At 71.0% G+C, this 55,868-nt stretch carries 60 protein-coding genes and 1 riboswitch (2 of these 61 cut by a window edge); of the genes, 33 read left to right on the forward strand and 27 right to left on the reverse strand.

Going from position 1 to position 55,868, the window contains the following annotated elements:
* Both H9L21_RS05695 and lipA read right to left on the reverse strand, forming a co-directional pair.
* Positions 1–611 carry the 5' portion of a DUF4191 domain-containing protein gene (locus H9L21_RS05695; RefSeq protein WP_154595317.1) on the reverse strand. Its footprint begins 97 nt before the window's first position, so the window shows 611 of its 708 coding nt (coding positions 1–611); its start codon is at positions 609–611; its stop codon lies beyond the left edge, outside the window.
* 15 nt (positions 612–626) lie between these two features.
* Positions 627–1,523 (reverse strand): lipoyl synthase, encoded by an 897-nt coding sequence (gene lipA, locus H9L21_RS05700; RefSeq protein ID WP_078701445.1) that lies wholly within the window; start codon positions 1,521–1,523, stop codon positions 627–629.
* 94 nt (positions 1,524–1,617) lie between these two features.
* On the opposite strand from lipA, the gene H9L21_RS05705 reads away from it, so the two are divergent.
* The gene (locus H9L21_RS05705; protein ID WP_255467358.1) at positions 1,618–2,820 is read left to right on the forward strand and encodes an MFS transporter; all 1,203 of its coding nucleotides are present in this window, start codon (positions 1,618–1,620) and stop codon (positions 2,818–2,820) included.
* Positions 2,821–2,828: 8 nt separating this feature from the next.
* On the opposite strand, the gene lipB is transcribed toward H9L21_RS05705, so the two are convergent.
* Both lipB and H9L21_RS05715 read right to left on the reverse strand, forming a co-directional pair.
* Positions 2,829–3,521: a lipoyl(octanoyl) transferase LipB gene (gene lipB, locus H9L21_RS05710; RefSeq protein WP_187411835.1), complete on the reverse strand. Its 693-nt coding sequence runs from the start codon at positions 3,519–3,521 to the stop codon at positions 2,829–2,831.
* 4 nt (positions 3,522–3,525) lie between these two features.
* Positions 3,526–4,023 carry a GNAT family N-acetyltransferase gene (locus tag H9L21_RS05715; protein ID WP_187411836.1) on the reverse strand — a complete coding sequence of 166 codons (498 nt, stop codon included), beginning with the start codon at positions 4,021–4,023 and terminating at the stop codon, positions 3,526–3,528.
* Positions 4,024–4,090: 67 nt separating this feature from the next.
* Here H9L21_RS05715 and H9L21_RS05720 point away from each other — a divergent pair, with 67 nt between their 5' ends.
* The gene (locus tag H9L21_RS05720) at positions 4,091–4,486 is read left to right on the forward strand and encodes a hypothetical protein (protein WP_154595315.1); all 396 of its coding nucleotides are present in this window, start codon (positions 4,091–4,093) and stop codon (positions 4,484–4,486) included.
* Between the two features lie 3 nt (positions 4,487–4,489).
* On the opposite strand, the gene H9L21_RS05725 is transcribed toward H9L21_RS05720, so the two are convergent.
* From H9L21_RS05725 to lpdA, 3 genes are read right to left on the reverse strand one after another with little or no spacing between them, the layout of a single operon-like run.
* Positions 4,490–5,383, reverse strand: a complete 894-nt coding sequence (locus H9L21_RS05725) for a TIGR01777 family oxidoreductase (protein WP_154595314.1) — start codon at positions 5,381–5,383, stop codon at positions 4,490–4,492.
* Positions 5,384–5,385: 2 nt separating this feature from the next.
* Positions 5,386–7,152, reverse strand: a complete 1,767-nt coding sequence (gene sucB / locus H9L21_RS05730) for a 2-oxoglutarate dehydrogenase, E2 component, dihydrolipoamide succinyltransferase (RefSeq protein ID WP_154595313.1) — start codon at positions 7,150–7,152, stop codon at positions 5,386–5,388.
* Positions 7,153–7,170: 18 nt separating this feature from the next.
* Complete coding sequence (gene lpdA, locus H9L21_RS05735; protein WP_187411837.1) at positions 7,171–8,547, reverse strand: dihydrolipoyl dehydrogenase; 1,377 nt, start codon at positions 8,545–8,547, stop codon at positions 7,171–7,173.
* 132 nt (positions 8,548–8,679) lie between these two features.
* Here lpdA and H9L21_RS15340 point away from each other — a divergent pair, with 132 nt between their 5' ends.
* Positions 8,680–9,228, forward strand: coding sequence for a hypothetical protein (locus tag H9L21_RS15340; RefSeq protein WP_222865861.1), 549 nt, complete (start codon positions 8,680–8,682; stop codon positions 9,226–9,228).
* Positions 9,229–9,246: 18 nt separating this feature from the next.
* Here the strand turns inward: H9L21_RS15340 and H9L21_RS05745 are convergent, their stop codons facing one another.
* Positions 9,247–10,557: a serine hydrolase domain-containing protein gene (locus tag H9L21_RS05745; protein WP_187411838.1), complete on the reverse strand. Its 1,311-nt coding sequence runs from the start codon at positions 10,555–10,557 to the stop codon at positions 9,247–9,249.
* A 5-nt stretch (positions 10,558–10,562) separates the two neighbouring features.
* Positions 10,563–11,978, reverse strand: coding sequence for a leucyl aminopeptidase (locus tag H9L21_RS05750; protein WP_154595312.1), 1,416 nt, complete (start codon positions 11,976–11,978; stop codon positions 10,563–10,565).
* 33 nt (positions 11,979–12,011) lie between these two features.
* On the opposite strand from H9L21_RS05750, the gene gcvT reads away from it, so the two are divergent.
* The gene (gene gcvT / locus H9L21_RS05755; RefSeq protein WP_154595311.1) at positions 12,012–13,112 is read left to right on the forward strand and encodes a glycine cleavage system aminomethyltransferase GcvT; all 1,101 of its coding nucleotides are present in this window, start codon (positions 12,012–12,014) and stop codon (positions 13,110–13,112) included.
* A gap of 1 nt (position 13,113) precedes the next feature.
* Complete coding sequence (locus H9L21_RS05760; RefSeq protein ID WP_154595310.1) at positions 13,114–13,308, forward strand: hypothetical protein; 195 nt, start codon at positions 13,114–13,116, stop codon at positions 13,306–13,308.
* A 9-nt stretch (positions 13,309–13,317) separates the two neighbouring features.
* Here the strand turns inward: H9L21_RS05760 and H9L21_RS05765 are convergent, their stop codons facing one another.
* Entirely contained in the window at positions 13,318–13,866 is a 549-nt protein-coding gene (locus tag H9L21_RS05765) for a DUF3043 domain-containing protein (RefSeq protein WP_154595309.1), read from the reverse strand.
* Positions 13,867–13,922: 56 nt separating this feature from the next.
* Here H9L21_RS05765 and H9L21_RS05770 point away from each other — a divergent pair, with 56 nt between their 5' ends.
* The 4 genes from H9L21_RS05770 to H9L21_RS05785 are packed head-to-tail and all read left to right on the forward strand — an operon-like array spanning position 13,923 to position 17,411.
* Entirely contained in the window at positions 13,923–14,648 is a 726-nt protein-coding gene (locus H9L21_RS05770) for a PspA/IM30 family protein (protein WP_154595308.1), read from the forward strand.
* Positions 14,623–15,510 (forward strand): zinc metalloprotease HtpX, encoded by an 888-nt coding sequence (gene htpX, locus H9L21_RS05775; RefSeq protein ID WP_154595307.1) that lies wholly within the window; start codon positions 14,623–14,625, stop codon positions 15,508–15,510. Before H9L21_RS05770 ends, htpX begins: the two co-directional genes overlap by 26 nt.
* 1 nt (position 15,511) lies before the next feature.
* Positions 15,512–16,081, forward strand: a complete 570-nt coding sequence (pspAB, locus tag H9L21_RS05780) for a PspA-associated protein PspAB (RefSeq protein ID WP_187411839.1) — start codon at positions 15,512–15,514, stop codon at positions 16,079–16,081.
* Positions 16,082–16,127: 46 nt separating this feature from the next.
* Entirely contained in the window at positions 16,128–17,411 is a 1,284-nt protein-coding gene (locus H9L21_RS05785) for a hypothetical protein (protein WP_154595306.1), read from the forward strand.
* Here the strand turns inward: H9L21_RS05785 and H9L21_RS05790 are convergent.
* The 3 genes from H9L21_RS05790 to H9L21_RS05800 are packed head-to-tail and all read right to left on the reverse strand — an operon-like array spanning position 17,400 to position 19,293.
* Complete coding sequence (locus H9L21_RS05790; RefSeq protein ID WP_154595305.1) at positions 17,400–18,047, reverse strand: hypothetical protein; 648 nt, start codon at positions 18,045–18,047, stop codon at positions 17,400–17,402. The two genes, H9L21_RS05785 and H9L21_RS05790, sit on opposite strands and share 12 nt — an antisense overlap.
* On the reverse strand, positions 18,044–18,652 hold the full coding sequence (locus tag H9L21_RS05795) for a hypothetical protein (RefSeq protein ID WP_154595304.1): 609 nt from the start codon (positions 18,650–18,652) through the stop codon (positions 18,044–18,046). The genes H9L21_RS05790 and H9L21_RS05795 overlap by 4 nt, the downstream gene beginning before the upstream one ends.
* Positions 18,649–19,293, reverse strand: a complete 645-nt coding sequence (locus H9L21_RS05800; protein WP_154595303.1) for a hypothetical protein — start codon at positions 19,291–19,293, stop codon at positions 18,649–18,651. The genes H9L21_RS05795 and H9L21_RS05800 overlap by 4 nt, the downstream gene beginning before the upstream one ends.
* Before the next feature lie 77 nt (positions 19,294–19,370).
* Between H9L21_RS05800 and H9L21_RS05805 the strand changes: the two genes are divergently transcribed.
* From H9L21_RS05805 to H9L21_RS05840, 8 genes are all read left to right on the forward strand, one after another.
* Positions 19,371–20,636 carry an aspartate aminotransferase type Ic gene (locus H9L21_RS05805; protein WP_187411840.1) on the forward strand — a complete coding sequence of 422 codons (1,266 nt, stop codon included), beginning with the start codon at positions 19,371–19,373 and terminating at the stop codon, positions 20,634–20,636.
* 1 nt (position 20,637) lies between these two features.
* On the forward strand, positions 20,638–21,747 hold the full coding sequence (locus H9L21_RS05810; protein ID WP_187411841.1) for a glycerate kinase family protein: 1,110 nt from the start codon (positions 20,638–20,640) through the stop codon (positions 21,745–21,747).
* A gap of 120 nt (positions 21,748–21,867) precedes the next feature.
* Entirely contained in the window at positions 21,868–22,233 is a 366-nt protein-coding gene (locus H9L21_RS05815; protein WP_154595301.1) for a HesB/IscA family protein, read from the forward strand.
* Positions 22,234–22,312: 79 nt separating this feature from the next.
* Entirely contained in the window at positions 22,313–23,317 is a 1,005-nt protein-coding gene (locus H9L21_RS05820) for a carbohydrate kinase family protein (RefSeq protein WP_187411842.1), read from the forward strand.
* A 91-nt stretch (positions 23,318–23,408) separates the two neighbouring features.
* Positions 23,409–24,257, forward strand: coding sequence for an aa3-type cytochrome oxidase subunit II (gene ctaC / locus H9L21_RS05825; RefSeq protein WP_154595299.1), 849 nt, complete (start codon positions 23,409–23,411; stop codon positions 24,255–24,257).
* Positions 24,257–26,011, forward strand: a complete 1,755-nt coding sequence (gene ctaD, locus H9L21_RS05830; RefSeq protein ID WP_154595298.1) for an aa3-type cytochrome oxidase subunit I — start codon at positions 24,257–24,259, stop codon at positions 26,009–26,011. Before ctaC ends, ctaD begins: the two co-directional genes overlap by 1 nt.
* A 3-nt stretch (positions 26,012–26,014) precedes the next feature.
* Positions 26,015–26,410, forward strand: a complete 396-nt coding sequence (locus H9L21_RS05835) for a cytochrome c oxidase subunit 4 (RefSeq protein ID WP_154595297.1) — start codon at positions 26,015–26,017, stop codon at positions 26,408–26,410.
* 90 nt (positions 26,411–26,500) lie between these two features.
* On the forward strand, positions 26,501–27,694 hold the full coding sequence (locus H9L21_RS05840; protein ID WP_255467360.1) for a L,D-transpeptidase: 1,194 nt from the start codon (positions 26,501–26,503) through the stop codon (positions 27,692–27,694).
* A 9-nt stretch (positions 27,695–27,703) separates the two neighbouring features.
* On the opposite strand, the gene H9L21_RS05845 is transcribed toward H9L21_RS05840, so the two are convergent.
* Both H9L21_RS05845 and H9L21_RS05850 read right to left on the reverse strand, forming a co-directional pair.
* Positions 27,704–28,279: an HhH-GPD-type base excision DNA repair protein gene (locus H9L21_RS05845; RefSeq protein WP_154595296.1), complete on the reverse strand. Its 576-nt coding sequence runs from the start codon at positions 28,277–28,279 to the stop codon at positions 27,704–27,706.
* Entirely contained in the window at positions 28,276–29,619 is a 1,344-nt protein-coding gene (locus tag H9L21_RS05850) for a condensation domain-containing protein (RefSeq protein WP_154595295.1), read from the reverse strand. The genes H9L21_RS05845 and H9L21_RS05850 overlap by 4 nt, the downstream gene beginning before the upstream one ends.
* Positions 29,620–29,664: 45 nt before the next feature.
* Between H9L21_RS05850 and H9L21_RS05855 the strand changes: the two genes are divergently transcribed.
* Entirely contained in the window at positions 29,665–30,447 is a 783-nt protein-coding gene (locus H9L21_RS05855) for an alpha/beta fold hydrolase (RefSeq protein WP_187411843.1), read from the forward strand.
* A 103-nt stretch (positions 30,448–30,550) separates the two neighbouring features.
* Here H9L21_RS05855 and qcrB read toward each other — a convergent pair whose 3' ends face one another.
* The 4 genes from qcrB to ctaE form a co-directional block, all read right to left on the reverse strand.
* On the reverse strand, positions 30,551–32,263 hold the full coding sequence (gene qcrB, locus H9L21_RS05860; RefSeq protein WP_187411844.1) for a cytochrome bc1 complex cytochrome b subunit: 1,713 nt from the start codon (positions 32,261–32,263) through the stop codon (positions 30,551–30,553).
* Entirely contained in the window at positions 32,260–33,351 is a 1,092-nt protein-coding gene (gene qcrA, locus H9L21_RS05865; protein WP_154595294.1) for a cytochrome bc1 complex Rieske iron-sulfur subunit, read from the reverse strand. Before qcrA ends, qcrB begins: the two co-directional genes overlap by 4 nt.
* On the reverse strand, positions 33,348–34,154 hold the full coding sequence (qcrC, locus tag H9L21_RS05870; RefSeq protein ID WP_154595293.1) for a cytochrome bc1 complex diheme cytochrome c subunit: 807 nt from the start codon (positions 34,152–34,154) through the stop codon (positions 33,348–33,350). Before qcrC ends, qcrA begins: the two co-directional genes overlap by 4 nt.
* Positions 34,155–34,337: 183 nt before the next feature.
* Positions 34,338–34,943 (reverse strand): aa3-type cytochrome oxidase subunit III, encoded by a 606-nt coding sequence (gene ctaE / locus H9L21_RS05875; protein WP_187411846.1) that lies wholly within the window; start codon positions 34,941–34,943, stop codon positions 34,338–34,340.
* A 24-nt stretch (positions 34,944–34,967) separates the two neighbouring features.
* Here ctaE and H9L21_RS15460 point away from each other — a divergent pair, with 24 nt between their 5' ends.
* Complete coding sequence (locus tag H9L21_RS15460) at positions 34,968–35,381, forward strand: response regulator (protein ID WP_255467361.1); 414 nt, start codon at positions 34,968–34,970, stop codon at positions 35,379–35,381.
* Positions 35,378–36,433, forward strand: a complete 1,056-nt coding sequence (gene trpD / locus H9L21_RS05880; protein WP_230081289.1) for an anthranilate phosphoribosyltransferase — start codon at positions 35,378–35,380, stop codon at positions 36,431–36,433. The genes H9L21_RS15460 and trpD overlap by 4 nt, the downstream gene beginning before the upstream one ends.
* Before the next feature lie 15 nt (positions 36,434–36,448).
* On the opposite strand, the gene H9L21_RS05885 is transcribed toward trpD, so the two are convergent.
* Positions 36,449–36,727 (reverse strand): Lrp/AsnC family transcriptional regulator, encoded by a 279-nt coding sequence (locus H9L21_RS05885; RefSeq protein ID WP_187411847.1) that lies wholly within the window; start codon positions 36,725–36,727, stop codon positions 36,449–36,451.
* Between the two features lie 21 nt (positions 36,728–36,748).
* Complete coding sequence (locus tag H9L21_RS05890; RefSeq protein ID WP_154595292.1) at positions 36,749–38,467, reverse strand: DEDD exonuclease domain-containing protein; 1,719 nt, start codon at positions 38,465–38,467, stop codon at positions 36,749–36,751.
* 89 nt (positions 38,468–38,556) lie between these two features.
* Here H9L21_RS05890 and H9L21_RS05895 point away from each other — a divergent pair, with 89 nt between their 5' ends.
* Entirely contained in the window at positions 38,557–38,793 is a 237-nt protein-coding gene (locus tag H9L21_RS05895; protein WP_154595291.1) for a hypothetical protein, read from the forward strand.
* A 42-nt stretch (positions 38,794–38,835) separates the two neighbouring features.
* A riboswitch (cyclic di-AMP (ydaO/yuaA leader) is annotated at positions 38,836–38,989 on the forward strand.
* 36 nt (positions 38,990–39,025) lie between these two features.
* The gene (locus H9L21_RS05900; protein WP_154595290.1) at positions 39,026–39,958 is read left to right on the forward strand and encodes a C40 family peptidase; all 933 of its coding nucleotides are present in this window, start codon (positions 39,026–39,028) and stop codon (positions 39,956–39,958) included.
* An 81-nt stretch (positions 39,959–40,039) separates the two neighbouring features.
* On the opposite strand, the gene H9L21_RS05905 is transcribed toward H9L21_RS05900, so the two are convergent.
* A complete protein-coding gene (locus H9L21_RS05905; RefSeq protein ID WP_187411848.1) occupies positions 40,040–41,785 on the reverse strand; it encodes an AMP-dependent synthetase/ligase in 1,746 nt (581 codons plus the stop codon).
* A gap of 72 nt (positions 41,786–41,857) precedes the next feature.
* On the opposite strand from H9L21_RS05905, the gene H9L21_RS05910 reads away from it, so the two are divergent.
* A complete protein-coding gene (locus tag H9L21_RS05910; protein ID WP_154595289.1) occupies positions 41,858–42,307 on the forward strand; it encodes an SRPBCC family protein in 450 nt (149 codons plus the stop codon).
* Complete coding sequence (locus H9L21_RS05915; protein WP_187411849.1) at positions 42,300–43,337, forward strand: ROK family glucokinase; 1,038 nt, start codon at positions 42,300–42,302, stop codon at positions 43,335–43,337. Before H9L21_RS05910 ends, H9L21_RS05915 begins: the two co-directional genes overlap by 8 nt.
* Here the strand turns inward: H9L21_RS05915 and H9L21_RS05920 are convergent.
* Together H9L21_RS05920 and H9L21_RS05925 are read right to left on the reverse strand one after the other, a co-directional pair.
* Entirely contained in the window at positions 43,240–43,671 is a 432-nt protein-coding gene (locus H9L21_RS05920) for a hypothetical protein (protein WP_154595288.1), read from the reverse strand. The genes H9L21_RS05915 and H9L21_RS05920 overlap by 98 nt on opposite strands.
* 28 nt (positions 43,672–43,699) lie before the next feature.
* The gene (locus tag H9L21_RS05925) at positions 43,700–44,479 is read right to left on the reverse strand and encodes an alpha/beta hydrolase (RefSeq protein ID WP_154595287.1); all 780 of its coding nucleotides are present in this window, start codon (positions 44,477–44,479) and stop codon (positions 43,700–43,702) included.
* 58 nt (positions 44,480–44,537) lie between these two features.
* Between H9L21_RS05925 and H9L21_RS05930 the strand changes: the two genes are divergently transcribed.
* Entirely contained in the window at positions 44,538–45,287 is a 750-nt protein-coding gene (locus H9L21_RS05930) for a lysophospholipid acyltransferase family protein (RefSeq protein WP_187411850.1), read from the forward strand.
* Positions 45,288–45,374: 87 nt separating this feature from the next.
* Complete coding sequence (locus H9L21_RS05935) at positions 45,375–46,712, forward strand: class II 3-deoxy-7-phosphoheptulonate synthase (RefSeq protein WP_255467365.1); 1,338 nt, start codon at positions 45,375–45,377, stop codon at positions 46,710–46,712.
* A 48-nt stretch (positions 46,713–46,760) separates the two neighbouring features.
* On the opposite strand, the gene pknB is transcribed toward H9L21_RS05935, so the two are convergent.
* Positions 46,761–48,728, reverse strand: coding sequence for a Stk1 family PASTA domain-containing Ser/Thr kinase (gene pknB / locus H9L21_RS05940; protein ID WP_154595285.1), 1,968 nt, complete (start codon positions 48,726–48,728; stop codon positions 46,761–46,763).
* 62 nt (positions 48,729–48,790) lie between these two features.
* Positions 48,791–49,819 carry a polyprenyl synthetase family protein gene (locus tag H9L21_RS05945; protein WP_255467366.1) on the reverse strand — a complete coding sequence of 343 codons (1,029 nt, stop codon included), beginning with the start codon at positions 49,817–49,819 and terminating at the stop codon, positions 48,791–48,793.
* Between the two features lie 24 nt (positions 49,820–49,843).
* On the opposite strand from H9L21_RS05945, the gene metF reads away from it, so the two are divergent.
* Positions 49,844–50,752: a methylenetetrahydrofolate reductase [NAD(P)H] gene (gene metF / locus H9L21_RS05950; RefSeq protein WP_154595284.1), complete on the forward strand. Its 909-nt coding sequence runs from the start codon at positions 49,844–49,846 to the stop codon at positions 50,750–50,752.
* A gap of 15 nt (positions 50,753–50,767) precedes the next feature.
* On the opposite strand, the gene H9L21_RS05955 is transcribed toward metF, so the two are convergent.
* A complete protein-coding gene (locus tag H9L21_RS05955) occupies positions 50,768–51,946 on the reverse strand; it encodes a phytoene desaturase family protein (protein WP_154595283.1) in 1,179 nt (392 codons plus the stop codon).
* A gap of 143 nt (positions 51,947–52,089) precedes the next feature.
* On the opposite strand from H9L21_RS05955, the gene H9L21_RS05960 reads away from it, so the two are divergent.
* The 6 genes from H9L21_RS05960 to H9L21_RS05985 all read left to right on the forward strand — a co-directional run.
* Complete coding sequence (locus H9L21_RS05960; protein ID WP_154595282.1) at positions 52,090–52,839, forward strand: class I SAM-dependent methyltransferase; 750 nt, start codon at positions 52,090–52,092, stop codon at positions 52,837–52,839.
* 14 nt (positions 52,840–52,853) lie between these two features.
* Positions 52,854–53,243: an SCO2097 family morphological protein gene (locus H9L21_RS05965; RefSeq protein WP_187411851.1), complete on the forward strand. Its 390-nt coding sequence runs from the start codon at positions 52,854–52,856 to the stop codon at positions 53,241–53,243.
* Positions 53,244–53,523: 280 nt separating this feature from the next.
* Entirely contained in the window at positions 53,524–53,976 is a 453-nt protein-coding gene (mraZ, locus tag H9L21_RS05970; protein ID WP_154595281.1) for a division/cell wall cluster transcriptional repressor MraZ, read from the forward strand.
* A gap of 124 nt (positions 53,977–54,100) precedes the next feature.
* Positions 54,101–55,051, forward strand: coding sequence for a 16S rRNA (cytosine(1402)-N(4))-methyltransferase RsmH (gene rsmH / locus H9L21_RS05975; RefSeq protein WP_154595280.1), 951 nt, complete (start codon positions 54,101–54,103; stop codon positions 55,049–55,051).
* Positions 55,048–55,509 carry a cell division protein FtsL gene (ftsL, locus tag H9L21_RS05980; protein WP_154595279.1) on the forward strand — a complete coding sequence of 154 codons (462 nt, stop codon included), beginning with the start codon at positions 55,048–55,050 and terminating at the stop codon, positions 55,507–55,509. Before rsmH ends, ftsL begins: the two co-directional genes overlap by 4 nt.
* Positions 55,509–55,868 carry the 5' portion of a peptidoglycan D,D-transpeptidase FtsI family protein gene (locus H9L21_RS05985; protein WP_154595278.1) on the forward strand. It continues 1,383 nt past the right edge of the window, so 360 of the gene's 1,743 nt are visible here — the first part of the coding sequence; it begins with the start codon at positions 55,509–55,511; its stop codon lies off the right edge, out of view. Before ftsL ends, H9L21_RS05985 begins: the two co-directional genes overlap by 1 nt.

The raw sequence follows: 55,868 nt of genomic DNA on the forward strand, positions 1-55,868 counted from the left end.
TTGTAGAGCACGTCGGTCTGCTGGGCGGGCTTGATCGCCTTCGGCAGCTTCTTGACCCGCTTGACCAGATCGGGCAGCGGGACCTCGCCCTCGCCACGGCCGACCATCAGCGTCGTCACAGGGACACCGTCGCCGACGATGCGCTGGTGCTTCTTGGCCTCGGAGGCGAGCAGGTTCTTGACCCGCGCGTGCTGGCCCTCGCCCACGAGCACGACGCCGGGGCGGCCGACGAGACGGTGCACGACGTCCTGCTGCTTGGTGAAGCCGACGGCGGGCTTGACGTCCCAGCCGCGGCGGAGCATCTGCAGCGCGCCTGCGCCGGCGCCCAGCTGGCCCTCGGCCTGCTGGTACATCGACTTCTCGGCGCGCTTGCCGAACACGATCATCGTGACCAGCAGCGAGGTCGTCAGCGCCAGCACGGCGGTGATGATGATCGAGAACCAGGCGGTGCCCAGCAGGAGCACGCCAAGGGCGGCCACGGCGGCTGCGGACAGGACGAAGACGCCCAGCAGCAGCAGGCCGATGCGCGGCTGGGTCTTCTTCGTCATCTGGTACGCATTGCGCAACTGCGCGAGGCGACCGGTGGGCACGGCGGATGCGGGGCTGGACATGAGCCCGATTCTACGTCAGGCCCGGGCGTCCATGGCCTGCTGGTAGAGCCTTCCGGCGCGGTAGGACGAACGGACGAGAGGCCCGGACATGACGCCGGAGAAGCCGATCTCGTCCGCCTCCTGCTGCAGCTCGACGAACTCCTCGGGCTTGACCCACCGCTCGACGGGGTGGTGACGTGCCGACGGACGCAGGTACTGGGTGATCGTGATGAGCTCACAACCGGCGGCGTGCAGGTCGCGCAGCGCCTGCGAGACCTCCTCGCGGGTCTCGCCCAGGCCCAGGATCAGGTTGGACTTGGTGACCAGGCCGAACGCGCGCGCCTGCGTCAGCACATCGAGCGAGCGCTCGTAGCGGAAGGCCGGGCGGATGCGCTTGAAGATGCGCGGCACGGTCTCGACGTTGTGGGCCAGCACCTCGGGGCGCGACTCGAAGACCTCGGTCAGCAGCTCGGGGATGCCGTTGAAGTCGGGGATGAGGTTCTCGACGCCCGTGCCCGGGTTCAGTTCATGGATCTTGCGCACCGTCTCGGCGTACAACCACGCCCCGCCGTCGGGCAGGTCGTCGCGGGCGACGCCGGTGATCGTGGCGTACTTCAACTCCATGGTGCGGACGCTCTCGGCGACGCGGCGCGGCTCGTCACGATCGAGGTCGGAGGGCTTGCCCGTGTCGATCTGGCAGAAGTCGCAGCGGCGGGTGCACTGCTCGCCCCCGATGAGGAAGGTGGCCTCGCGGTCCTCCCAGCACTCGAAGATGTTGGGACAGCCGGCTTCCTGGCAGACCGTGTGCAGGCCCTCGCTCTTCACGAGCTTCATCAGCTCGTTGTACTCGGGGCCCATCTTGGCACGGGTCTTGATCCACGCGGGCTTCTTCTCGATCGGCGTCTCGGCGTTGCGAACCTCGAGCCGCAACATCTTGCGTCCTTCGGGAGCGATGGTCACGGGGACCACCCTACGCGGGGGTGGTGATCGCATCTGTGAAGTGCCTCTCACCCCCTAGGCTGAGCCGGTGAGAACTCGGGTCGACACGACGCAGCGATGGGCCTATCCGGTGATCATGGTGCTGCTGGCAGTGGGTCTGGGCATCTCCGGAGCGCCGGCCCCGCTGTACGGGGTGTACGCCGCGGAGTGGGACTTCGCGCCCCTCACGACGACCGTCGTGTTCGCCGTGTACGCCTTCGGCGCCCTGGTCAGCGTGGTGCTGACCGGGCCGGTGTCGGACCGGATCGGGCGCCGTCCCGTCCTGATCGCCGCGGTCCTGGCGCTGCTGGCCGGACTCGCGCTCTTCGTCCTGGCGGAGTCCGTCGCCTGGCTGATCGTGGCCCGCGCGATCCACGGGGTGGGCGTCGGCGCGATCGTCGTGGCCGCGTCGGCCGCGCTGCTGGACCTGCAGCCCGATCAGGGGGCGCGGTCGGGCAAGCGCACCGGGGTGGCGTTCAACCTCGGCATCGCGATCTCGATCATGGCGACGGCGTTGATCGCGCAGTACGGGGCGCACCCCCTGGTCACGCCGTACGTGCTGCTCGCGGTCCTCATCACCGCCCTGCTGGTGGCGATCCTCGTGATGAGGGAACCGCACGACGGCCACGGCGCGGAGGACCTGCGGATCGCCCGGCCCCGGGTGCCGGGGTCGATCGCGGCCGACTTCCGGTTCGCGGCGATCGGGGTCATGGCCTCGTGGTCGGTGCTGGGGGTCTTCCTGTCGCTGTTCCCGAAGATCGCCTCGGACGCCGTCGGCACCGACAACCTCGTCTTCGGTGGATCCGTGGTGGCCCTGTCGGCGTTCGCCGCCGCGATCAGCCAGCTGGTCGCCGTCCGGTGGACGCCCCGGGTGGCGGCCGTGGCCGGCGACGCCGGCACGGCCGTGATGCTGCTGGTCAGCATCGTGGCGATCCACACCGGCTCCGCGGTGGCGATCCTGGCCACCTCGACCGTGCTCGGGTTCTTCTTCGGCATGGCGTTCGGCAGCTCGCTGCGTCACCTGGGCGACGTCGTGCCGGCGGGTCATCGCGGCGAGGTCATGAGCGCCTTCTACGTGCTGGCCTACTCCGCGATGGCGGTGCCGACGATCCTGGCGGGCTGGGCGGCGACCACGTGGAGCCCCGAGCAGATCCTGGCGCCGTTCCTGGCCTGTGTGGCGCTGGCCAGTGTCGTGGCCGGGGTGCTGGGCTGGCGGCTCCAAGCGCCCGACGCGGACGCCGTCATCGACTGAGCGGAGGCTCAGAGCAGGGGCACCGAGGCGTGCTCGACGCGCTCGATGTCGGGGGAGGGGGCGTACGGCCCCCACGCCAGCAGGTCGCGCAGGTGGGTGATGACCCGGGGCGCCACGTCGGCCGGGCGGACGTCGCGCCCGATCTCGCGGTCGAGCGAGGTGACGCCCGCGTCGGCGATGCCGCAGGGGACGAAGCGGTCGTACCAACCCATGTCGACGTCGCAGTTGAGGCTGAAGCCGTGCATGGTCACCCCCCGCGAGACGCGGATGCCGATCGCGGCGATCTTGCGCTCGGGGCGACCCAGGGCGGCCGGCAACCAGACGCCCGAACGGCCGGGAACGCGGCCCGTGGCGACGTCGAGCTCGGCGAGCGTGCGGATCAGGGCCTCCTCGATCCGGCGCACGTAGTCGACGACCAGCACGTGCGAGGGCAGCTTCACGATCGGGTAGCCGACCAGCTGCCCGGGTCCGTGGAAGGTGATCTTGCCGCCGCGATCGACGTCCACGACGGGGGTGCCGTCCTGGGGACGCTCGTGCGGCTCGGTGCGCCGGCCGGCGGTGTAGACCGGCGGGTGCTCCAGGAGCAGGGCCGTGTCCTGGATGCGGTCGGCGACCCGGTCGGCGTGCACGTCGCGTTGGAGGTCCCACGCCTGCGTGTACTCGAGCGCGGCGTCGCCGTACCAGTCCTGGAGGAAGCGCACGCGATCAGCCTACGGGGCAGCGAAGGATCGTCAGGTCCAACCACCGGTCGAACTTGCGGCCGACCTCGGCCAGGTGCCCGGTCTGCTCGAAGCCGAGGTCCTCGTGCAGCTCGATCGAGACGGTGTTGCCCGACTCGATGAGGGCGAGCACGACGTGGACGTCGGCGTCGTCGTAGGCGTGCCCCAGCAGCGCGACGAGCAGCTCGCGGGCGATGCCGCGGCGTCGGTGGTCGCGGTGCACGTAGACGGAGTTCTCGACGGTGTGCCGGTAGGAGCTGCGGGTGCGGAACGGCCCGTAGGAGGCATACCCGGCGACCGTGCCCCCGGTCTCGGCGACCAGCACCGGGTAGCCGGCCGTGACGAGGTTCTCGTACCAGCGGACCCGGTCGGCGAGCTCGGCAGGCGTCTCGTCCCAGATCGCGGTGGTGTTCAGGATCGCCTCGTTGTGGATGTCGAGGATCGCCGGGAGGTCGGCGGGGGTCGCTTCACGGATGGTCGCCACGGGTCCATCGTCTCAGGGCTGTGGAGGGAGAGTCGACATCCGTGGCCCGTGGCGCGAGGCTGCGGCCATGGGGGAGTTGATCGCGGCTCTCGTCGCGCTGGTCGTTCCGGGCACCGGCGGGTGCGATGCCCTCACGGCCCTCGACACGGTGCGCACTGCCGCGTGGACCACCGCCGACGAAGGCCTGCTGTCCGGGATCTACGGCTCCGACGCGGGTCGCGCCGACGTCGAGCGGCTGCGCGCGTGGCGTGAGCGCGGGGTCACCGTCGAGGGGGCACGGACGATCCGCGCGTCATGCCGTGACGGGGGTGCCGCGGGCATCGAGGTCGTCGAGCGGCTCGGTCCGACGGTGGCGGTGCTGCCCGACGGTGCGCGCAGGAGGCTCCCGGCCGACGGGTGGAGCCGGCGCACCGTCGACCTCGAGCGCGAGGGCGGGCGGTGGCGGATCGTGCGGGTGTCGTGAGGCTCAGGCGCCCCGGCCGAGCGCCGTGCGCAGCACGCGGTCGATGCCCGGGTCGGCGAAGGAGAACCCGTCGGCCATCAGCGCGGCGGGACGCAGGCGCAGCGATCCCAGCAGGTCGTCGGCGAGTCCGCCGAGCGCGAGCCGGACGGCGAACGACGGTGCCGCCAGCACGGCCGGTCGGCGCAGGGTCGAGGCGAGCGTGCTGGTGAAGTCGCGATTGGTGACGTCGTCGGGGATGGCCAGGTTGACCGGACCGCTCAGCTCGCCCTCGAGCACGTGCGTCACCGCTGTCACCCAGTCACGGCGCGAGATCGTCGAGAAGTACTGGTCGCCGTCCCCGAGCCGAGCGCCCAGGCCCAGGCGGAACGGCGGCAACATCAGCTGGAGCGCGCCACCGGAGCGGTCCAGGACGATCGAGGTGCGCAGGTAGGCCACGCGGGCGCCGGCCTCCACCGCGGGCGCGGCGGCGGCCTCCCACTGCTGGGCGACGTCGGCGAGGAAGCCCGTCCCGGGCTCGGAGGTCTCGTCCAGTTCGTCGGCGCCGCGATCGATGCCGTACCAGGACATCCCGGAGCCCGAGAGGAACGCCGGAGGCGTGGGTGCGGCGGCCACGGCCCGGGCGAGCGTGCCCGTGGCGCCCAGGCGCGAGGAGAGGATCTCGGCCTTGCGCCCGGGGGTGCGCGGCCACTGCTGGATGGGGGAGCCGGAGAGGTTGACGACGGCGTCGGCCGAGTTGATCAGCTCCTGGTCGACGAGGCCTTCGGAGGGCTTCCACCAGGACTCCCCGGTGCCCGCCGTGCGGCGCACCAGTGCGGTGACGTCGTGTCCGCGCTGGCGCAGATGATGGACGAGGGGCGCGCCGAGGAATCCCGACGCGCCCCCCACCACGACCTGCATGGTCAGCCCAGCTCGCCCTCGAAGGCGCCGGCCTGCAGCCGCTCCTTGATCGCAGTCAGGAAGCGACCGGCGTCGGCACCGTCGATGATGCGGTGGTCGTACGTCAGGGCCAGGTAGGCCATCGAGCGGATCGCGATGGACTCGGAGCCGTTCGCGTCGGTGATGACGACCGGGCGCTTGACGATCGAGCCGACGCCGAGGATCGCGACCTGCGGCTGGTTGATGATCGGCGTGTCGAACAGGGCCCCGTTGCTGCCCAGGTTCGTGATCGAGAACGTCCCGCCGGAGAGCTCGTCGGGCAGCACCTTGTTGTTGCGGGTGCGGGCGGCGATGTCGGCGATCTTGCGTGCCAGTCCGGCGATGTTGAGGTCGCCCGCGTCCTTGATGGTCGGAGCCAGCAGGCCGCGCTCGGTGTCGACCGCGATCGACAGGTGCTCGCCGTCGGGGTAGGTGACGGTGCCGCCCTCGAGGTCGAGCGCCGCGTTGACCTGCGGGTACTGCTTGAGCGCCTCGATGGCCGCCTTCGCGAAGAACGGGAGGTAGGTCAGCTTGACGCCCTCGCGCTCCAGGAACGCGTCCTTGTGCTGGGCACGCAGTCGCACGACCTCGGTGACGTCGACCTCGTGCACCTGCGTGAGCTGCGCCGCGACCTGCAGCGACTCGACCATGCGCGTGGCGATGGTCTTGCGCAGCCGGGTCAGCTTGTCGGTGCGACCACGCAGCGGGGACGGCTCGGACGCCGGCGCCGCGGAAGCGGCCGGTGCCGACTCCTGGGCCGGGGCCTGGGCCGCCTTGTTCTTCTCGGCGGCGTCGAGGATGTCCTGCTTGCGGATGCGGCCGCCGACACCGGAGCCGGTGACGGTCGCCAGGTCCACGCCGTGCTGCTTGGCCAGCTTGCGCACGATCGGCGTCACGTAGCCCTCGCTCGAGCCGTCGGAGGAGTCGGACTCCTGCGCCTTCGGCTGCTCCTGCTGGGGCTCTTCAGCCTTCGGCTCTTCAGCCTTCGGCTCCTCGGCCTTGGGCTCTTCAGCCTTGGGCTCGGGCTCGGGCTCGGGCTCCGGCTCCGGCTCGGGCTCGGGCTGCGACTCGGCGGGAGCCGCACCCTCCTCGCCGATGATCGCCAGCTCGGCGCCGACCTCGACCGTCTCGTCCTCGGCGACCTTGATCTCCAGCAGCGTGCCGGCGACGGGCGAGGGGATCTCGGTGTCGACCTTGTCGGTCGAGATCTCCAGCAGCGGCTCGTCGACCTCGACGGTGTCGCCGACGGACTTGAGCCACTGGGTGACGGTGCCCTCGGTGACGGACTCGCCCAGGGCGGGCAGCGTGACGGCCTGGCCCTGTGCGCTGCCGGACGACGCCGGCTTGGCCTCGGGCTCGGGGGCGGGCGCCTCCTCCTCGGGCTCGGCGGCCGGCTCCTCGGCCTCGGCGGCCGGCTCCTCGGACTGGGGCTCGACCTCGGCCTCGTCGCCGTCCAGGTTCGTGTCGCCCGCGGCCTCGGCCGCGTCGGAGCCACCGTCGGACGAGGACTCGCCCTCGTCGCCGATGATCGCCAGCACGGCGCCCACCTCGACGGTGTCGTCCTCCTCGGCCCGGATCTCGAGGATCGTGCCGGCGACGGGGGAGGGGATCTCGGTGTCGACCTTGTCGGTCGAGATCTCCAGCAGCGGCTCGTCGACCTCGATCGTGTCGCCGACGGACTTGAGCCACTGGGTGACGGTGCCCTCGGTGACGGACTCGCCGAGCGCGGGAAGGGTGACTTCGGTTGCCATGTGTCGTTGTCCTTGATCTCAGGCGTGCGAGTGCAGCGGCTTGCCGGCCAGGGCGAGAGCCGCCTCGCCGAGGGATTCGTTCTGGGTGGGGTGGGCGTGGATGAACTCCGCGACGTCGTCGGGGTAGGCCTCCCAGCCGACCCAGAGCGTCGCCTCGCCGATCTGCTCGCCCATGCGCGCGCCGAGCATGTGGACACCCACGATCGGGCCGTCCTTCTCGCGGACGACCTTCACGACACCCGCGGTCTGCAGGATCTGGCTCTTGCCGTTGCCGCCGAGGTTGTACTCGACCGTCTCGACCTCGCCGTGCTTCTCCTTGGCCTGGGCCTCGGTCAGACCGACCGACGCCAACTCGGGCTCGCAGTAGGTGACGCGGGGGATGTTCGAGTCGATGACGGGGCGCGGGTTGAGGCCCGCGATCTCCTCGGCCACGAAGATGCCGTGGGCGAAGCCGCGGTGCGCCAGCTGCAGGCCGGGCACGAGGTCGCCGACCGCGAAGACGCCGTCGACGTTGGTGCGCAAGCGCTCGTCGGTGGGGACCCAGCCGCGCTCGACGTTGACGCCGGCCTCCTCGAAGCCGAGCCCGGCCGAGCGCGGGCCACGGCCCACGGCGACCAGGACGACGTCGGTCTCGATGGTGTCGCCGTTCTCGAGGGTGACGACGGCGCCGTCGTCGTTCTGCTCGACGCCGGTGAACTTGACCCCGGTCTTGAAGCCGATCTTGCGCTTGCGGAAGGCGCGCTCGAGGCCCTTGCTGAGGATCGGGTCCTCGAGCGGGACGAGCGTCGGGAGGGCCTCGATGATCGTGACCTCGGCGCCGAAGGAGTTCCACACGGAGGCGAACTCGACGCCGATGACGCTGCCGCCGATGATGACGGCGCGCTTCGGGACCTCGTCCATGCGCAGGGCCTGGTCGCTGGTCATGACCCGGCCGCCGATCTCGATGCCGAGCGTGCGCGGCTCCGAGCCCGTGGCGAGCACGACGTTCGTGCCGGTGTAGCGCTGGCCGTCGACCTCGACGGTCTTGGCGTCGACGAGCTTGCCCTCGCCCTCGATGACGGTGATGCCGCCGGACTTCACCAAGCCGGTGAGTCCCTTGTAGAGGCGGTCGATCACGCCCTGCTTGTAGGCGTTGACCTTGGTCATGTCGACGCCGTCGAAGCTGGTGTGGACGCCGATCGAGTCACCCTCGCGGGCGGTCTGGGCGACCTCGGCCGCGTGCAGCAGCGCCTTGGTGGGGATGCAGCCTTCGTGGAGGCACGTGCCACCCACCTTGGCCTTCTCGATCATGGCAACGGTCTTGCCGAGCTGGACGGCGCGCAGTGCGCACGCATAGCCCCCGCTTCCGGCTCCGAGAATGACGATGTCGAACGAATGGGGTGCGTCGTCGGGCACGATGTCCTCCGGGTAGGTGGTCTCATGTCATCTTGTCACCTGCTCGGTGACGACTGCCACCGGGGAGCCGCGGATGGCCCGGTTGCGGCGAGGTTGGCGTCGTCAGTGGGCCGCGTCCGGCAGAATTGCGCCGTGGGTCTTTTCAAGCGTCGCCGCCGCACCGATGCCGGTGCCGTCGTGTCCGACCGCGACGCCACGCGGGCCGACCTGGCCGCCCTGCGTGAGTTCGCGACCACCCGGACGGGGGTCGAGGCGTATGTCGAGCCCAAGACCACCGTCACGCAGACGACGGTCGTGTTCGTCGCCTCCGACGGCGAGTGGACCCGTCGCCGCATCCCCAACGAGAAGGCCGCCGCCGACCTGGCGCGCAGCCTGAAGATCCCGGTCTACGACGCGAATCGCGTGGGCTATCCCCAGCGGATGCGCGACTACAACGCGCGCGCCAGCGCCAAGAAGACCAGTGTCGAGGTTGAGCGCGGCGACTACAGCCCGTCGCAGTTCGGCGCGATCATGACGCTCGAGACGATCGCCGGCACCGACCCGTTGCCGCGCAACCCGTCCAAGTCCGACCTCGAGCGGGTCCTGCGCGCGGCGCGCGCCCAGGCCCACCCGGACCGCACCGGCGGCGACCGGAGTCGCTGGGACAAGGTCGAGCAGGCCGCCCGCACGCTCGGTCTCTGAGCAGCGTCGGCCCCGGCCTCAGTGCCAGCCGCGGGGGTCCAGGCCGCCGGGGTGCGCGACCGCCGGGTCGTAGGGCTCGCGGCTGAGGATGAACGAGGCCAGGTCCAGGGCCCCGTCGGGCCGCACCACCAGGCGCTCGCCGGCGAAGTAGGTGTCCAGCCCGCGCCAGCCGTCACCGTCGCGCACGAAGCGCGAGCGCCGGTTGGCCATGGCGTCGGAGAGATGGAAGCCGTCGGCCGTCGCCTCGAGCCGGTACGGGACAGGACCCCAGAACCAGTCGCCCACCAGATCGGCCACGTCGGGCGCCGGCTCCACGGCGGTCGCGGGCGTGGGTCGCTGGTCCAGCATCCGGGCTGCCTCGAGCAGCCCGGTGGCGAGGTCGCCCAGCCGCAGCGTGTCGTTGGTGAGGACGACGACGCCCCAGCCGCTCTCCGGCTCGGCGATGGCGGTGGCCAGGAATCCGGGCATCGAGCCGCCGTGGCCGACCAGACGGCCCGATCCGTTGCCCGGCCAGATGCGCCAGCCCAGTGCCTGCGCGGTCGCCCAGGGGACGCCGGGCCGATCGTCCACGGCGAGCGGGACGACCATCTCGGCCCAGGTCGCGGCCGAGAGCACGTCGCCGGTGTCGCCGGCGGCGAAGGCGGCCCAACGGGCCAGCTCCTCGGCGCCGGCCCACAGCTGCCCGGCGGGCGCCATCGCTCCGGCGTCGTGATGGGGCTCGACCATGAGGCGATCGTCGAGGGGGTGGTGGGACAGGCCCACCGCCGCGCCGCCGCCGGGTTGCAGCGTGACGCCTTGCATCCCGAGCGGCTCGAGGATCCCCACGCGGACGGCGTCGAACCAGGAGGTCCGGCGCAGCACCGCGACGAGACGGCCCAGGACGGCGAAGCCGACGTTCGAGTAGTGGAAGCGCGTCCCGGGAGTGTGGACCAGCTCCAGGCCCGAGCCGATGAGCTCGTCCCAGTCGCCGCCCGGAGTGCGCTCCCACCACGGTCCGTTCGTCTCGGCCTGCAACCCCGACGTGTGGGACAACAGCTGGGCGATCGTGACGTGGCCGAACGGCACGTCGGGCAGGTGCCGTTCAATGCGATCGGCGAGATCGAGCCGGCCCTCGTCACGCAGCCGCATCACCTCGACGGCGACGAACGTCTTGGTGATCGAGCCGATCCGGTACGGGGTCGCGGGCGTCGCGGGGGCACCGTCGCGTCCGTCGACCGTGCCGACCGCGCCCGACCACTGCAGCGCGCCGTCGCGCACCAGCGCGGCGGTGACGGACGCCTGGCCGGAGGCCTCCTGCTCGGCGAGCAGGAGGTCGTCGAAGGCTGACACCGGGGTCAGCCGAGGTCGCGGGCGAGGCGGACGAGCGTGCGCACGCCGGCACCGGTGCCGCCGCCGGGCGTGTAGTCGAACGCACCGCCGTCGTTGTACCCCGGTCCGGCGATGTCCAGGTGGGCCCACGAGGCGTCGCCGACGAAGGCACGCAGGAAGGCGGCGGCGAACAGCGTGCCGCCGTAGGGCTTCGGGTTGTGCTGGCGCAGGTCGGCGATCGACGAGGTCTTCACGGCCGCGCCGATCTCCTCGGTGATGGGCAGGCGCCACATCGGCTCGCCCGCGAGCTCGGCCGCGGCCAGCACGCGCTCCTGCAGGTCGTCGTCGTTGCCCAGGACGGCGGTGGTGCGCGTGCCCAGGGCGACCATCGCGGCGCCGGTCAGCGTGGCGACGTCGATCACGTGGTCGGGCTCGTCCTCGACCGCGAGGGCCAGCCCGTCGGCCAGGACCAGGCGGCCCTCGGCGTCGGTGTTGTGCACCTCGACGGTGGCGCCCGAGCGCATGCGCAGGACGTCGCCGGGGCGCGTGGCCGTTCCGCTGGGCAGGTTCTCGGCGATGCAGGCGTACGCCGTCACGCGGATCGGCAGGCCGAGGCGCGCGATGGCGTTCGTCGCGGCGACGATCGCGGCTGCGCCGCCCATGTCGCACTTCATCGTCATCATCGAGGCGCCCGGCTTGAGCGAGAGGCCGCCCGAGTCGAAGGTGATGCCCTTGCCCACGAGCGCGAGGTGCTTCGTAGCGCCCTCGGGGTTGTAGGTCAGGCGGACCAGGCGCGGCGGGGCGTCCGAGCCGGCGCCGACGCCCAGGATGCCGCCGCAGTTCTCCTTGGCGAGACGCTTCTCGTCCCAGACGGTGACGCGCACGCCGGCCGGAGCCGCTGCCTTGATCGCGTCGGCGAACGAGGGCGGACGCAGGTCGCCGGGAGGAGTGTTGACCCAGTCGCGGGCCACGCAGGTGGCTTCGGCGACCACGACGGCCTCGTCGACGAGTCGCTTGGTCGCGGCCTTGCGGGCGTCGGGGCTCAGGATCGTCACGGTGTCGACGACCGTGGTCTTCTCGCGGGCCTCGGTGCCCTTGTAGTCGAGGTAGGTGTAGGTCGTCAGCACCGCAGCCTCCGCGATGGCGGCCAGGTCGGGCTCGGGCAGGCGGCTGGGATCGATGCCGATCCGGGTGGCCTTCGGCACCGCGCGCAGACCATTGGCGACGGCACGACGCTGCTGCTCGGCGTCGGGCTCGGCCGCGGTGACGACCCACGCCGTCACCTGCTCGTCCCCGCTGGGGACGACGGCCACGTCGCCGGACTCGCCGGTGAAGCCGAAGGCCGCCCACGGGACTCCGCTCGGGAGCTCCGCACCGGACGGCAGCAGGGCCACGACGGCATCGACGGTGGGCAGGGAGGCACGCAACTGGACCGTGGACATGCAGCCACTGTAGTCAGCGGTAGTTTGGCCCGCATGGACCTGCTCCAGTCGCCCTTGCGCGAGCGACACGAGGCGCTCGGCGCCAAGTTCTCCGAGTTCGGTGGGTGGTCGATGCCCCTCGAGTACGCCGGTGGCGGTGTGCTCGCCGAGCACAAGGCCGTCCGCGAGGCGGTCGGCCTGTTCGACGTCAGCCACCTGGGCAAGGCCCTCGTGCGCGGCACCGGTGCGGCGGGGTTCGTGAACTCCTGCCTGACCAACGACCTGGGCCGCATCACGCCGGGCAAGGCGCAGTACACGTTGTGCTGCTCCGAGGACGGAGGCACGATCGACGACCTCATCGCCTACCTGCGCAGTGACTTCGAGGTCTTCCTGATCCCGAACGCCGCCAACAACGCGGAGGTCGTGCGTCGGCTGCAGGCAGCCGCGCCCGAGGGGATCGAGGTCGAGAACCAGCACCGCGACCACGCCGTGCTGGCGATCCAGGGGCCGTCCAGCGACGAGCTGCTCGCAGCTCTCGGCCTGCGGGCCGATCACGAGTACATGTCCTTCACCACCGGGACGGTCGACGGTGTCGAGCTCACGGTCTGCCGGACGGGGTACACCGGCGAGCGCGGCTACGAGCTCGTGGTCCCGGCCGAGGACGCCGTCGCCGTCTGGGACGCCGCCATGGCGGCGGGGGAGTCGCTGGGCATCCGCGCCTGTGGGCTCGCCGCCCGCGACACCCTGCGCACCGAGATGGGCTACCCGTTGCACGGTCACGAGCTGTCGGCCGAGGTCACGCCCGTCATGGCGCGCACCGGCTGGGCGATCGGGTGGTCCAAGCCCACGTTCTGGGGCAAGGAGGCGCTCGAGCGCCAGCGCGCCGAGAAGAAGGTGCGCACGCTGCGCGGCCTGCTCTCGCAGGGACGCGGCATCCCGCGTCCCGGGATGGCGGTCCACGACGCGGACGGCGCCACCCTCGGCGAGGTCACGTCGGGCACCTTCTCGCCGACGTTGCGTCAGGGCATCGGCCTGGCCCTGCTCGAGCCGTCCGTCGAGGACGGCTCGACCGTCACGGTCGACGTGCGCGGCCGCGCCGAGTCCTTCACGGTCACCAAGCCCCCGTTCGTCCGAGCATCGACCAAGGAGAGCTGAGATGACCTGGTCCTGGCAGTACGAGAACAGCGCCGGCGAGGCGACCGGCACGTCCGAGACGTTCGACCAGCGCAGCGAGGCCGAGACCTGGATCGGCACGAGCTTCGAGGACCTGCTCGAGGACGGGGTCGAGCGCGTGCGCCTGTTGCAGGACGGGACCGAGGTCTACGGGCCGATGTCGCTGCGGCCGGAGTAGGCCCCCGGCTCAGTAGTGCTCGCGCAGCGGCTGCCCGACCTCGATGGCGGGCTTCGGCAGGCGCATGCGACGGATCTGCGTGCTGCGCAGGACGGCGTAGAGCATCGCGCCGCGGCGCTCGGGCTTCGTGAAGCGCTTGGTCAGCTCGCGCTTGAGCGTGATCAGCAGCCAGACCTCGTCGAGGATCGTCGCGAAGATCGTGACGGTCCAGAGGCTGAAGACGACCGAGGCCAGTGACGGGAAGAAGCTGAGCACGAGGATGACCACCAGGATCGGCAGCATAAACTCGGCGACGGTGCGGCGTCGGTCGACGGCGTCGCGGGCGAGGGCCTTGGCCGGACCACGGTCGCGGGCCGGCAGGTCGGCGGTCGAGCCGCCACCCATGAGCGCCTGACGCTGCTTGTCGCGAGCGGCCGCACGACGACGGCGCTCGCGCTCGGCCTGCTCCTTGCGGGTCAGGGGGCGCTTCATCTGGGCCTTGCGGGCGGCCTCGGCCTCCTTGCGGCTGCGGGTGGGTCCGCTCTTGCGCTGAGGGGTCGGATCGGCTGCGTCGTTCACGCCATGGACCCTACAAGGCCGGGCCCCATGCTGGTGCGCACGGCTAGGGTGGTGCCATGGCTGACGGCGGGATCTGGGGACGTGTCACGCGGCTGTTCCGCGCGCGCAAGAACGGCGGCGACGGCCCTGGGCTGGAGGAGGTGCGCGAGCGTCTCGACGAGGCGTACCGCACCCAGTCCCAGTTGCTGGCCCAGGTGCGCCGTGGCGTCGCCGACGTCTCGACCAGTCGCAAGCGGGTCGAGATCCAGCTCGCCGGGCTGCGCCGCGAGATCGAGACCGCCGGCGCCGAGGCGAAGGCCGCGGTCGGCCGCGGCGACGACGCCGACGCCCGCCGCGCACTCGAACGCCAGGTGACGCTGGAGAAGGCGGCGACCGAGCTCGACGAGCGCCGGGCGCAGCTGAGGTCCGAGGAGGACCGGCTGAACGGCTCGGCCGCGTCGATCGAGCGCCAGATCGAGGACTTCCGGGTCCGCAAGGACACGCTCGCGGCCCGGTACTCCGCCGCCCAGGCGCGCCAGGAGATCCAAGGCGCCACCGCCGGGATCGGCGCGACGAGCGGCGAGGTGGGCCGGGTGATGGCCGACGCCGAGCGGCACACCCGCGAGCTGGAGGCCACCGCCGACGCGGTGGACGAGCTGATGAACGAGGGCATCCTCACGCGACCGGGGGAGTCGCAGGACGAGGCGCTGCTGCGACGATTCGACGAGGCGCTCGACTCGGTCCCCACCGAGCCGCGCCGCGTGGAGGGAGACGACCATGGCCCGCACCAGATTTCGCAGTGACCGCGGCCTGACCCTGCGCATGGGCGGGGTCGGGCTGGGACTGGTCCTGCTCTACGTGGCGTTCGGCGCGTTCCTGATCTCGAGCACCAACATGGTGTTCGGCCTGGTCGTCGTGCTCGGCATGTCGTGGGGACAGTGGTACTTCTCCGACTCGCTCGCGCTCAAGTCGATGGGCGCCCACGTCGTCGAGCCCGAGCAGGCGCCCGAGCTGCACGCGATGATCGACCGGCTCGTCGCGCTGGCCGACATGCCGAAGCCGCGCGTCGCCGTGGCGGTGACCGAGATGCCGAACGCCTTCGCGACCGGTCGCTCGCCGAGCCACTCCGCCGTGTGCGTCACGACCGGCATCATGCAGCGCCTCGACGCCGACGAGCTGGAGGGCGTGCTGGCCCACGAGCTGGCGCACGTCGCCAACCGCGACGTCTCGGTCATGACGGTGGCGTCCTCGCTCGGCCTGCTGGCGGGCTTCCTGACCCGCTGGGGCATGTGGTTCGGCGGCGGCCGCGACCGCAACAGCGGCCCGGCGATGATCGTCGTCATCTTGGTCAGCGTCGTCGTGTCGGCGATCAGCTTCATCCTCACGCGCGCGCTGTCGCGGTACCGCGAGCTCAGTGCCGACCGCTCGGGCGCCTACCTCACGGGCCGTCCGTCGAAGCTGGCGTCGGCGCTGGTGAAGATCTCGGGTGACATGGCCCGGATCCCCACCTCCGACCTGCGCGAGGCGCAGTCGATGAACGCCTTCTTCATCGCCCCGGCCGTCAACGGGCAGAGCGTGCAGGAGCTGATGTCGACGCACCCGCCGTTGCAGGCTCGCCTCGACCAGCTCGCCCAAATCGGCGCCGACCTGTCCGAGCGACGCTGACGTGGGCTTCCTCGACGGTCTGCTCGGCCGTAGCAAGCCCCCGAAGGCGAACCTGGACGTCCTGTTCTCGGTCCCGCAGGCGGCCCTGACCCTGCAGGCCGAGGGCTTCGCGTTCACCGGGCAGGGTGCGGTGTGCTTCCGCGACGGTGAGGGGCGCGCGGACGACGAGGTGATCGCGTCGGCGCAGGAGATGATCCGGACCGACCCCACCGCCTCGGTCGAGCTGAACCATGACGAGTTCGGGTTCTCGTGGCTGGAGGTCGCCCGGCCGTCGGGCGACGTCGCGGGCCTCGTCACTGACCTGCACGCCGTGAACTCCACGATGGCCGACCAGGGCTTCGACACCGCGATGCTGTGCTCCACCGTGGTGTTCGAGCACGAGGGTCACCGGTTGGCCCTGGTCTACCTGTTCAAGCGGGGCACGTTCTACCCGTTCGTCCCCGATCCCTCGGGCGCGCGCCGGCGCGACAACCCCACCGAGCTGCGGATGCGGGCCCTGATCGAGAAGGACGTGCCGATCGAGCCCGACCTGGGTCGATGGCTCGCCATCTGGGGAGCTCCCGGACTGTGAGCATTCCGGTCTAGGCACTGCGTCGATGGCCCTAGACTCACCGCCCATGGGCGAGGTCCGGGGGGTGCTGCGCGACGCGATCGCGGTCGTGTGGAACGGCTTCCGGCTCGCCGGGGCGCACTGGCCCGTGCTGGCCACGATCTTCCTGCTGGGAGCCGCCGGCCGCTGGGGCTTCCTGTGGCTGGCCGTCGCCCTGAGCGAGAACCACTCGACGCTGGCCGGTCTGGTCATCCCGCTGGCGCCGCTGTCGACCCTCGTCGCGATCATCGCGATGCTGCTGGTCGTCTCGACCTCGTTGACGTCGCTGGTCGCCGACACCTCGGCGCCGTCGCCCGGGACGGCCCCGCACACGGACGGCTGGCTCGGCGTCGTGGCAGGAGCCCTGCTGCCCTTCCTCACGGTCTACGCCGCGCAGGGGATGCTGAAGCAGGACGTCGAGGCCTACGTGAACGAGGCCACCTACGACGAGCTCTACGGCAGTGCGGCGGTCTTCTACGGCGAGTCGGCGAACGTCGATCGCACGGCGATCGCCACCGGCTGGCTGCTGGTGGGGATCGTGGTCGTCGCGCTGGTGCTGCGCTTCCTGTTCGACCGGTTCGACCTGCCGGCGCGCAGTCGGCCCCTCGCGTTCGGCGCCGCCTACGTCGAGACGCTGTGGATCGTCACCCTGGGCGTGACGTTCACGAGCTACCAGGACCGGGCCTGGCAGTGGATCACCGAGCGGCGGTTCGTCCATTGGGTGCAGGACCGTTGGGCCGAGGCGATCGAGGTCCTCGGGCCGATCGGCGACCCGGTGGCGACCGTCGTGGGATGGGTCGGCACGTTCATCGACAACGCCGACGACGTGGTGCTCGTGCCGCTGGCCTGGCTGACCGTCGCCGCTGTCGTCTTCGGCAGCAGCATCGCCCCGCCGCCGCCCCGCGCGACCCGGCTGCGTGCGCCTCGCAGGCTGGCTGCCGTCGGTGCTCGCACACCGGCCGTGGTCAGGCGGTGGGCGGGGGAGGCGACCTCGGGGTTCCGGGGCCGCTTCAGCGGACTGCGGGACGGGTTCCGCGTCCTGGCCCTGGGCGGTCTCGTGCCGATGGTGATGTTCTGCCTGGTCTTCGTGATCGCCGACCAGGCCAACGCCCTCGTCAACGAGCTGTGGCGCCTGGTGCTGGGACCGCGGGACCGCGACACGGCCCTGGCGTTCGCCCCGTGGCTGGACATCACGGCGTCGGCGCTGGAGTACGTCGTCCTGGCCGGGCTCCTGGCCGCCGCCATCGACCGCATCCTGACCAACCAGCGCCGGTGGGCGCAGGAGACGGCCGCAGCGGGCTCAGACGCCTGAGGGCTCCAGCGGCAGCTCGACGTGGCGAGGCAGCGAGTACCAGAGCCGCACCGCCGCCGGGACCGCCTCCTGCGGCAGCAGGAACACGGTGTCGGTGGTGAAGGTGGGCGGCCGGACGTCGTCCTCCTCGAGCAGCCGCGGGGCCGCGGCACTGCCGAACTCGGGCTGGGGGCCCGGGGTGTCGGCCGGGACGCAGGTCGAGAAGCGTGAGCCGTCGAGGGTCATCCCCGCATCGGACTCGCGGTGCAGGCTGCCCGCCGTGTCCACGATCGCGACGGTGCAACCGGTCAGCACGGTGTCGGGATCGGCCTCGACCGCCAGGCTCAGTCGCCAGGCGCGCACACCGTCCGGCAGCGGATCTCCGCCGAGCAGGCGCAGGTCCTCCGCCGGCACGAACGAGGCCACGGAGTACTCGGCCTCGATGGGGTAGCGCAGGTGACCGTCGTCGTACTGGTCGACCAGGGACGCGGCGCCGCCGGAGACGGGGACCGGGTCGTGGAAGCCGTGCGTCCACCAGTAGTCGTGCAGCCGCGAGCTGCCGGCGGCCAGGGCCAGCGCGAGCGCCAGCGGCAGCGCCAGCAGGCCGATGCGATTGCGCTGCCACCACGTGCGGCGGTGCTCGAGGGTGCCGGTCACGATGCCTCCGTCCGGGTCATGACGCCGGCCTCGGGCAGCTCCAGCGGCTCGCTGCGGGCACTCCACTTCTGGACCAACTGGCGGGTGGCCGCCAGGTCGATGACGGCCATCGAGTCCCAGCGCTCGTCGATGTCGCTCGGTGCGACGGCGATCCGGGCCCCCGGCACCGTGGCGGGATCGGCCTCGACGACCGCCAGGCACCGGGTCGGCCGGTCCACGAGGCGGCCCGTGCAGGTGATCGAGCTGCGTCCGCTGGAGCCGAAGAACGGCAGGACCCGGCCGGCGTTGTCGCGCAGGGCGGCGTACCGCAACGACGAGGACTCGCCACGCGGCGTGAAGGTGAACTCGACGGCGACGAAGACACCGGGGGAGACCAGGACCTGCCCGCCCGCGGGCGCGACCGACGTGGCGCCCTCGACGGAGAGGACCTCGACGTCACCGGTCCGCAGGCTCACCGTGTCGCCCACCGCGACCTGCTCCTCGAACGGCCGCGACGACGAGACGCGCTCCGGCAGTTGCTGGTGGAGCCATTGACCCAGCACCAGGGCGAGCACGACCAGCACGCCGGCGGTCGCGGGAGGGCGCCGTGGCACCAGCCGGCTCACGACTCACGTCCCGGCTCGACGGCGAGGTCGCCGGAGTGGGTCACCACGGGGTCGAACCACAGGAACTGGTCGTCGAGCCGGCTCTTGCGCCAGGTGTGCGCGGCGACGGCGACCGTCGCCCGGGTCGGCACGGGCTCGGACTCGGCCTGCTCCCACACGAACGCCACCTCGTACTCCAGCCCCGGAGCGGCGGTGCCGAGGATGCTCGCGTCCGCGAGGACCAGGACCTGGGGCGTCGCCTGCTCGCTGGGACCCGTCTCGTCGCCGGAGGCTCCCCGGTAGACGCCGTCGAGCCCGCGCAGCTGGAGGGTCCGGCCGATCTGGCTGCCGTACACGGGATGGTCCGAGGTGTTCGTGAGCTTCGCGACGACGGCGATGGAACGGCCGCGGGGCTCGCCGCCGAGTCCGAGATCGTCGACCTGGCGGGCCCGCTCGATCGAGAGGTCGAACGGCTCGGCGTGGATCGTCCGACCCACCTCCAGCTCGGCGGGACCCTCGGGGGTGGCGGTGGCCAGGCCTCCGAACAGGCCCGAGGCCAGCACGGCCACCGCGGCGATCGCCAGGAGGGTCTGGCGCAGGGTCACGGTGCGGGACCACCGGAGCAGCCAGCGTCGCAAGCGGTCGTCCGCGGCCCTCGTCATGGCGCCGATGGTAGGGCAGCATCGCGGTCCTGCGGTGCCGACGCCGAGATTCGGGAGGTGCGCGATACCTTGGCCACGTGACCCTCGACTCCCTCTCCCGAGACCAGCTCGAAGCGTTCCTGGCCGAGCAGCAGCAGGCGTACACCGCGTTGCAACAGGCCGGACTGAAGCTCGACATCACCCGCGGCAAGCCCTCGGCGGCCCAGCTCGACCTCTCGCAGGACCTGCTGACGGCGCCGCTGATCGATCACCTCTCGGACGGCGTCGACGTCCGCAACTACGGCGGCGGGACCGGTCTGACCGAGCTGCGCGCGATCTTCGCCGAGCTCCTGGGCGTGCCGGTCGATCAGCTGCTGGCCGGCAACAACGCCAGCCTGTCGATGATGCACGACTCGATCGTCTTCGCGCTGTTGCACGGCACCCCGGAGTCGCCGGCGCCGTGGCGCGACGGCCCCGTCAAGTTCCTGTGCCCGTCGCCGGGCTACGACCGCCACTTCGGGATCTGCGAGCACCTCGGCATCGAGATGATCCCGGTCGCGATGCTCGAGGACGGGCCGGACATGGCGGCCGTGCGCGAGCACGTCACCGACCAGGCCGTCAAGGGCATCTGGCTCGTCCCGACGTACGCCAACCCCACCGGTGCGGTCGTCAGCCAGGAGGTGGCCGCCGAGCTGGCCGCCCTGCAGACGGCGGCCCCGGACTTCCGCATCATGTGGGACAACGCGTACGCGGTCCACGACCTCACCGAGGAGCACGCCAAGCCCGTCGACATCCTCGGCCTGTGCGCCTCCGCGGGTCATCCCGAGCGTGCCCTGGTGTTCGCGTCGACCTCGAAGATCACGTTGGCCGGCTCCGGCGTCAGCTTCCTGGCCGGCTCGCCCGCGAACGTCGCCTGGTACCTGTCGCACACCGCGTTCCGCACGATCGGTCCGGACAAGGTCAACCAGCTGCGTCACGCGCGGTTCCTGGGCAGCCCGCAGGGCGTGCTCGACCTGATGGCCCGCCATCGCGAGATCCTGCGGCCCAAGTTCGAGACCGTGCTGCGGCTGCTGTCCGAGCGCCTCGGCCCGCACGGCGTGGCGACCTGGACCGAGCCGCGCGGCGGGTACTTCGTCAGCCTGGACGTCGTCGACGGCACCGCCTCGCGGGTCGTGCAGTTGGCGAAGGAGGCCGGCATCTCGCTGACCCCGGCGGGTGCCTCGTTCCCGTACGGCAAGGACCCGCGGGACCGCAACATCCGGATCGCCCCCTCCTTCCCGCCGCTGGACGAACTCACGCAGGCGATGGAGGGACTGACGACCTGCGTGCTGCTCGCCGCGGCCGAGAAGGCCCTCGCCGCCTGACGTGCGCATCGTCGTCGCGCCCGACAAGTTCGCGGGCACGCTGACCGCACCCGAGGCGGCTCGGGCGATCGCCGAGGGATGGCGTCGCTCCGCCCCGGGGGACGAGCTCGTCGAGGCCCCGATGGCCGACGGGGGACCGGGGTTCGCGGATGCGCTCCACAGCGCCTTCGGTGGCGCCTCGCGGATCGAGGTCGTCACGGTGCCCGGCCCGCTCGGCGAGCCGACGCCCGTCGGGCTGCTGCTGCACGGTGACACGGCCTACCTCGAGTCCGCGCAGGCGTGCGGGCTGCACCTGGTCGGCGGTGAGCGTCCGATGGACGCCACGACCGTCGGTGTCGGCCGGGCCCTCGCGGCCGCGGTCGACGGGGGAGCGCGGCGGATCGTGATCGGCCTGGGCGGCAGTGCCACGACCGACGGGGGCGCCGGCCTGCTGGCAGCCCTCGGGGCCACGGCCGACGTGCCGCTCGACGCCGGACCTGCCGGGCTCGACGGCGTCAACGTGGTCGACCTGGAACCGGTCTGTGAGCGGCTCGCCGGTGTCGAGCTGGTCGTGGCGGCCGACGTCGAGACCACCCTGCTGGGGATGTTCGGCGCCGCGCGCACGTTCGGCCTGCAGAAGGGTCTGACCGACGAGCAGATCCTCACCGTCGACCACCGTCTGGACCGTTTCGTCGAGGCGGTGTGCGGCAGCACGCCCGCCGAGCGGCGCGTCGCCGATCTCAAGGGCGCCGGCGCGGCGGGCGGGCTCGGCTTCGCCCTGATGGTCCTGGGCGCCGAGGTCACGTCCGGCATCGGACTGGTCGCGCAGGAGTCCGGACTCGACGAGCTCCTGGACGGCGCCGACCTGGTGCTGTCGGGGGAGGGGGCGTTCGACTACTCCTCCCGCGCGGGCAAGGTCGTCCACGGCGTCGCCACCGTCGCGATGCGGCACGCGGTGCCCTGCGTGGTCCTGGCCGGCCGGGTCGATGTCGGCAGCCGTGAGATGCGCGCCCTCGGGGTCGAGTCGGCCTACAGCCTGGTCGACCGGGTGGGTGTCGAGGCCGCGATGGCCGAGCCCGCTCGGCACCTGGGCGACCTCGCCGCCCGCGTCGCGCGGTCCTGGTCGGCCTGACCCGTTCGGCCCGCCGCGCTGGCTCCGGGCTTCGCGACGCGCGTAGGATGGGAATCGAACCGGATCGTGCGGTGTTGACCACGTCAGCCGCACGATCCATCCGTAGACCGAGGAGCCTCGATGACCGCCACGGACCAGACCAGCACCGAAACCACCCCCGCCGACGGCATCACGCTGAGCGAGGGCGCGGCCGGCAAGGTCAAGAGCCTGCTGGAGCAGGAAGGACGCGACGACCTCGCGTTGCGCATCGCCGTGCAGCCCGGCGGTTGCTCCGGCCTGCGCTACCAGCTCTTCTTCGACGAGCGCACGCTCGACGGTGACGAGATCCGCGAGTTCGACGGCGTCAACGTCGTCGTCGACCGCATGAGCCTGCCGTACCTGCACGGCGCGACGATCGACTTCGTCGACACGATCGAGAAGCAGGGCTTCACCATCGACAACCCGATGGCGACCGGCTCCTGCGCCTGCGGCGACTCCTTCCACTGAGTCGTCGGGCCACCGACGTGGATCGGGGCGTACCACCGGGGTTTCCGGGGGTGCGCCCCGATCGCATATGGTGGCGGCCGTGCACCTCGCCATCGCCGGATCGGTAGCCACCGACCACCTGCAGACCTTCGCCGGTAAGTTCTCCGACTCGCTCGTCCCCGATCAGCTGGACAAGCTGTCGGTGTCGTTCCTCGTCGAGGACCTGGACGTCCGCCGAGGGGGGTGTGCCGCCAACATCACCTTCGGACTGGGCAGCCTGGGGCTCCACCCGACGCTCGTGGCGGCCGTCGGTCGAGACTTCGACCTCGGGTACCGCGAGTGGCTGCAGGGCGCGGGTGTGGACTGTGAGAGCGTCCTGGTCCATCCCACGCTGCACACGGCGCTGTGCACCATCACCACCGACGAGGCGCACGCGCAGATCGTGACGTTCTATCCCGGGGCGATGGCCAAGGCGCGTGAGATCGACGTCGCCGCGCTGCATGCCGAGAACCCGATCGACCTGCTGCTGATCGGCCCCGACGACCCGGACGGCATGCTGCGCCACACGCGCACCGCCCGTGAGCTGGGGATCCCGTTCGCCGCCGACCCGTCCCAGCAGCTCGCGTGGGCCGGGGGAGAGCTCATCCGCGATCTCATCGACGGTGCCGCGTACCTGTTCAGCAACGACTACGAGGCGGCCCTGATCGCCCAGAAGACCGGCTGGAGCGACGCCGACATCGCCGAGCGGGTCGGTGTCCGCGTCGTCACGCACGGCAAGGACGGCTGCATCGTCCACGAGGCCGACGGCACGACGCACCAGGTCCGAGCGATCGACGGCGTCACCGCGGTCGACCCCACGGGCGTGGGCGACAGCTTCCGCGCCGGCTTCATGGCCGGTGTCGCGGCCGGCCTGCCGCTCGATCGCGCGGCCCAGGTCGGCTGCACGATCGCGGCCAGTGTCGTCGAGACGATCGGCACCCAGGAGTACGTGCTGGAACGCTCGGCGTTCCTCGATCGCGTGGCTTCGACGTACGGCGACGAGGCTCGTGAGGAGATCGCCGCGGCGCTCTCGATCGGGCACGAGGCGACGGTCGAGTCAGGCTGACCTCCTCGCTGGGCGCCCCGTCGCCTGCGTTACTGTTGGCCAAAACCCTGTGTGGGTCGAAATCTTCTGAGAAAGGCGCTCCGTGGGTCGGATGAAATTGGCGGCTCTGACCGCCCTGGCCGCTGTCATGCTCGGCGGCTGCTCCCCCTGGGACAAGTCGGATGTCAGCCGGCTCGCGCTCCCTGTGGCCGGTTCTGACCGGTCCATCTACATGTGGAACCTGTGGCTCGGCACCTGGATCGCCGTCCTCGTGGTGTTCGTGGTCGTGTTCGCCATGATCCTGTACGCGCCGATCCGTTACCGTCGCAAGAACAGCGACGATCCGGCCCCGGTCCAGGTTCGCTACAACCTGCCGCTGGAGGCGCTCTACACGATCGCCCCGGTCATCGTCGTCGCCGTGTTCTTCTTCCACACCGTGGAGTCGCAGAACGAGCAGCTGCGCGAGGTCGAGAACCCCGATCACACGATCGAGGTCGTCGGCAGCAAGTGGCAGTGGACCTTCAACTACCTCGAGGGCGCCCCCGGCGGTGAGCCGGTCTACGACCAGGGCAACCCCGCCGAGCTGCCCGAGTTGTGGCTCCCGGTCAACGAGTCCGTGAAGTTCGAGCTCATCTCGCCGGACGTCATCCACTCGTTCTGGGTCCCGGAGTTCTACTTCAAGATGGACGTGGTTCCGGGCAACATCCCGGGCAAGGATGGCAACAACTCGTTCACGATGACGCCGGACCGCGAGGGCACCTTCACGGGTCGCTGCGCGGAGCTGTGCGGCGTCTACCACACCCGCATGCTGTTCAAGGTCAAGGTCGTCTCCGCCGAGGAGTACCAGGCGCACCTGGCCGACCTCGAGGCTGCCGGCCAGATCGGCACCCCGAAGGGCTCGACCACAGCTGAAACCGTCGCCGGCCTGCAGGCCAGCGGCGAGACCGAACCGGAGGACTGATGGCCACCGCAACCTTCGATGCCCCCGAGGCACGTAGCACTCCCGCGAAGAAGGAGCGCTCGCTCGGGACGAAGGCCTTCACGCTGCTGACGACCACCGACCACAAGGTCATCGGTCAGATGTACGCCGTGACGACGTTCTTCTTCTTCATCTTCGGCGGCATCCTGGCGCTGATCATCCGCGCCGAGCTGTCCCGTCCGGGGACGCAGTTCGTCGGCGACGAGACGTACAACCAGCTGTTCACGATGCACGGCACGATCATGCTGCTGATGTTCGCGACGCCGCTGTTCTTCGCCTTCGGCAACATGATCATGCCGCTGCAGATCGGTGCTCCCGACGTCGCGTTCCCGCGACTGAACATGTTCAGCTACTGGCTGTACCTGTTCGGCTCGCTGATCGCCGTCTCGGGCTTCATCGTCCCCGGTGGCGCCGCCAGCTTCGGCTGGTTCGCCTACCTGCCGCTGTCGGACTCGATCCACAGCCCCGGCGTCGGTGGCGACCTGTGGGTCATGGGCCTGTACATGTCGGGCCTCGGCACGATCCTGGGCGCCGTCAACTTCATCACCACGATCTTCTGCATGCGCGCTCCGGGCATGACCATGTTCCGGATGCCGATCTTCGTGTGGAACACGCTGGTCACCAGCATCTTGATCATCGTCGTGTTCCCGGTGTTCGCCGCGGCGCTGCTCGCGCTGGGCGCGGACCGCATGCTCGGCTCTCACGTGTTCGACCCATCGACCGGTGGACCGATCATGTACCAGCACCTGTTCTGGTTCTTCGGACACCCAGAGGTGTACATCATCGCCCTGCCGTTCTTCGGCATCATCACCGAAGTCCTGCCGGTCTTCAGCCGCAAGCCGGTCTTCGGCTACGTCGGCCTGGTCGGCGCGACCCTGGCGATCGCGGTGCTCTCGGCGGCGGTGTGGGCTCACCACATGTTCGTCACGGGGGCGGTCAACCTCGCGTTCTTCAGCTTCATGACGCTGTTGATCGGTGTGCCAACCGGTGTGAAGTTCTTCAACTGGATCGGCACGATGTGGGGCGGATCGGTCTCGTTCGACTCGCCGATGCTGTTCTCGCTGGGCTTCCTCACGACCTTCCTGTTCGGCGGTCTGACCGGCATCGTGCTGGCCTCGCCGGCGCTGGACTTCCACCTGTCCGACACCTACTTCGTGGTGGCGCACTTCCACTACGTCGTGTTCGGCACGGTCGTCTTCGCGATGTTCGCGGGCTACTACTACTGGTGGCCCAAGATCACGGGCCGGATGCTCGACGAGAAGCTGGCCAAGATCCACTTCTGGCTGCTGTTCGTCGGCTTCCACCTGACCTTCCTGGTGCAGCACTGGCTGGGTGTCGAGGGCTTCCCGCGTCGTTACGCCGACTACCTGCCCGGTGACGGCTTCACGCGACTCAACGAGATCTCCACGATCGGCGCCTTCTTGCTCGGTGCCTCCACGCTGCCGTTCCTCTACAACGTGTGGAAGTCCCGCAACGCGCCCCTGGTCCGCCAGGACGACCCGTGGGGCTGGGGCCGCTCGCTGGAGTGGGCCACCTCGAGCCCGCCGCCGCGTCACAACTTCGTGTCGCTGCCGCGGATCCGCTCGGAGAGCCCGGCGTTCGACCTGCACCACCCGGACGTGGTCGAGCTGGAGATGGCCCAGAACCCCGACGCCAACGACGCCCTGGCGGACACTCCCGACGTGGAGGGTCGCCGCGAGGCGCTCGGCGGCAACAACCCCAAGGCTGGTGAGTGACCGATGCGCAAGGAGTTCTGGCTCTTCCTGAGCTGTGGCGTGTTCTTCGTGATCGTCACGCCCGTCTACTGGGCGCTGACGCACGAGGTCACCGGCACCACCGCGCTGACCATGGCGATGCTGCTGTTCTTCATGATCAGCTTCTACCTGTGGTTCGTCACCAAGGCCATCCCCGAGCGTCCTGAGGACCGCAAGGACGGCGAGATCGTGGAGGGTGCCGGCGAGCTCGGCTTCTTCCCGCCCTACAGCTGGTGGCCGCTGTTCGCGGCGATGGCGTTCGGCCTGCTCGTCCTGGGTGTCGTCTTCGGCTGGTGGATGTTCATCATGGCCCTGCCGATCGGTGCGATCTGCGTCATCGGCTGGCTGTTCGAGTACTACCGCGGAGAGCACGCTCACTGAGCAGTTCTCCCGCACGCAACGCACCCGGTGTCCTCGACACCGGGTGCGTTGCGTTTTCGGGGATCGGGGTGCGCTGCCTACACTTCTGGAGTGAGAAGTGTGGGACGCCTGGTCACGATCGTGTTGCTCGCCGTGCTCGTCCTGTCGGGCTGCACCGACGGCGGGGGAGCGAGCGACCCCGCCACCGAGTCCGTCGCCCCGAAGGACCCGCTGACGATCGAGACGAGCGTCGACGACGGCGCGTCCTCCGTCCCGGTCGACACGGTGGTGACCGTCGACGGGTTCGACGGGCAGCTGTCGGACGTGACCCTGGCCTCGCAGGACGGGAAGTCCACGGTGGCCGGCGACATCCGTGGCGTGCGGTGGACCGCTGAGGAGTTCCTCGAGCCGGGCACCCCGTACGTCCTCACCGCGGTGGGCACGGGTGACGACGGCAAGAAGGTCACGTCCACCACGCGGTTCACCACGCGGGCCCTGACGCTCGACGAGCAGACCTACCCCGCGGTGGCGCCGCTCCAGGGCGAGACCGTCGGTGTGGGGATGCCGGTCATCGTCAGCTTCGACCTCCCGGTGAAGGACCGGGCGGCCTTCGAGAAGCGGATGAAGGTCACGGCCGAGCCGGCGACGGTCGGCGGCTGGTACTGGCTCAGCGACAACACCGCGCACTGGCGGCCGAAGAGCTTCTGGAAGCCCGGCACCAAGGTCTCGGTCGACCTGGCGCTCAACAGCGTTCCCGCCGGCGGCGGCGTCTACGGTCAGCAGGACCAGCACGTGAAGTTCACGGTCGGCCGATCGGTGGTCTCGGTCGTCGACACGAAGCGTCACCAGATGACGGTGAAGATCGACGGCAAGGTCCGGCGGACGATCCCGGTGTCGACCGGCGACGCGTCGCACCGCAGCCGCAACGGGACCAAGATCATCATGGAGAAGCACGAGTCGATCGACATGGACGCCGCCACGACCGGTGTGGACTCCGACGACCCGGGCTACTACAACCTCACGGGCGTCAAGTACGCGATGCGCGTCACCAACTCGGGTGAGTTCCTGCACGCCGCGCCGTGGTCGGTCGCCTCCCAGGGCAACGCCAACGTCAGTCACGGCTGCGTCGGCATGAGCACGGCGAACGCGGGGTGGCTCTTCTCGAAGAGCAAGCGTGGCGACGTCGTCCGCTACGTGGGCAGCCCGCGTCGGCTCGAGCCGGCCAACGGCTGGACGGACTGGAACGTGTCCTGGGGCGACTGGCTCGAGGGCTCAGCGCTGCAGGGCGACGCGGACGCGGCGTGAGCGTGCGCCTCAGCCGGACTGGGCGGCCTTCTTCGCCGCCTTCTGCTCGCGCTTGAACTCGCGCACCTTCGTCAGGGTCTCGGGACTCGTGATGTCGGCGACGCTGCGGTGTCCCGGCTGCCCGTAGTCCCCGGCTGCCTCGCGCCAGCCCCGACCCTCGTAGCCGTACTGCTTGCCCAGCAGGGCGAGGAAGATCTTGGCCTTCTGGTCGCCGAAGCCCGGCAGCGCCTTGAGCCGCTTGAGCACCTCGGCCCCGTCCGGCGAGCCCTGGGTCCAGATCGCGGAGGCGTCGCCGCCCCAGGTGTCGCGCACGGCGACCGCGACGGCCTGCACCCGGCCGGCCATCGAACCGGGGTAGCGGTGCACGGCCGGCGTCTGGCGGAAGACCGCCTCGAAGGCCTCGGGGTCCTGCGCCGCGATCTCGGCGGGCTCGAGCGTGCCGACGCGTTCGCGGATCTTCGCCGGACCCGCGAACGCGGTCTCCATGGCGATCTGCTGGTCGAGCAGCATTCCGACCAGGAGCGCGAAGGGGTCGTCGGTCAGCAACTGGTCCGCGGCGGCGTCGCCGGTGATGGAGAGGCTCATGCCCCCATCCTCGCCGGTCGCGGCTCGGCTGCCGCCCCAGGCCCCGGGGAGGCGCCCGTGGCGAGAGCGCGCATGCGCGCCACCAGGTGGTCGAGCCAGGCACCGACGTTGCGGCGCGCGGTGGCCGTGTCGGGGTAGCGGCAGCGCAGGTGCACGCCGGAGTCGTCGATGATGAACCACAGCATCACGCCGTGGGTCGAGATCGCGGCGCTGACGTACTGCGCGTCCAGGCCGGCGGTGTCGATCCGCACCGGCAGACGGCGCATGTCGAGCCAGGAGACCGCGAACATGCCCGGCGCCTCGGGCATCCCGCCCCACGGGGCCATGAGGTCGGCCAGCGGCCACGAGCCGAGCCGGATCGCCTCGCGGACGGCATCGGCGCAGGCCCTCGGGTCAGGATCCTCGGACTCGAGCACGGCGTTGGTGATGAACCAGCCGACCGAGTCGTGCCACCGCTGCTCGTACCGGCTGTGCACGGGGAAGACGGTGCGCAGGGCGGTGCCCGCCAGCTCGCGGGTCGTCGAGGTCATCGCCGAGACCGCCAGGGCCAGCGTCGTGGCCTTCTCGGCGGCGGCCCGCGCCGAGAAGGCGGCGAGGCTGTCGAGGTCGAGCACGTCGCGGATGACGACGCGTTCGGGCTGCGGCGCCGGATCGCCCAGGGGGAGGGGGAAACGGGGCATCGCCCCGCCGCCGGCCTCGATGACCTCGGCCCAGCGGCGGTGGATCTCGGGAGGGGCGGGGGAGCGCTGCTGCAGTGCCACCGTGTGCTCGGCGAAGGTCGGCACCTGACGCGGCGTGGGCGCGACGCCCTGACGGCACTGGTCGAGCGCCGCCAGCACGTCGCGCGCGATGACGAGCATGGACCACATGTCGACGTGGGCGTGGTCGGCCGCCACGACGAGCGTCGGCCCGTCCGCGGTCTCGATGACGCAGAACCGGTGTGAGGGCTGGGAGTACGGGCGGCAGCCGGCGTCCAGCACGGCGTGCAGCGCGTCGTTCATGGCCTGCCCGGGTCGCACCTCGTGCTCGGTCCAGCCGCCGTCGCCGACCGTCACCTCGTGCAGCGCGGGAGTCGCGTCGTCCCCGGGCACGAACACCGAGCGCAGGGTGCCGTGGGACGCCACCACGGCCCGCCACGCGGCGGCGAGGTCCTCACGGGCCACCGGGGCGTCCAGGCGCATCGCCAGGGCCATCCAGGAGCCGGCCCGGTCGCCGGCGCCGACGTGCCGCGCCTGGTCGAACGACACGGGCAGGGGAGCGCCGGGTGCCGAGAACGTCAGATCGTGGCTCAGCAGGGGGCCGAACGGCAGGCGCAGGTGCGCGACGTGCGTGAGACGCATGCCAGTAACCTATTCCCCTGATCCCACCCGAGCGCAGGAGGCGGCGTGCACAGGTTCACGGTGCCGGGCGCCGAGCTCGCCTGGGCGTTCAGCGACGAGTCCGGGCCCGCGGTCGTGCAGCTGCACGGCCTCACGTCCAGCCGGGCGCGCGACCGCGTGCTCGACCTCGACCTGGGCCGAGGCCTCTCGGGCACCCGGCTGCTGCGCTACGACGCGCGCGGACACGGACACTCCTCGGGTCGGCCCGAGCCGCAGGACTACCGGTGGCCGTCGCTGGCCGACGACCTGCTGCGCCTGCTGGACCACTGGTTCCCGGGGGAGCGGGTGCACGGTGTCGGCCCGTCGATGGGCGCCGCCACGCTGCTGCACGCCGCGGTCCGCGATCCGGAGCGCTTCGGTGGACTGACCCTGTTGCTGCCGCCCACGGCCTGGGCCACGCGGGCGGCGCGAGCGGGCGACTACCTGCGCCTGGCCGACCTCGTCGAGGCGGAGGGTGTCGAGCGCGTGATCGAGGAGGGGAGAGCCGCCCCGCAGCCGCCGGCCACGGTCGGGCACCCCGACACCGTGCCCGACGTGAGCGCCGCGCTGCTGCCGTCGGTCCTGCGCGGCGCCGCCGGCAGCGACCTGCCGGCGCCGGAGATGATCGCGGGGATCGATGTCCCCACCACGGTGCTGGCGTGGGTGGACGACCCGGCCCACCCGATCTCGACCGCCGAGGCGCTGGTCGAGCTGATGCCCCGGGCCACGTTGCAGGTCGCCGAGACCGGCGCGGACGTGCTCCGCTGGCCGGGCGTGCTGGCGTCCGACATCGCGCAGCCCACCCGCTGAGCAGACCCTCTGCTGCGGACTCGCACCCCGTCGCGTCCAGCCGTCGACAACGCACGAGGGCCCCGACCGTGATGGTCGGGGCCCTCGTGCGTGGTGCGATGAATCAGTGGACGCGCGGGACGCCCGTCTCGGACACGCCCTGGAAGTCGTCTCCCAGGTCGACCGGGTGCTCACCGCTGTGGGCGAGGTGCTCGGCCGCGTGCTCCATGTCCGTGCGGGTCGGCTTGTCCACCGAACCGTCGTAGTAGAACCGGCGCAGCTTCTCGCGGAACGACTCCTTGCGGTAGTTCGGGTTGCGAACACCGTAGGCGTCGGTCTTGTGCACGACCTCGTCCTCGAGCTCGGGCAGACGCTCACGAGAAGCCGTGAGGGCGTAGGCCTCGGTCTCGGGCAGCGGCGCGTGGCGCTCGGAGTAGCCGCCGTCGGGGGAGCGGTCGATGACGCCCGTCTCCCAGCCGTGGGTCAACGTCTCGTTGTCCTTGCGCTGCAGCGAGATGCAGATCCGCTTCGTGATGATGAAGGCGATGACCGGGAAGATGAACAACCCGAACCGCAGCACCCAGGTGATCGCGAAGATGTCCAGACCGAACTTGAGCGCGATGATGTCGTTGCCGCCGGCGATCCAGCCGACGCCGTAGGCGGTCATCGCCGCGACGCCGAGCGCGGTACGGACCGGCGCGTTGCGGGGACGCTCGAGCAGGTGGTGCTCGCGCTGGTCACCGGTGATCCACCGCTCGATGAACGGCCACAGGGCCAGCGACGTGAACAAGATGCCCAGGCCGCCCACACCGGGCAGGAAGACGCTCCAGGTCCAGGTGCGGTTGAACCACGTGGTCTCCAGCGGAGGCATGAGACGCACGAGACCCTCGGACAGACCCATGTACCAGTCCGGCTGGGAGCCGGCGGTGACCTCGGAGGGGTTGTACGGACCGTACGCCCACACCGGGTTGATCTGGATCAGCGCGCCCATCAGCGCCAGGAAGCCGAAGACGATGAAGAAGAAGCCGCCGGCCTTGGCCATGTAGACGGGGAGCATCGGGTAGCCCACGACGTTGTCGTTGGTGCGTCCGGCGCCGGGCCACTGCGTGTGCTTGTGGTAGACGAGCAGCAGCATGTGAGCCCCGATGAGGCCCAGCAGGAGCGCCGGGATCAGCAGGATGTGGGCCATGTACAGGCGCGGGATGATGATCTCGCCCGGGAACTCGCCACCGAAGACGAAGAACTCGAGGTAGGAGCCGACCAGCGGGATCGAGCGGATCAGGCCGTCGACGAAGCGCAGGCCCGTGCCCGACAGCAGGTCGTCGGGCAGCGAGTAGCCCGCGAAGCCCTCGACCATGCCGAGGCTGAGCAGGCCGACACCGATGAGCCAGTTGACCTCACGCGGCTTGCGGTAGGCGCCCGTGAAGAACACGCGCAGCGCGTGCGCCATCATCGCCGCCACGAACAGCGCAGCCGCCCAGTGGTGGATCTGGCGCATCAGCAGGCCGCCGCGGATGTCGAACGAGATGTCGAGCGTCGAGGCGTAGGCCTGCGACATCTCGATGCCGTACAGCGGACCGTACGAGCCCGTGTACTCGACCTCGCCCATGCTGGGAACGAACCACAGCGTCAGGAAGACACCGGTCAGCAGCAGGACGACGAAGCTCCACAGCGCGATCTCGCCGAGCATGAAGGACCAGTGCTCGGGGAAGACCTTGCGCAGGTTCTTCTTGCCGGCCGCGGCCAGGCCGAGGCGGTCGTCGAGCCAGCCGACGGGGCCGGCCAGCTTCTTTCCGGTCGGGGAGTCCTCGACTCGGGTGAAGGTGTTTGCGCTCACAGGTCACCGCCGAACTTCTCGTTGAGCTTCTTCTGGTCGCGAGCGAGCTCGGGGTAGCTCGGGGCCACGATCTCGGGGAAGTCGCTGACCGCGATGAGGTAGCCCTCGCCGTCGACCGCGAGCGGCAGCTGCGGTAGCGGACGGACGGCGGGACCGAAGATGACCTTGCCGTTGTCGGCCAGGTCGAAGGTCGACTGGTGGCACGGGCACAGCAGGTGATGCGTCTGCTGCTCCCACAGGCTGATCGGGCAGCCGACGTGCGTGCAGATCTTGGAGTAGCACAAGATGCCGTCGACGCCCCAGTTCTCGCGACCCTTGGCGGGCGTGATGTCCTGCGGACGCATGCGCACGATGATGACCGCGGCCTTGGCCTTGGCGGCCAGCAGGTCGTGACCGTGGATGACGGGGTGACCCTCGCCGTCGGTCTCGAAGAAGACCGCGGGCTCGCCGTTGACCAGCTGGCCGACCTCGAGGTCGGCGGGCTTGATCGGCTGGCCCGAGACGTCGTTGACGACGCGCATGCCCTTCTTCCAGACGGTGACGTCCTGGTCGTGGGGGAGCGGGCCGAGGTCGCGCAGCAGCACGATGGCCGGCAGGCCCATGGCGCCGACGGCGCCGAGCAGGCTGTTGCGGATCAGGGGACGACGGCCGATGCCGCTCTCCTGGATGCCGGCGTTGATGTCGGCCATCGTCGCGGAGCGATCGTCGTCGCTGGAGCGGGCCGGGTGGCGCATCTCGACCATCTCGTGGTCGCCCATGAGCTTCTTGGCCCACTGGATGATGCCCACGCCGATCAGCAGCAGGCCGCCGCCGAGCGTGGTGCCGAACGCGAAGTTCTGCGCCGACCAGCCGCCGAAGGCGTTGCCGGACGCGGGGTCGCCGACGGCGAAGATCCGCTCGTCCGCGTCGATCATGAAGTACGCGAAGCAGAAGCCGATCAGCAGCAGCGTGGCCAGGCCGAACATCGCGGCGATCTGGCGCTCGGTGCGGCGCTCCTGAGCGACGTCGACGTCCTGGGGCCGGTACTGGTGGGGCTGGATCCCCGGGTCGGGGATCGGATCGCCGGTGGTTTCGATTTCGGTGCTCATCGCTTCTTCGACCTCGTTCCGTGCATGCCGATCCAGATGGCGAAGGCCGTCAGGCCACCCATGCCGATCAGCCAGACGAACATGCCGTCGACGACCGGGCCGAGGCCGCCGCCGCCGATGCCGCCGGCGTTGCCCTGCTGCTGGACCGTCTTGACGTACGCGATGACGTTGCGCTTGTCCTCGGGGGTCAGCACGTCATCGGAGAAGACGGGCATCTGCTGCGGGCCGGTCAGCATGGCCTCGTAGATGTGGATGGGATCGACGCCCTTGAGGGTCGGGGCGAAGCGGCCGCTGGGCAGCGCACCGCCGGCGCCGACGGAGTTGTGGCACGCGGTGCAGTTCGTCCGGAAGAACTCGCCACCCTCGGAGATGCCCTCCTTGTCGACGTTCTGCCAGTCGAGGTCCTCGTCGGACGGACGCGAGGGGCCGGGAGCCAGCGAGGCGACGTAGGCCGCGATCTGGTTGATCTCGTCCTGGCTGTACTCGACGTGCTTCTTCACGGCCTGCGGCGCGGTCTGCGCCATCGGCATACGGCCGGTCTCCATCTGGAAGCCGACGGCGGCAGCGCCGACGCCGATCAGCGAGGGACCGTAGTTGCCGGGGTTGTCGCCCGTGCCGCGGGTCGTGACGCCCTGGGCGTTCAGGCCGTGGCAGCTGGCGCAGCCGACGACGAAGAGCTGCCGTCCGGCCTCGACCTCGGAGACGGAGGAGGCGGACTCGGCCGTGGCCGGTTCCGGTGCCACCGTCGCGTAGGCCGCGCCGGTGAGCAAGAGCGCCAGTGCCAGCAGCGCCAGAAGCGCCATGGGATGCCGGCGGCGTGTCGACAGTTTCCGCACCGAGAACCTCGTTCCTGAAGGATCAAAAATGGGACCAGAGGGGGACGGCACGAGTTGTCGTCCCCAGAAAATGTGGGCCCATGCGTTCGCATCAGAGTAGCGAGCGCCGGGCTCAGTCTGTGTAGTTAGGTACGCCTATACGGCGCAGGGTCAGCGGATGATGTAGATGGCCGCGAACAGGGCGACCCAGACGACGTCGACGAAGTGCCAGTAGTACGACACGACGATGGCGGAGACGGCCTGCTCGTGGGTGAACTTGCGGGCCGCGTACGTACGCGCGATGACGATGAGGAAGGCCAGCAGACCGCCGACGACGTGGAGGCCGTGGAATCCGGTGGCGAGGTAGAAGAGGCTGCCGTAGGCCGAGCTCTGGATCGTCAGACCCTCGTGGATCAGCTCGGCGTACTCGGTCACCTGGCCGGCGATGAACACCGAGCCCATGACGAAGCTGATGATGAACCACTTGCGCATGCCGGCCGCGTTGCCCTTGGCCGCGGCGTAGACGCCGAGCTGGCAGGTGACCGACGACAGCACCAGGATCGTGGTGTTGGCGGTGGCGAACGGGATGTTCAGCAACTCGGTCTCGGTCGCCCACAGATCCGGGGCGACGCTGCGCACCGTGAAGTAGGCAGCGAACAGGGTCGCGAAGAACATGAGCTCGCTGGCCAGCCACACGATGGTGCCGACGGTCACGTAGGACGGACGGCCCTCGACGCCGTGGAGACGGGACGCGGGGATCGCAGAAGTAGTTGCCACACGCTCATTATGTACGATGCGATCGTGAGCCAGCACCAGCCCCTTCGAGTCCTGCTCTACAGCGACGATCGCGACGTCAGATCTGCCGTCGTCGCCGCGCTGGGCGCCCGACCCCACCCTGACCTTCCGCCCCTTGAGTACGTCGAGTGCGCGACCGAGCCGGTGGTCTGGCAGCAGCTCGATGCCGGCGGCATCGCGCTGGCGATCCTCGACGGCGAGGCTCGGCCCGCCGGCGGCATGGGCATCGCCCGCCAGATGAAGGACGAGCTCTACCAGGCTCCGCCGAGTCTGGTCCTGACCGGCCGCCCGCAGGACGCGTGGCTCGCCACGTGGTCGCGCGCCGACGCCGTCGTGCCGCAGCCGCTGGACCCGTTCCGGCTGGCCGAGTCGGTCATCGCGTTGCTGCGCGGGGCCGCCGTGTCCGGCTCGCGTCCTTGAGCGGCGCCCGTCCGGCGGCCCTGACCTGGCCGTCCGTCCTGACCGATCTGATCGCCGGTCGCGACCTCGACGCCGCGGCCACGGCATGGGCGATGAACGAGATCCTCTCCGGCGACGCCACCGGTGCGCAGGTCGCGGGCTTCGCCGTCGCGCTGCGCGCCAAGGGCGAGACCGCTGCTGAGCTGCAGGGCCTGGTCGACGCGATGTACGCCAAGGCCACCACGCTCGACCTGACCGATCGCGTCGTCGACATCGTCGGCACCGGCGGCGACATGGCCAAGACGGTCAACATCTCGTCCATGGCCGCCGTCACCGCCGCCGGCGCCGGGATCGGCGTGGTCAAGCACGGCAACCGTGCCGCCTCCAGCCAGTCCGGCACGGCCGATGTCTTCGAGCGGCTCGGGGTGCGCCTGGACGTGCCCGCCGAACGGGTGCTGGACGTCTACCGCGAGGCGGGCATCACGTTCTGCTTCGCTCCGGTGTTCCACGCCTCCATGCGCTTCGCCGGCCCGGCCCGGCGCGAGCTGGGCATTCCGACGTTCTTCAACTTCCTGGGCCCGCTGACGAACCCGGCGCGGCCAGCCGCCTCGGCCATCGGGTGCGCCGACCCGCGGATGGCGCCGTTGATGGCCGACGTGCTGGCACGTCGGGGCAGCAGCGCCTTCGTGTTCCGCGGCGACGACGGCCTCGACGAGATCACCGTCACCACGACCACACGGTTCTGGGTCCCGGGCGAGCACGGCATCGAGGAGCAGGTGTTCGATCCGCGCGACCTGGGCTTCGAGCTCGCGCCGGCCGACGCGCTGCGCGGCGGTGAGCCCGAGTACAACGCCGACGTGTTCCGGCGGGTGCTCGACGGTGAGTCCGGTCCGGTCCGCGACGCGGTGGTCCTCAACGCCGGAGCGGCGATCGCCGCTCACGAGGGCGCCGAGGGCACCTTGGTCGAGCGTCTGGGCGCAGGTGTGGCGCGGGCGACCGAGTCGATCGACTCCGGTGCCGCTCGCGACGCGCTGGCCCGCTGGGTCGACGCCACGTCGCGCCACGCGCGCTGAGCGCGCCGGCGCCGGTCAGTCCAGACCGATGCTGAACGCACCCTCGAGGTCGTGACGACTGAAGGTGCGGAAGGCGATCTGGGTCTGGGTCGACAAGACGCCGGGCACCTTGTTGAGGCGGTCGGCGACGACGTTCGCGATCTCGTCGTGATCGCGCACGCGCACCATCGCGATGAGGTCGTGGTCGCCGGTGACGGAGTAGACCTCGCTGATGCCCGGGATGTCGGCGATCGCTGCGCCGGTCTCGGGAATCGACGAGACCTCGGCCTGGATGAAGACGATGGCGGTGATCACCCCGCCAGCCTAACGGTGGCCTCAGGCCAGCCGCGCGACCTCCAGGTCGACGTCGAATCGCTCGAGGTGCCGCGCCGCCGCGGGCCACGGTGACTGCCAGGCGCCACGGACCATGCGCACCCCGGGGGACTCGAGCCAGCGTAGGAGGGTCTCGGTCTCCTCGATGAGCGCCGACGGCACGGGCCGCAGGGCCGGCTCGACCGTCTCGGCCGTGGACAGCAGCGTGTCGACCCATCCGGCCGTGGCGCCCCGCGTGGTCGCGACCTGCCGCGGCAGGATGGCCGCGGCCGCGAGGCGTCCGTGCCGGATCACGTGCACCTGCCACCCGTCCTGGTGCGGGGCGGCGGCGATGACCTCGGGCTCGCGGGCGAGGGAGTCCAGTCGCTGGGTGCGGCGCACCGCGCGGATGAGGCTCGCGGCGCGGTCGCGCAGGACGGCGGCGTCCTCGAACCGCTGGGACTCGGCCAGATGGGCCATGCGGCGCTCCAGGTGCGTCACGACCTCGACCGGGTCGGCCGTCATCGCCGTGCGGACGCGCCCCACCTCGTGCAGGTAGTCGGCCGGGGAGATCGCACCGTCGCAGGGGGAGAGGCACTGTCCGAGCTCGGCCAGCACGCAGGCCGCCCGGCTCGGCAGGATCGGCAGCCGCCCGGTGCACTGGCGGATCCGGAACGCGTCGTGCAGGGTCGCCAGCGCCGCCTCGGCCTGACGCCGGCTGCCGAAGGGCCCGATGTGGGTGGCTGCGCCCTCGGTGACCTTGCGCACGATCGAGACGCGCGGCCAGGGCTCGTCCGTCAGGCGCAGCCAGGAGAGACGGTCGGGGAACTTGGAGCGGCGGTTGTACGGCGGGCGGTGGCGATCGATCAGGCGCAGCTCGCGCACGCGGGCCTCGGTGTCGGTGGCGCACACGACCGTGTCGACCCGCTCGGCCAGCGCGATCATCTCGCCCATCCGCGTGCGGGTCTCGGCCTTGGTGAAGTACGAGCGCACGCGGGTGCGCAGGGACCGTGACGTGCCGACGTAGAGGACCTCGTCGCGGGCGTCACGGAAGAGGTAGACGCCGGGAGCGTCCGGGACGTTGTCGGCGAGGTGGCGCTTGCGGCGCTGCTGGGGCGTGACCTTGGCGGTGAAGGTCGCCACGTCCTCGACGGTGGCGACGTTCCAGGTGCCGAGCCGCTCGAAGAGAGCGTGCAGCACGTCGACCGTGGCCCGCGCGTCGGTGAGCGCGCGGTGATCGGGCTGGACGGGGGAGAAGCGGGCGGCGAGGGTCGCGAGCTTGACGTTCGGGACCTCGTCGCGCAGCAGGACCCGGCGCGCGAGCGGGACCGTGTCGATGACGTCGAAGCCCGGCCACGTGATGCCCAGCTCCTTCGACGCGTGCTTGAGGAAGCCGACGTCGAAGGGCGCGTTGTGGGCGACCAGGACGGTGCCGTGGGCGAACTCCAGGAAGCTGGGGAGCGCCTCGGCGATGCGGGGCGCCTCGATGAGCATCTGGTCGGTGATGCCCGTTAGCACCGTGATGAACGCGGGGATCAGCTGGTCGGGGTTCACCAGGGTCTGGAACTCGCCGAGGATCTGGCCACCGCGGACCTTGACCGCGCCGATCTCGGTGATCCGCGATCCCTTGGCCGGCGACCCGCCCGTCGTCTCGAGGTCGACCACGCAGAACGTGGTGTCGTGGAGAGGGCGACCGCCCCAATCGATGTCGGGATCGTCGAAGGCGGGTTGGTGCGGTGCCATGGATCAGACCGTAGGTCGCGGGTCCGACGAATCCGGGCAGGCGGTGCCGCAAACGGAATTTGTCGGTCGTCACACCTAGCGTCGCGGCCATGAACGAGATGGAACCCACGGCACCGGTCGTCGTCGACTGTGACAGTTGCCTCGTCCGCTGCCCCGCCGTGTGCGGCGACTGCGTCGTCTCCGTGCTGCTCGGACCGCCCAGCGACGTCGCCTTCGACGCCGACGAGCGTGCCGCCCTCGACACCCTCGCCGCCTCGGGGCTCGTGCCCCCGCTGCGCCTCGTGGTGGGGCTGAACGATCCGGAGCCACACCGCGACGCGGGTTGAATCGGCCCGGCCGGCCGACGTACAGTTGCCACCGTGTCGCCGACGGCGACACCGCCGAATCGTCCGAGACCCTCGTGGTCGACGACGAGCCGGGGAACCAAGGTACGTGGGGTGAATCGACCGGCTTGCCGGTCGTAGGGCAAATACCGAGGCCCGAATCCGTCAGCTCACCTGGTAGGCGTCGAGGTAATCAGGAGTTCTTTTCGTGCGCTTTCGCACCACTGCAGCCGCCATGGCTGCGTCGGCCGTCGTGGCCGGTTCGTTCATCATCGTCTCCCCAGCCAACGCCGATCCCGAGGTCACTCGCGCCGATGTCGAGAAGGCCTTCGACCGCGCCGAGGCCGCCAACGAGGCGCTCAACCAACTCACCGTGGACGCCGAGGACCTCGACGCCCGCATCGACGAGGTCAGCGCCGAGATCGCCAAGATCCGCAAGGTCTACACGGTCCAGCGCAACGAACTGGGCGCCGACATCGTCCAGCAGCACATGGAGCAGCCCCTCGGCCCGACCGTCGGCCTGCTCGGCAGCCAGGACCCGGATCTGTTCATCGAGGGCCTCAGTGCCATCGACGCGCTGAACACCACCCGTGCCGACGCCCTGGAGTCGTTCACGCGGACGCGTGTCGAGCTGCAGAAGCGCCGGGCCCAGCTGGCCGAGCACGAGGACGAGCTCGCGGCCAAGGTGGCCAAGGCCAAGAAGACCAAGGCCCAGCTGACCGAGTCCTACCGCAAGGCCAAGGCCGACTTCGCCCGCCTCTCGGCCCCGCAGCAGTCGGCCATGAACGAGGGCGGCGACGTCGAGCCGGTCAGCAACTCCGGCTCGGGCGCGGCCAAGGCGGCCATCGCCTTCGCGATGAGCCAGCTGGGCGATCCCTACGTCTACGGCGGCACCGGCCCCGACGGCTGGGACTGCTCCGGCCTGATGATGAAGGCCTACGCGGCGGCCGGGGTCTCGATCCCGCGCGTCGTCGGCCCGCAGATCGCCGCAGGTCGCAAGATCTCGGCCGGCGAGCTGCAGCCCGGTGACCTCGTGGCCTACCCGAGCATGTCCCACATCGGCATGTACCTCGGTGGCGGCAAGGTCATCCACGCTCCCCGTCCGGGCAAGAGCGTCGAGATCACCAGCCTGTCCTCGGGCTTCGGTGTCTACGCCCGCGTCTCCTGACCGACGCAGCAGCCCGACCCACGCAGCACAGAGAACGGCCCCCGGCGCACTGCGCCGGGGGCCGTTCCTCGTTGCTGCGTCTCAGCGGACGTAGAGCGCTTCGATCCGGTCGTGCAGATCGCGCACGACCATGTGGCGCTTGACCTTGAACGAGGGCGTCAGGTAGCCGTTCTCCTCGGTCCAGTCCTCCTCGATGATCGCGAACTTGCGGATCGCCTCGGCGCGCGACACCTGGCTGTTGGCGTCGTCCACCGCCTTCTGGACCTGCTCGAGCAGCGCGGGGTCGTCCAGGTCGCCCTCCCACGCCTCGCGGTCGATCGTGACGAGCGCGGCGACGAAGGGCTTGCCCTCACCGACGACCAGGCACTGGCTGACCAGCGAGTGCGACCGCACGCGATCCTCGAGGATCGCCGGCGAGACGTTCTTGCCGCCCGCGGTGACGATCAGCTCCTTCTTGCGGCCCGTGATCTTGACGAAGCCGTCCTCGGTGACCTCGCCGAGGTCGCCGGTCGAGAACCAGCCGTCCTGGCTGAGCACGTTGCGCGTGGCGGTCTCGGCGTTCCAGTAGCCGACGAACACCTGCGGGCCGCGGAACTGCAGCTCGCCGTCCTCGGCGATACGGACCTCGACGCCCGGGAGCGGCGGCCCGACGGTGCCGATGCGCTGGGCGCCGGGGTGGTTGACCGTCAGCGCCGCCGTGGTCTCGGTCAGGCCGTAGCCCTCGAGGACGTTCACGCCGATGCCGCGGTAGAAGTGGCCGAGGCGGTCGCCCAGGGGTGCGCCGCCGGAGATCGCGAACTCGGCGCGGCCGCCCAGGGCGTTGCGTAGCTTGCTGTAGACGAGCTTGGAGTACAGCGCGTGCTTGGACTTGAGCGTCAGGGAGGGGCGGCCCGACTCGGTGGCACGGCTGTAGGCGATCGCGGTCCGCACGGCGGCGTCGAAGATCCGACCCTTGCCCTCGGCGTAGGCCTTGGTGCTCGCGGAGTTGAAGACCTTCTCGAACACGCGCGGGACGGCGAGGATGAAGGTGGGTCGGAACTGGCCGAGATGATCGACGAGGTTCGCGATGTCGGCGGTGTGGCCCAGCACCGAGCCGTAGCGGATCGCGCCGACCTGGATGATCCGGGCGAACACGTGCGCCAGCGGCAGGAACAGCAACGTCGAGGCGCCCTCGGCGGCGAACATCTCCTCGAGCCGGACCTTGGCGCCGAACAGCTCGGCGCGGAAGTTCGCGTGCGTCAGCTCGCAGCCCTTGGGACGACCCGTCGTGCCCGAGGTGTAGATCAGGGTCGCGAAGTCGTCGGGGCTGACGGCCGCGCGACGCTTCTCGACGGTGTCGTCGTCGACGTCCGCGCCCTCGGCGGCCAGCGACGTCAGGACGTCGCCCAGCGGCCGGATCGACCGCAGCTCGGGCGTCTCGGGGCGCGCCTCCTCGATGCGGAGCCGGTGCTCCTCGTTCTCGTAGAAGATGTGCGTCGCACCGGAGTCGGCCAGGATCCAGGCGATCTGCGAGGCCGAGGAGGTCTCGTAGATCGGGACGGTCACGGCGCCGATCCACCAGTTCGCGTAGTCCAGGACCGTCCACTCGTACCGGGTCTTCGCCAGGATCGCGACGCGGTCGCGGTGGCCGACACCGTCGGCGAGCAGGCCCTTGGCGGCTGCGGTCACCTCGGCGTGGAACTGGGCCAAGGTGACGTCGACCCAGTCTCCGTCGACCACGCGGCGCAGGGCCACCTTGTCGCGATCGGCCTCGAGCCGGTCGAGGATGTCCTGGCTGAGGGTGCCCCAGTCATCGACGGTCACGGCGGGGGAATTCTGCGTGCTCACAGACAGCACCGTACCTTCCCGCCGACGGCGGTCATGCGCCGATAGGCTGTGCGGCAGTCGAGGGAGGTGGACATGGCGCGCACCGTCAGTGACATCGTGATCGATGCTCCGCCCAGTGCTGTGATGTCAGTCATATCGGCGTTCGGCGCCTACCCCGACTGGGCCACCGGGATGCGTGAAGTCACCGTGCTGGAGCGTGACCACGAGGGCCGGCCGCGCGACGTCCGCTTCGTCGTGGACTCCGCTCCCATCCGCGACACGTTCACGTTGCGCTACGACTGGCGCGGCGAGCGGCTGGTGACGTGGAGTCTGGTGCCGCAGGACGAGACGATGCTCTCGGCGATGGACGGCTCGTACACGCTCGACGCCGTCGCCGGCGGGCGGACGCGGGTGACCTATCAGCTGGCGGTCGAGTTGAGACTGCCGCTGCTGGGGATGCTCCGGCGCAAGGCCGAGAAGGTCATCGTCGACACCGCCCTGAAGGGCCTCAAGCAACGCGTCGAGAGCCGGACCGGTGTCTGAGCGGCTCGCGGTCGGCATCGACGTCGGTGGCACGAAGATCGCCGGCGGAGTCGTCGACGAGGACGGCCGGGTCGTGGCTCGCGCGCGCCGCGCGACCCCGACCACCGACCCGACGGCCGTCCTGGACGCGATCACCGAGATCGTCGCGGAGTTCCGCGCCCAGTACGTCGTCCGGGCCGTCGGCGTGGGTGCGGCCGGGTACGTCGACGTCACGGGCTCCACCGTCGTCTTCTCGCCCCACCTGGCCTGGCGCAACGAGCCCTTGCGCGATGCCCTCGTGCGACGCACCGCCCTGCCGGTCCTGGTCGACAACGACGCCAACGCGGCGGGCTGGGCCGAGTGGCGCTTCGGCGCCGCGCAGAACCACCCGGACGTCGTGATGGTCAATCTCGGCACGGGCATCGGCGGCGCCATGGTGCTCGACGGGCGCCTGTACCGCGGCCACTCCGGCATGGCGGGGGAGTTCGGTCACCAGCGTGTCGTCGAGGACGGCCGGCCGTGCCCGTGCGGCAATCGCGGATGTTGGGAGCAGTACGCCAGCGGGCGCGTGCTCCAGCGACGGGCCTCGGCTGCCGTCGCCGAGGGCTCGGACATCGGCCGGGCCCTGGTCGACCTGGCCGGTACCCCGGAGCAGGTCGACGGCACGACCGTCGGTCGGCTGGCGATGGCCGGGGACGAGGAGGCGATCGCGTGGGTGGGCGACGTCGGCCGGTGGCTCGGCATCGGGCTGGCCAATCTCGCGGCGGCCCTCGACCCGGGGATCTTCGTCATCGGCGGCGGTGTCAGTGAGAACGGCGAGGCACTCCTGCGTCCCGCGCGTCACGCGTTCGCGGATCACCTGACCGGACGGGGCTACCGCTCGGAGGCGCGGATCGTCGCGGCGCACCTGGGGAACGACGCCGGACTGGTCGGCGCGGCCGACCTGGCTCGGCTCAGAGCGCGGCGCCGTCGTCTGGCCAGTCCGGGTTACTCGGTCCGCGGTCCGGCAGTTGCGAGATCAGATAGACGACGGCGACGACGATCGCGATGACCACCAGGGCGGCCACGAACGTCGGCAACGGCATGGACGCCATGGTGGTGACCAGCAGCAGCGCGGGACCGCCCACGAAGACGAACCAGGCGAAGCGGACCCGCCCCCGCGAGCGCAGCTGGGCCGGTCCGACCTCACGGTAGAACTGGTCGTCGGGGTTCTCCTGCGCCTCGGCCGCACGGCGCCACTCCTCGCGAGCCTGCGCCTCGGCGCGCTCGCGCTCGGCCGTCACCCGGGCGGCGGAGGCGTCGAAGTCCTCCAGGCCGGTCAGGTCCAGGTCCAAGCCCTCGACGATGCGATCGAAGTCGTCGGGTGACGAGGATGCGTCGGTCACGACGGCCTCCCGGTGGATACGGCCACCCTCAGGGGGTGGGTGCGTGATCGGCGATGAACTGCGCCGATGTCTCCATGATGAACTCCGCATCATGATCGAGCGTCGCGACGTGGAAGCTGTCCCGCAGTTCGATCAGCTCGACCTGCGACGAGGAGACGCCGTCGAGGACCAGCCGGGCCGTGATCTCGTCGACGACGTGGTCCTCGACCGAGCGGAACATCAGCAGGGGAGCGGTGACCTGTTCGAGGTTCTCGCGCACGTCGCGCCACAGCTGCAGTTGGGAGGCCAGGGCCTTCAACGGCGTCCGGTCGTAGGCGACCTCGTCCTGGCCGGCGAGCTTGATGTCGTTCCCGACGCCCGCCAGCGAGGGCACGAAGCGGCTGAGCAACGGGACGGCCAGCAGGTCGCGGCGCTTCAGGGCGATCGCGGGATTGACCAGCACCAGGGCGTCGACGTCCTCGGGCCGCTGCTCGGCCAGGCGCAGCGCCAGGGCCCCGCCCATCGACAAGCCGCACACCGCGACCCACTCGCACTGTGAGCGCAGCTCGGTCAGCGCGTCGTCCACCTCGCCGTACCAGTCGCGCCACGTCGTCGTGTTCATCTCCTGCCACGTGGTGCCGTGACCCGGGAGGCGAGGCACCGCGACCGTGTGACCCAGCTCGGCCAGGAATCGGCCCCAGGGGGCCATCGACGCCGGCGACCCCGTGAAGCCGTGGCTCAGCAGGATCCCGACGCGCCCGCCGGGCGCGTAGAAGGGTTCGGCGCCCGTCCGGACGGGGGAGTGGCCGTGCACGGAGGAGTCGGACATGACGCCATCGTGCCCCATGTCACGCTCGGTCGCGGAGCGGCGCGGTAATGTCTCGTGCGTGTTCTATTGGTTCCTGAAGTTCCTGGCGCTGGGTCCGGTGCTGAAGCTGATCTTCAGGCCATGGGCCGAGGGGACCGAGAACGTCCCGCGCGAGGGCGCCGTCATCCTGGCCAGCAACCACCTGTCGTACAGCGACTGGCTCTTCATGCCGCTCGTCATCCCGCGCCGGGTGACGTTCGTGGCCAAGGCCGAGTACTTCGAGGGGACCGGTCTCAAGGGCTTCCTGCAGCGCCAGTTCTTCTCCGGGTCGGGTCAGGTCCCGATCGACCGCAGCAGCGGCACGGCCGCCGCCGGCGCGATCCGCACGCAGTTGCGGCTGCTGGCCGACGGCGAGGTCTGCGGCATCTATCCCGAGGGCACCCGCTCGCACGACGGCAAGCTCTACCGCGGCCGCACCGGGGTCGCGCGGCTGGCGCTGGAGGCGAAGGTCCCCGTGATCCCCGTGGCCGTCATCAACACCGACATCGTCGCCCCTCCGGGCAAGATCTTCGGCCGGTACGCCCGTCCGGGCGTGCGCTTCGGCAAGCCGCTGGACTTCTCGCGCTACGACGGCATGCAGGACGATCGCTACATCCTGCGCGCGGTCACCGACGAGATCATGTACGAGATCATGAACCTGTCCGGCCAGGAGTACGTCGACCTCTACGCCCCCGACGCGAAGAAGCGCGACAAGGAGCTGGAGAAGCAGGCCGCCCGTGAGCGCGAGCGGGCCGAGGCGCAGGAGATCTGGGAGGAGATCGCCGAGTAGGCCCCGGGGCGCCGCGGTTCGTGGCGACCGGCTCTCGTGGGCTGGACATCGTGTCGGGCCCACAGGCGGGTCGCGTATCCTTGCCCGGTGAGCATCCCCAGCCTGGAAGAACTGCGTGCGATCGGTGCTGCACAGCAGCCGACGTACCCCGACCTCGACGCGCGTGATCGTGCCGTCGAGAAGCTGAGGAAGATGCCGCCGCTGGTCTTTGCCGGCGAGTGCGACGCGCTGCGCGACAAGATGGCGGCCGTCGCCCGCGGTGAGGCGTTCCTGCTCCAAGGTGGCGACTGCGCCGAGACCTTCGAGGGCGTCACCGCCGAGAACGTCCGCAACAAGCTGCGGGTCCTGCTGTCGATGGCCGTCGTGCTGACGTACGCCGCCAGCGTCCCGGTGGTCAAGGTCGGCCGTCTCGCCGGCCAGTACGCCAAACCGCGCTCCAGCGACACCGAGACGCGCGACGGCGTCACGCTGCCGGCCTACCGCGGCGACGCGGTCAACGGCTTCGACTTCACGCCCGAGGCGCGCCACCCCGACCCGCAGCGCCTGCTCGACGTCTACCACGCGTCCAGCGCCACCTTGAACCTCGCGCGCGCCTTCACGACCGGCGGTTACGCCGACCTGAAGCAGATGCACACGTGGAACACCGACTTCGTGCGCAACAGCCCCGTCCGCGAGCGCTACGAGCGCATCGGCGACGAGATCGATCGCGCGCTGGCGTTCATGGAGGCCATCGGCGCCGATCCCGACGAGCTGCACACCGTCGACTTCTACTCCTCGCACGAGGCGCTCGTGCTCGAGTACGAGCACGCCCTGACGCGCATCGACTCGCGCACGGACCTGCCGTACGACGTGTCCGGCCACTTCGTGTGGATCGGCGAGCGCACGCGCCAGCTCGACGGCGCGCACGTCGAGCTGCTGAGCCGCATCGCCAACCCCATCGGCGTCAAGCTCGGCCCGACCAGCAGCGCCGACGACGCGCTCGCCCTATACGAGAAGCTCAATCCCGACCGCGTCCCGGGCAAGGTCACCTTCATCACCCGCTTCGGCGCCGAGAAGATCCGCGACCTGCTGCCGACGCTGGTCGAGAAGGTCACGGCCGCGGGTGCCGAGGTCGCCTGGGTCACCGATCCGATGCACGGCAACACGTTCGCCACCGACAACGGCTACAAGACCCGTGAGTTCGACGCCGTGATCGACGAGGTGCGCGGCTTCTTCGAGGTGCACCGCTCGCTGGGCACGTGGCCCGGCGGTCTGCACGTCGAGCTCACCGGCGACGACGTCACCGAGTGCCTGGGCGGCGGCATGAAGCTGTCGGCGCAGGACCTCGAGCACCGCTACGAGACGCTGTGCGACCCGCGCCTGAACCGCGCGCAGTCGCTGGAGCTGGCGTTCCTCGTCGCGGAGATGCTCGCCGGCCGCTCCTGAGGATCGGGGCGCCCTCGGCGCCCCACCCGGGGGACCGGGCCGACAGGCTCAGGACAGGAAGACCGTCACGGTCGACCCGCGCTTGATCTTCTTGCCCGCGTCGGTCATCTGGTACTGGACCCGCGCGTCGGCACCGGCGAACGGATTGCGCGCGGCGTTCAGCTTGAGCCCGAGCGCGTCGAGAGCGGCGCGTGCCTCGTCCTCGGTCTTGCCCTTGAGGTCCGGCACCACGACGAGCGGGGGACCCTGCGAGACCGTCAGCGTGATCGTGTCCCCGCGCACGCCGGTGCCCGACGAGGGCGTCTGGGAGATGACGCGACCCTTCTTGACCGAGTCGCTGTTCTCCTCGACGGTGCGGACCGTGAAGCCCTGGCCCTGGAGCTCGGCGGTGGCCTCGTCGGCCGGATCGCCGGTGTGGTCCTGGATCTTGATCGGGCGCGGGCCCTTGCTGACGACGAGGTCGACCTCGGTGTCGCGCTTGACCTGATCGCCGACCTTGTGGCTCGAGGACTTGATGATCCCGTCGGTGGGGACCTTGTCACTGAACTCCTCGGTCACCTCGCCGACACGCAGGTGCCGGGCACCCAGGATCGTCTCGGCCTCGGCGACGGTGCGGCCCTGGATGTTGGGGATCTCGTACCGCTCCTTGCCCTTGGAGAGGGTCAGGGTGATGGTCTCGTCCGGCAGCAGGCGCGAGCCGGCGTCGGGGTCGGTCGAGACGACGGCGCCCTTCTCGACGACCTCGGAGAACGCGGGGTCGCCCACCTCGACGGCGAAGCCGGCCGACTCGGCGGCCTCGACCGCCTCCTGGCGATCCATGGACACCAGGTTCGGGACCGTCTCGTACCGGCCGATGGCGAGGTACCAACCGAGCAGGGCGGTGGCGGCGAGGGCGCCCACCGCAGCCATCAGCAGCACCGGGCCGCGTCGGCTGCGTGCCGTCGCGACGGCCGGCTCGGGCGGCACCACGGGAGGCGGCGCGGCCGCACCGAAGGTCGTGGTGGGCTCACTGACCGAGGTCGTCGCCTGCGTCGGGGGACCGTCCGTCCAGGAGGCGACCGGAGCGGTCAGCTCGACGTCGGCCGGCACGCGGTCGAGCGTCGGCATCTCGGCGGGCGTGGGTCCGGCTCCGGGCAGCAGGTCGCTGGTCAGATCGGGATCGTCGGCCAGTCCGGCGGCGAGCGCCCGCTGGACCTGACGGACCTGGTGCAGCAGCACGCGGGCGTCGGGGGAGCGGCGGCCGCGGTCGCGGGTCATGGCGCGCATCACGAGCGCGTCCAGGTACGGGGGAATGCCCGGCTGCAGTTTCGAGGGCGGCTCGACGTCCTCGTTGACGTGCAGGTGCGCCACCGCCAGGGGCGAGTCGCCGACATGGGGCTTGCGGCCCGTCAGCATCTCGAAGAGCATCGCGCCGCAGGCGTAGACGTCGGTGCGTGGATCGGCGCCCTGGTGGGTGATGACCTCGGGCGCCAGGTACGAGACCGTGCCGACGAGGACGCTGTCCAGCGTCGACTCGGTGCTGATGGCGCGCGCCAGCCCGAAGTCGGCCAGCTTGACCTCGCCGGTCGTGGAGATGAGGACGTTCTCGGGCTTGATGTCGCGGTGGATCAGCCGGGCGTCGTGCGCCGCGGACAGGGCCATGAGCACGGGCTCGAGGTAGGACAGCGCGCGGCGCGGGGGCATCGGGGCCTCCTCGCGCAGGACGTCGCGCAGGGTGCGTCCGGGGACGTACTCCATGACGAGGTAGATGGTGTCCCCGTCGACGCCCTGGTCGTAGACCGAGACGATGCCGCGATGGTTCAGCTTGGCGGCGGACTGGGCCTCACGGACGAACCGTTCGGGGGTGTCGGCCAGGTCGGTGTCGGGGTGCATGATCTTCACGGCGACGACCCGGTCGAGGCGCAGATCGGTGGCGCGGAAGACGCTGGCCATGCCGCCACGGGCGATGCGTTCGTGGATCACGTAACGCTGGTCGAGCGTCCGCCCGACCAGTGCGTCGTCATCCGTGACCGTCATGCGCGCCTCCTGGAACACCTTGATTCTAGGGGTCGCTCCCCGAAGTCCGGTGGTCCGGCGGATCAGCGGACGCGTCGGGTCGCCGCGTCGACCAGGGGGTCGAGCACCTCGGCGGCCTCGTCACCGAGCACCGCGATGGCCCGCTCGGCCTGCGCGACGAGCCGATCGATGTCGCGCTCGACCTCGGTCAGCGCGCCGCTGGCCTCGATGAGGTCCCGCAGCTCGTCGACGCCCTCGGGCCGGCCCAGCAGGGACAGGACGTGCGCGTCGCCGGCCACGTCGGCCGTCCGGGCCACCAGGACGGTCCGCTTGCCCTCACGCAGGTCGTCGCCGGCCGGCTTGCCGGTGTCGGCGGGATCACCGAAGACCCCGAGCACGTCGTCGCGCAGCTGGAAGGCCTCGCCCAGCGGCAGGGCCACGTCGGTCAGGCGGGACAACAGGGTGTCGTCGCCCCCGGCGAGGGCGGCGCCCACGTGCAGCGGCCGCTCGATCGTGTACTTGGCGGACTTGAACCGGATGACGTGCATGGCGCTGGCGACGTCGACCGTCTCGCGGGTCTGGGCCAGCACGTCGAGGAACTGCCCGGAGACGACCTCGGACTTGCAGGCGTCCCACAGACGGGCCGTCCGGGCGTCGGGCTCGGCGCGACGGAAGTGCTCGTCCGCCCACGACAGCATCAGATCGCCGAGCAGGATCGCGACGCGGGCGCCGTACTGCTCGGGGTCGCCCACCGCGCCGGCGGCGACGTGCCGCGCCTCGAAGTCGCGGTGCACGCTCGGTCGGCCGCGACGCGTGTCGGAGCCGTCCATGAGGTCGTCGTGGACCAGGGCGCTGCCCTGGAGCCACTCGAACGCGGCACCGGCGGCGGCGATGCGCGGTTCGGCGGGGGAGCCGCCGGCGAGCAGCCAGCCGGCGTGGCAGAAGGTCGGCCGGAACAGCTTGCCGCCGACGGTGAAGTCGACCGCCGCCTGCACGAGGTCGCCCACGGCCGGGTCGACCTCGGTCAGCAGGCCGCGCTGGTCCGCGACGAAGGAGTCCAGCTGTCGGGCGACGGCTGTCCGAAAGGTGGGATCATCTGCCGGGCTGGTCACCTCGGTGACGATACCGTTGACGTCATGCCCGACACCGACGACGCCGCACGCCAGGACCCGATCCTGCAGGCGCTGGCCTCCGACCGGCCCGCGGTCTCGTTCGAGTTCTTCCCGCCCAAGGACGACGAGGGCGAGGCGCAGCTGTGGCGCACCATCGACGACCTCGCGCCGCTCGAGCCGACGTTCGTCTCGGTGACGTACGGCGCCGGCGGGACCAGCCAGGACCGGACCGTCCGCATCACCGAGCGGATCGCCCGCGAGGCTCCCATGCCGCCCGTCGGACACCTGACCCTGGTGGGACAGAGCCGCGGCGAGATCGAGACGGTGTTGAAGCAGTACGTCGCCGCCGGCGTGCGGCACGTGCTGGCGCTGCGCGGCGACCCGGCCGGCGGTCCCCGTGCCCCGTGGGAGCCGCACCCCGACGGCATGAGCCACGCGATCGAGCTGGTCGAGCTGGTGCGCGAGGTGGGCGGGCTCGCGGTGGGTGTGGCGGCCTTCCCCGAGGGACATCCGGACGCGGACGGTCTCGACGCCGACGCCGACGTCCTCGTGGCCAAGGCCCGGGCGGGCGCATGCTTCGCGATCTCCCAGCTGTTCTTCCGTGCGGACGACTACTTCGGCCTGGTCCGCCGGGTCCGCGAGCGCGGCTGCGGCCTGCCGATCGTGCCGGGCATCATGCCGATCCTGAACCTCAAGCAGGTCGCCCGGATGGCCGAGCTCTCCGGTGCGGACATGCCGCGCGAGGTCCTCGACCAGATCGAGCCGCTCGCCGACGATCCCCAGGCGGTGCGGGCCAAGGGCATCGACCTCGCGACGCAGCTGTGCCGCGACCTGATCGCCGGTGGGGCCCCGGGCCTGCACTTCATGACGCTGAACCGGTCGCCCGCGACCCGCGAGATCTTCGAGCGGTTGCGCGCCGACGGCGTGGTCTGAACCCGCTGCCGGGCCTCAGCGCGGCACGGCGCCGAGGTGCTCCGCCAACGCGGCGGTGCCCATCCCCGTGACCTCGAGGGAGGCGCCGGGCGACGCCGCGGCGCCCACGAGCCACAGGCCGGGGCGCGGGCTCCTGGCCGGGCGCGGCAGATCGTCGGACGTCGGGGGAGCCGGGACGCTGCCGCGCCAGGTCACGAACGAGGTGAGGTCCAGTCCGTGGCGGGCCAGCACCGCCAGCGGATCCACGTCCCGCGGAGCCTCGAAGACCCAGCCGTCGGTTCCGGAGCGCCACCCGCGCACGACGTGGGAGTCGTGGACGACGAGGTCGTCGGGGACCTCGGTGGCGCCGTCCAGGCGGACCGCGGTGTGCTCCAGGCTCGGCGTCGGCGCGGCCGCCAGCGGATCGGTCCCCGTCGCCCACACGACCACGTCGGCCTCGCGGATCGATCCGTCCGCGAGCTCGACGCCGACGTCGACCGGCCGGGCGACGTCGACGCCGGTCTCGATCGTCACCTTGCGCTCGCGCAGTCGCGTCGTCAGGGCGGTCGCCAGTCCGGCACTGCCGCCGTCGAAGCGCCAGCGCCCGAAGTTGCGCTCGACGTAGTGCCACACGGCCAGGACGCCCGGAGCGGACTCGGTGAGGCCGGGCAGGTCGGCGGCGAGCCGGCGCAGCCGCGGATCGCGCAGGGCGCGGACGGTGCGGCTCAGCGACCGGTCGCTCCAGGCCACCTCGGGAACGGGGGAGTCGTGCGGGTGCGCCACCTCGAGCACGCTGCGGCGCAGCTCGTTCCACGGATCGGGTGACTCGTCGACCCACGGCGACCACGCGTCCGATCCGAACGCCGCGACCACGGCGTCGTGCTGGGCGCCGCGCGTGCCGAAGGGCAGGTCGAGGGTCACCGTGTGCCGCGGCCAACGAGCCGGCAGCACGTGGTGGCGCGGGCCGGCCGGACTGATCGCGATGAGGGCGTCCATGGGGCGGCCGGACTTGCGGAACAGGTCGCGGAAGGCGCCCGGCAGCGTCACGCTCTCGGGGCCCGCCGCCCAGCGGTCGCCACCGATCGGGACACCCAGCAGCCGGCCGCCCGGCTCGGCCCCGCGCTCCAGGACGGTGACGTCGTGGCGCAGCTTCGCCAGCCGGGCCGCGGCCGACATGCCGGCGAATCCACCGCCCACGACCAGGATCCTCGCCATGCTCAGGGCCTCCGTCCGGTGTCCGCCGTGACCCCGCGCTGGGGTCCGTGGGGGCGATCCGTGGGTCGGTCGAGGGCCGCGAGATCCATGTCGCGACCGTACCGCGAGCGGCCCGGCCGACCGTCCTGTGGGAAGGTGGCGTCATGGGTCCGATCCGTGGCGTCCTGGCGTGGCAGTCCGTGCTCGACGCATTGGTGCAGGCCGGCGCGGCCGAGGACGGATCCGGCTCGCTGGACGTGCTCGACCTCGGGGGCGGCACCGGTTCGGACGCGGTCCGGGTCGCAGCCCTGGGCCACCGCGTGACCGTGGTCGACCCCAGCCCCGACGCGCTCGCCGCCTCGGCGCGACGTGCGGCCGAGGCGGGCGTGGAGGTCGAGGGACGTCTCGGCGACTCGGCCGACCTCGCCGAGCACGTCGCCGACGGATCGATCGACCTGGTGATCTGCCACGGGGTCCTCGAGCACGTCGTCGACCCCGCGCAGGCCGTGGACGCCGCTCGCGCCGTCCTGCGGCCCGGCGGCTGGCTCAGCGTGCTCGTGGCGGGCCGGGTCGCGGCCGTCGCGGGCCGAGCGGCCGCGGGCGACTTCGCCGGCGCGCAGGCCCTCGTCGCCGCCACTCCGGATGCGACCTGGGACCTCGCCGGCCTCGGGCCGCGACGCTGGCTGCCCGAGGAGCTCGAGGCGCTGCTGTCGGCTCACGGCCTGACGCCCGTCCTGGCCCAAGGAGTCAGAGTTCTCAGCGACGAGGTCCCCGGTGTCGTGGTGGACGGCTCCGCGGGCGCCCGCGAGCAGTTGTACGCGCTGGAGCGCGAGGTCCGGCGGATTCCCCAGTTCGCGGGACGTTCGGCTGGTTTGCAGACCATGGCCCGCCTAGAATCAACATCACACCCCTGATCAAGGAGTCCACCGTGCCACTGTCGGACGAAGAGGCCCGACTGCTCGCCCAACTGGAGCAGTCCTTGGCCGAAGAGGATCCCGAGTTCGCGTCCACGTTGCGCGGCTCCAAGTTGATCGCGCACAACCGTCGTGTCGCGGCCATCTGTGTGGTGGGCTTCCTGGCCGGCATTGCGATGTTGCTGGGCGGAGCCGTGTCCAAGATGACCTGGATCGGCGCCGCGGGCTTCGTCGTGATGGTGGCGTCCGCCTACCTGTTCGTCCGTGCCTGGCGCCGGGGGATCTCCGGGGCGCAGGAGCCGACTCGTCCCACGCCGTCCTCGCCGCGAGGCCCGAAGGGCTCCGGCTCGTTCGTCGAGCGGATGGAGGAGCGGTGGCAGCGTCGTCAGGACGACGGCTACTGATCCGCCCCCGCTGAAACCACCTCGACAGGCCCCGCCACGGCGGGGCCTTCGGCGTTCTCACCCCTGATGCCCCACCAGGTGCGCTGAATCTCCCCACTTCCCTCCACCGGCCCGTCATCCCCGTGATGACGGGCCTTTTGCATGCCGTCTCACGCGACACACCCCGTCCCTTGACGAAAAGTGGGTGGATGGTGGAGCGTTGTGGGTTAAGGTGGTGCGTAGTGGTGGAAACACCGAACTTCGACCGCGAAGGGGAGCAACGTGGAACAGGAGGGACGCGATGACCGCACCGGCATCAGCGCACTTCTTCGGCACGTTCACCCCGCGGCTGGACGAGAAGGGGCGACTGTTCCTTCCCGCGAAGTTCCGCCCACTGCTCACGGACGGCGTGGTGTTGACCCGCGGTCAGGAGCACTGCATCTACGGGTGGACGCCCGAGGCGTTCGACGAGTTCTCCTCGCGAGCCCGGCAGGCGTCGTTCACGAACCGGCAGGCACGCAACTTCATCCGCATGCTCTTCGGCGGTGCGGCGCACGAGACGCCGGACAAGCAGGGGCGTGTGCCCGTCTCGCAACTGCTGCGCGAGTGGGCCGGACTGGAGCGCGACTGCACGGTCGTGGGCACGGGCGAGCGGTTCGAGATCTGGGACTCCACCCGATGGAACGACTTCTCCGACGAGCACGAGGAGGGCTTCGCCGACTTGTCGGAGGAGATCTTCCCCGGGATCTTCTGAGCGCGCGGACGGTGGGGCGCGATGCCCGCCTGAGGGGTTCTGACGTCACTTCCCCGGCGTCAGAACTCTGCAGGCGGGGATCGGGCCCCATCGGTCGTGCCCCTCAGGCGACGGAGTCGCGCGCATGAGCGCCCGGCACGTCCCGGTGATGCTGGACCGCGTCGTGTCGGAGTTCGCGCCCGTCGTGGAGCGGGTCGACCGTCCGGTCATCATCGATGCGACCCTCGGGCTCGGCGGACACACCGAGGCGCTGTTGACCCGGTACGAGAACCTGCACGTGATCGGCGTCGACCGCGACGGTGAGGCGCTGCGACGCGCGGGGGAGCGGCTGGCCCCGTTCGGCGATCGCTTCGAGGCCGCCCACGCGGTATACGACGAGCTGCCCGAGGTCGTCGCGGCCAGCGGCCGTACGACCGTCGACGGCGTGCTGTTCGACCTCGGCGTCTCCTCGATGCAGCTGGACCTGGCCGAGCGCGGCTTCGCCTACGCCCAGGACGCGCCGCTGGACATGCGCATGAACCCCGAGGACGAGCTGACCGCGGCCGACGTGCTCAACACGTACGCCGAGGGCGACCTGGCCCGCATCCTGCGTGAGTACGGCGAGGAGAAGTTCGCCCGCCGGATCGCCAAGGAGATCGTCTCCGAGCGCGCGACGCGCCCCTTCGAGCGCAGCGACCAACTGGTCGACCTGATCCGCCGGTGCATCCCGGCGCCGGCGCGGCGCACGGGCGGCAACCCGGCCAAGCGCACGTTCCAGGCGCTGCGCATCGAGGTCAACGACGAGCTCGGCGTCTACCGCCGCGCCCTGCCGGCTGCCCTCGACCTGCTCTCGGTCGGTGGCCGCGTCGTCGTGCTGTCCTACCACTCGCTGGAGGACCGGATCACCAAGCGCGTCATCACCTCCGTCACCACCTCCAAGGCTCCGCGGGACCTGCCCGTCGTGCCCGAGTCCATGCTGGCCCGCTTCAAGTCCCTCACCCGGGGAGCCGAGCTGGCCAGCGAGGACGAGATCGCCGACAACCCCCGCGCGCGTTCGGTTCGGATGCGCGCTGTCGAACGGATCGCCGCCCCATGAGCACCGCCACCTCGCCCCGCACCCTGACCCGCACGGCCGTCGGCCGCTCCTCCGCGCTGGCCTCGGGGATCGCCGCCCGTGGCCGCGACGCCCGTGACGTCGGACTGCGCCTCGTCGGCCCGGTCCGGGTCCGCGCCCGCCGGGCGCCGTTCGTCGTGGTCGTGCTCTCGGTCCTGGCTGCCGGACTGGTCGGCCTGATCCTGCTCAGCACCGCGATGCAGGCCCAGGCCTTCCGCATCGACGAGCTGCAGCAGCGCTCGACGCTGCTGCAGGCCCAGAAGGAGCAGCTCGCCACCGAGGTCGACCGGATGCAGAGTCCCTCGGGCCTGGCCGATCGTGCCCTCAGCGAGGGCATGGTGCCCAACGCGAACCCCGTCTTCCTGCGCCTCTCCGACGGCAAGGTCATCGGCGAGGCCGTCCCGGCCGAGCGCGGCACCAACGTCAGGAGGGCCGGCTGATGCCCGTCTCGGTCACCCGGACCCGGCTGCGGGTCCTCGTCGTCTGCGTCCTGGCGCTGTTCGCCCTCTTCGCGGGCCGGCTCTTCCAGATCCAGGCCGTCGACGCCAAGGCGTACGCCGCGATGGCGGTCGAGGCCGGCACCCGCAAGGCCGTCGTCCCCGCGCCGCGCGGCGACATCGTCGACCGCAACGGCGAGGAGCTGGTCACCAGCACCCAGGGGCTGACGATCACCGGCGACCCGTCCATGGCGGCGGACAAGGCTCCCGAGATCGCCCGGATCCTGCACGAGAAGCTCGGCGACGAGATCGACTACTTCGACACGATCCGCAAGCTCCGGACCCCGAAGTCCCGGTTCGTC

It is taken from the genome of Aeromicrobium senzhongii, assembly GCF_014334735.1.
GTDB lineage: Bacteria > Actinomycetota > Actinomycetes > Propionibacteriales > Nocardioidaceae > Aeromicrobium > Aeromicrobium senzhongii.

Coding starts and splice junctions, on each gene's coding strand:
- H9L21_RS05760 (WP_154595310.1), top strand. CDS start 13,114: ATGACCTGGTCCTGGCAGTACGAGAACAGCGCCGGCGAGGCGACCGGC.
- H9L21_RS05960 (WP_154595282.1), top strand. CDS start 52,090: ATGGGTCCGATCCGTGGCGTCCTGGCGTGGCAGTCCGTGCTCGACGCA.
- H9L21_RS05800 (WP_154595303.1), bottom strand. CDS start 19,293: ATGACGAGGGCCGCGGACGACCGCTTGCGACGCTGGCTGCTCCGGTGG.
- H9L21_RS05955 (WP_154595283.1), bottom strand. CDS start 51,946: ATGGCGAGGATCCTGGTCGTGGGCGGTGGATTCGCCGGCATGTCGGCC.
- ftsL (WP_154595279.1), top strand. CDS start 55,048: ATGAGCACCGCCACCTCGCCCCGCACCCTGACCCGCACGGCCGTCGGC.
- qcrC (WP_154595293.1), bottom strand. CDS start 34,154: ATGGCGCTTCTGGCGCTGCTGGCACTGGCGCTCTTGCTCACCGGCGCG.
- rsmH (WP_154595280.1), top strand. CDS start 54,101: ATGAGCGCCCGGCACGTCCCGGTGATGCTGGACCGCGTCGTGTCGGAG.
- H9L21_RS05910 (WP_154595289.1), top strand. CDS start 41,858: ATGGCGCGCACCGTCAGTGACATCGTGATCGATGCTCCGCCCAGTGCT.
- H9L21_RS05895 (WP_154595291.1), top strand. CDS start 38,557: ATGAACGAGATGGAACCCACGGCACCGGTCGTCGTCGACTGTGACAGT.
- H9L21_RS05900 (WP_154595290.1), top strand. CDS start 39,026: ATGGCTGCGTCGGCCGTCGTGGCCGGTTCGTTCATCATCGTCTCCCCA.
- H9L21_RS05850 (WP_154595295.1), bottom strand. CDS start 29,619: ATGCGTCTCACGCACGTCGCGCACCTGCGCCTGCCGTTCGGCCCCCTG.
- qcrA (WP_154595294.1), bottom strand. CDS start 33,351: ATGAGCACCGAAATCGAAACCACCGGCGATCCGATCCCCGACCCGGGG.
- H9L21_RS05815 (WP_154595301.1), top strand. CDS start 21,868: ATGACCGCCACGGACCAGACCAGCACCGAAACCACCCCCGCCGACGGC.
- lipA (WP_078701445.1), bottom strand. CDS start 1,523: ATGTTGCGGCTCGAGGTTCGCAACGCCGAGACGCCGATCGAGAAGAAG.
- H9L21_RS05845 (WP_154595296.1), bottom strand. CDS start 28,279: ATGAGCCTCTCCATCACCGGCGACGCCGCCGCGGACCAGTTGCTGACC.
- ctaC (WP_154595299.1), top strand. CDS start 23,409: ATGAAATTGGCGGCTCTGACCGCCCTGGCCGCTGTCATGCTCGGCGGC.
- htpX (WP_154595307.1), top strand. CDS start 14,623: ATGGCCCGCACCAGATTTCGCAGTGACCGCGGCCTGACCCTGCGCATG.
- metF (WP_154595284.1), top strand. CDS start 49,844: ATGCCCGACACCGACGACGCCGCACGCCAGGACCCGATCCTGCAGGCG.
- H9L21_RS05890 (WP_154595292.1), bottom strand. CDS start 38,467: ATGGCACCGCACCAACCCGCCTTCGACGATCCCGACATCGATTGGGGC.
- H9L21_RS05835 (WP_154595297.1), top strand. CDS start 26,015: ATGCGCAAGGAGTTCTGGCTCTTCCTGAGCTGTGGCGTGTTCTTCGTG.
- mraZ (WP_154595281.1), top strand. CDS start 53,524: ATGACCGCACCGGCATCAGCGCACTTCTTCGGCACGTTCACCCCGCGG.
- H9L21_RS05770 (WP_154595308.1), top strand. CDS start 13,923: ATGGCTGACGGCGGGATCTGGGGACGTGTCACGCGGCTGTTCCGCGCG.
- H9L21_RS05725 (WP_154595314.1), bottom strand. CDS start 5,383: ATGCAGGTCGTGGTGGGGGGCGCGTCGGGATTCCTCGGCGCGCCCCTC.
- pknB (WP_154595285.1), bottom strand. CDS start 48,728: ATGACGGTCACGGATGACGACGCACTGGTCGGGCGGACGCTCGACCAG.
- ctaD (WP_154595298.1), top strand. CDS start 24,257: ATGGCCACCGCAACCTTCGATGCCCCCGAGGCACGTAGCACTCCCGCG.
- gcvT (WP_154595311.1), top strand. CDS start 12,012: ATGGACCTGCTCCAGTCGCCCTTGCGCGAGCGACACGAGGCGCTCGGC.
- H9L21_RS05750 (WP_154595312.1), bottom strand. CDS start 11,978: ATGTCCACGGTCCAGTTGCGTGCCTCCCTGCCCACCGTCGATGCCGTC.
- H9L21_RS05785 (WP_154595306.1), top strand. CDS start 16,128: ATGGGCGAGGTCCGGGGGGTGCTGCGCGACGCGATCGCGGTCGTGTGG.
- H9L21_RS05720 (WP_154595315.1), top strand. CDS start 4,091: ATGGGGGAGTTGATCGCGGCTCTCGTCGCGCTGGTCGTTCCGGGCACC.
- sucB (WP_154595313.1), bottom strand. CDS start 7,152: ATGGCAACCGAAGTCACCCTTCCCGCGCTCGGCGAGTCCGTCACCGAG.
- H9L21_RS05925 (WP_154595287.1), bottom strand. CDS start 44,479: ATGTCCGACTCCTCCGTGCACGGCCACTCCCCCGTCCGGACGGGCGCC.